The 50,501-nt window shown below is 65.7% G+C and carries 59 protein-coding genes and 2 pseudogenes; 25 read left to right on the forward strand and 36 right to left on the reverse strand.

The genetic code is table 11. The annotated features are described in order from the left end of the window. Positions 1 to 129: 129 nt before the first annotated feature. Positions 130 to 1,005 carry a nucleotidyl transferase AbiEii/AbiGii toxin family protein gene (locus ABLE43_RS18930; RefSeq protein WP_348979782.1) on the forward strand — a complete coding sequence of 292 codons (876 nt, stop codon included), beginning with the start codon at positions 130 to 132 and terminating at the stop codon, positions 1,003 to 1,005. A gap of 13 nt (positions 1,006 to 1,018) precedes the next feature. Here ABLE43_RS18930 and ABLE43_RS18935 read toward each other — a convergent pair whose 3' ends face one another. From ABLE43_RS18935 to ABLE43_RS18945, 3 genes are all read right to left on the reverse strand, one after another. Next, positions 1,019 to 1,693 (reverse strand): Fic family protein, encoded by a 675-nt coding sequence (locus tag ABLE43_RS18935; protein ID WP_348979783.1) that lies wholly within the window; start codon positions 1,691 to 1,693, stop codon positions 1,019 to 1,021. 67 nt (positions 1,694 to 1,760) lie between these two features. After that, positions 1,761 to 2,762, reverse strand: coding sequence for a site-specific integrase (locus ABLE43_RS18940; RefSeq protein WP_348979784.1), 1,002 nt, complete (start codon positions 2,760 to 2,762; stop codon positions 1,761 to 1,763). Positions 2,763 to 2,929: 167 nt separating this feature from the next. After that, complete coding sequence (locus ABLE43_RS18945) at positions 2,930 to 4,021, reverse strand: FAD-dependent oxidoreductase (RefSeq protein WP_348979785.1); 1,092 nt, start codon at positions 4,019 to 4,021, stop codon at positions 2,930 to 2,932. 71 nt (positions 4,022 to 4,092) lie between these two features. On the opposite strand from ABLE43_RS18945, the gene ABLE43_RS18950 reads away from it, so the two are divergent. The 6 genes from ABLE43_RS18950 (at position 4,093) to ABLE43_RS18975 (ending at position 10,411) form a co-directional block, all read left to right on the forward strand. Next, a complete protein-coding gene (locus tag ABLE43_RS18950; protein ID WP_348979786.1) occupies positions 4,093 to 4,539 on the forward strand; it encodes a MarR family winged helix-turn-helix transcriptional regulator in 447 nt (148 codons plus the stop codon). A 117-nt stretch (positions 4,540 to 4,656) separates the two neighbouring features. Continuing rightward, positions 4,657 to 4,785, forward strand: coding sequence for a hypothetical protein (locus tag ABLE43_RS18955; protein WP_348979787.1), 129 nt, complete (start codon positions 4,657 to 4,659; stop codon positions 4,783 to 4,785). A 39-nt stretch (positions 4,786 to 4,824) separates the two neighbouring features. Then, on the forward strand, positions 4,825 to 6,324 hold the full coding sequence (locus ABLE43_RS18960; protein WP_348979788.1) for an ABC1 kinase family protein: 1,500 nt from the start codon (positions 4,825 to 4,827) through the stop codon (positions 6,322 to 6,324). A gap of 329 nt (positions 6,325 to 6,653) precedes the next feature. Then, positions 6,654 to 8,333, forward strand: a complete 1,680-nt coding sequence (locus ABLE43_RS18965; RefSeq protein ID WP_348979789.1) for a Mu transposase C-terminal domain-containing protein — start codon at positions 6,654 to 6,656, stop codon at positions 8,331 to 8,333. Beyond that, positions 8,330 to 9,256 (forward strand): TniB family NTP-binding protein, encoded by a 927-nt coding sequence (locus ABLE43_RS18970; RefSeq protein ID WP_093064538.1) that lies wholly within the window; start codon positions 8,330 to 8,332, stop codon positions 9,254 to 9,256. The genes ABLE43_RS18965 and ABLE43_RS18970 overlap by 4 nt, the downstream gene beginning before the upstream one ends. A gap of 12 nt (positions 9,257 to 9,268) precedes the next feature. Next, positions 9,269 to 10,411 (forward strand): TniQ family protein, encoded by a 1,143-nt coding sequence (locus ABLE43_RS18975; RefSeq protein WP_348979790.1) that lies wholly within the window; start codon positions 9,269 to 9,271, stop codon positions 10,409 to 10,411. Between the two features lie 372 nt (positions 10,412 to 10,783). On the opposite strand, the gene ABLE43_RS18980 is transcribed toward ABLE43_RS18975, so the two are convergent. Next, a complete protein-coding gene (locus tag ABLE43_RS18980) occupies positions 10,784 to 11,188 on the reverse strand; it encodes a MerR family transcriptional regulator (protein ID WP_174195068.1) in 405 nt (134 codons plus the stop codon). Positions 11,189 to 11,251: 63 nt separating this feature from the next. On the opposite strand from ABLE43_RS18980, the gene ABLE43_RS18985 reads away from it, so the two are divergent. The 3 genes from ABLE43_RS18985 to ABLE43_RS18995 are packed head-to-tail and all read left to right on the forward strand — an operon-like array spanning position 11,252 to position 12,640. Beyond that, the gene (locus ABLE43_RS18985) at positions 11,252 to 12,019 is read left to right on the forward strand and encodes a MauE/DoxX family redox-associated membrane protein (RefSeq protein WP_348979791.1); all 768 of its coding nucleotides are present in this window, start codon (positions 11,252 to 11,254) and stop codon (positions 12,017 to 12,019) included. A 31-nt stretch (positions 12,020 to 12,050) separates the two neighbouring features. Then, positions 12,051 to 12,386: a hypothetical protein gene (locus ABLE43_RS18990; protein WP_174195066.1), complete on the forward strand. Its 336-nt coding sequence runs from the start codon at positions 12,051 to 12,053 to the stop codon at positions 12,384 to 12,386. A gap of 38 nt (positions 12,387 to 12,424) precedes the next feature. Further along, positions 12,425 to 12,640 carry a hypothetical protein gene (locus tag ABLE43_RS18995; RefSeq protein ID WP_174195065.1) on the forward strand — a complete coding sequence of 72 codons (216 nt, stop codon included), beginning with the start codon at positions 12,425 to 12,427 and terminating at the stop codon, positions 12,638 to 12,640. Positions 12,641 to 12,680: 40 nt separating this feature from the next. Here the strand turns inward: ABLE43_RS18995 and ABLE43_RS19000 are convergent, their stop codons facing one another. The 9 genes from ABLE43_RS19000 to ABLE43_RS19040 all read right to left on the reverse strand — a co-directional run bounded on the left by ABLE43_RS19000 (position 12,681) and on the right by ABLE43_RS19040 (position 19,583). Continuing rightward, a complete protein-coding gene (locus tag ABLE43_RS19000; RefSeq protein WP_246248777.1) occupies positions 12,681 to 13,127 on the reverse strand; it encodes a DUF411 domain-containing protein in 447 nt (148 codons plus the stop codon). A 57-nt stretch (positions 13,128 to 13,184) separates the two neighbouring features. Next, positions 13,185 to 13,565 (reverse strand): DUF305 domain-containing protein, encoded by a 381-nt coding sequence (locus ABLE43_RS19005; RefSeq protein WP_174195064.1) that lies wholly within the window; start codon positions 13,563 to 13,565, stop codon positions 13,185 to 13,187. Positions 13,566 to 13,639: 74 nt separating this feature from the next. Then, positions 13,640 to 14,242 carry a DUF305 domain-containing protein gene (locus ABLE43_RS19010; RefSeq protein ID WP_219753423.1) on the reverse strand — a complete coding sequence of 201 codons (603 nt, stop codon included), beginning with the start codon at positions 14,240 to 14,242 and terminating at the stop codon, positions 13,640 to 13,642. A gap of 35 nt (positions 14,243 to 14,277) precedes the next feature. Beyond that, positions 14,278 to 15,021, reverse strand: coding sequence for a PepSY domain-containing protein (locus tag ABLE43_RS19015; RefSeq protein ID WP_258046396.1), 744 nt, complete (start codon positions 15,019 to 15,021; stop codon positions 14,278 to 14,280). Continuing rightward, positions 15,012 to 16,283 (reverse strand): copper resistance protein B, encoded by a 1,272-nt coding sequence (locus tag ABLE43_RS19020; RefSeq protein ID WP_348979792.1) that lies wholly within the window; start codon positions 16,281 to 16,283, stop codon positions 15,012 to 15,014. Before ABLE43_RS19020 ends, ABLE43_RS19015 begins: the two co-directional genes overlap by 10 nt. Next, positions 16,280 to 18,235, reverse strand: a complete 1,956-nt coding sequence (locus ABLE43_RS19025) for a copper resistance system multicopper oxidase (protein ID WP_298814264.1) — start codon at positions 18,233 to 18,235, stop codon at positions 16,280 to 16,282. The genes ABLE43_RS19020 and ABLE43_RS19025 overlap by 4 nt, the downstream gene beginning before the upstream one ends. Positions 18,236 to 18,307: 72 nt before the next feature. Continuing rightward, positions 18,308 to 18,877: an RNA polymerase sigma factor gene (locus tag ABLE43_RS19030; RefSeq protein WP_069319184.1), complete on the reverse strand. Its 570-nt coding sequence runs from the start codon at positions 18,875 to 18,877 to the stop codon at positions 18,308 to 18,310. Then, positions 18,874 to 19,314, reverse strand: coding sequence for a periplasmic heavy metal sensor (locus ABLE43_RS19035; RefSeq protein WP_069319183.1), 441 nt, complete (start codon positions 19,312 to 19,314; stop codon positions 18,874 to 18,876). The genes ABLE43_RS19030 and ABLE43_RS19035 overlap by 4 nt, the downstream gene beginning before the upstream one ends. Then, positions 19,311 to 19,583, reverse strand: a complete 273-nt coding sequence (locus tag ABLE43_RS19040) for a hypothetical protein (RefSeq protein ID WP_069319182.1) — start codon at positions 19,581 to 19,583, stop codon at positions 19,311 to 19,313. Before ABLE43_RS19040 ends, ABLE43_RS19035 begins: the two co-directional genes overlap by 4 nt. A 119-nt stretch (positions 19,584 to 19,702) precedes the next feature. Here ABLE43_RS19040 and copC point away from each other — a divergent pair, with 119 nt between their 5' ends. The 7 genes from copC to arsH (ABLE43_RS19075) all read left to right on the forward strand — a co-directional run bounded on the left by copC (position 19,703) and on the right by arsH (ABLE43_RS19075) (position 24,371). Further along, entirely contained in the window at positions 19,703 to 20,074 is a 372-nt protein-coding gene (gene copC / locus ABLE43_RS19045; RefSeq protein ID WP_069319181.1) for a copper homeostasis periplasmic binding protein CopC, read from the forward strand. 1 nt (position 20,075) lies between these two features. Beyond that, entirely contained in the window at positions 20,076 to 21,005 is a 930-nt protein-coding gene (gene copD / locus ABLE43_RS19050) for a copper homeostasis membrane protein CopD (protein ID WP_131818579.1), read from the forward strand. Between the two features lie 130 nt (positions 21,006 to 21,135). Beyond that, on the forward strand, positions 21,136 to 21,468 hold the full coding sequence (locus ABLE43_RS19055; RefSeq protein ID WP_069319180.1) for an ArsR/SmtB family transcription factor: 333 nt from the start codon (positions 21,136 to 21,138) through the stop codon (positions 21,466 to 21,468). Positions 21,469 to 21,479: 11 nt separating this feature from the next. Continuing rightward, positions 21,480 to 21,908: an arsenate reductase (glutaredoxin) gene (gene arsC, locus ABLE43_RS19060; protein WP_069319179.1), complete on the forward strand. Its 429-nt coding sequence runs from the start codon at positions 21,480 to 21,482 to the stop codon at positions 21,906 to 21,908. Then, positions 21,908 to 23,194 carry an arsenic transporter gene (locus ABLE43_RS19065; protein ID WP_348979793.1) on the forward strand — a complete coding sequence of 429 codons (1,287 nt, stop codon included), beginning with the start codon at positions 21,908 to 21,910 and terminating at the stop codon, positions 23,192 to 23,194. The genes arsC (ABLE43_RS19060) and ABLE43_RS19065 overlap by 1 nt, the downstream gene beginning before the upstream one ends. After that, positions 23,191 to 23,625 (forward strand): arsenic resistance N-acetyltransferase ArsN2, encoded by a 435-nt coding sequence (gene arsN2, locus ABLE43_RS19070; protein ID WP_420911749.1) that lies wholly within the window; start codon positions 23,191 to 23,193, stop codon positions 23,623 to 23,625. The genes ABLE43_RS19065 and arsN2 (ABLE43_RS19070) overlap by 4 nt, the downstream gene beginning before the upstream one ends. Continuing rightward, positions 23,625 to 24,371, forward strand: coding sequence for an arsenical resistance protein ArsH (arsH, locus tag ABLE43_RS19075; RefSeq protein ID WP_069319176.1), 747 nt, complete (start codon positions 23,625 to 23,627; stop codon positions 24,369 to 24,371). Before arsN2 (ABLE43_RS19070) ends, arsH (ABLE43_RS19075) begins: the two co-directional genes overlap by 1 nt. A 153-nt stretch (positions 24,372 to 24,524) precedes the next feature. Here arsH (ABLE43_RS19075) and ABLE43_RS19080 read toward each other — a convergent pair whose 3' ends face one another. Next, positions 24,525 to 24,812 carry a MerR family transcriptional regulator gene (locus tag ABLE43_RS19080; protein ID WP_425475290.1) on the reverse strand — a complete coding sequence of 96 codons (288 nt, stop codon included), beginning with the start codon at positions 24,810 to 24,812 and terminating at the stop codon, positions 24,525 to 24,527. 67 nt (positions 24,813 to 24,879) lie between these two features. On the opposite strand from ABLE43_RS19080, the gene ABLE43_RS19085 reads away from it, so the two are divergent. The 5 genes from ABLE43_RS19085 (at position 24,880) to ABLE43_RS19105 (ending at position 31,601) form a co-directional block, all read left to right on the forward strand. Then, a complete protein-coding gene (locus tag ABLE43_RS19085) occupies positions 24,880 to 25,512 on the forward strand; it encodes a cation efflux transmembrane domain-containing protein (protein ID WP_069319174.1) in 633 nt (210 codons plus the stop codon). A gap of 80 nt (positions 25,513 to 25,592) precedes the next feature. After that, on the forward strand, positions 25,593 to 25,925 hold the full coding sequence (locus ABLE43_RS19090; protein ID WP_131818578.1) for a hypothetical protein: 333 nt from the start codon (positions 25,593 to 25,595) through the stop codon (positions 25,923 to 25,925). A 54-nt stretch (positions 25,926 to 25,979) separates the two neighbouring features. Continuing rightward, positions 25,980 to 27,242 (forward strand): TolC family protein, encoded by a 1,263-nt coding sequence (locus ABLE43_RS19095; protein WP_219753436.1) that lies wholly within the window; start codon positions 25,980 to 25,982, stop codon positions 27,240 to 27,242. Next, positions 27,239 to 28,402 carry an efflux RND transporter periplasmic adaptor subunit gene (locus ABLE43_RS19100; RefSeq protein WP_069319171.1) on the forward strand — a complete coding sequence of 388 codons (1,164 nt, stop codon included), beginning with the start codon at positions 27,239 to 27,241 and terminating at the stop codon, positions 28,400 to 28,402. The genes ABLE43_RS19095 and ABLE43_RS19100 overlap by 4 nt, the downstream gene beginning before the upstream one ends. A gap of 4 nt (positions 28,403 to 28,406) precedes the next feature. After that, on the forward strand, positions 28,407 to 31,601 hold the full coding sequence (locus ABLE43_RS19105) for an efflux RND transporter permease subunit (RefSeq protein ID WP_219753437.1): 3,195 nt from the start codon (positions 28,407 to 28,409) through the stop codon (positions 31,599 to 31,601). On the opposite strand, the pseudogene ABLE43_RS19110 reads toward ABLE43_RS19105, so the two are convergent. The 8 genes and pseudogenes from ABLE43_RS19110 to ABLE43_RS19150 form a co-directional block, all read right to left on the reverse strand. Next, positions 31,598 to 33,016, reverse strand: a pseudogene (locus tag ABLE43_RS19110) (ISNCY family transposase). The gene ABLE43_RS19105 and the pseudogene ABLE43_RS19110 overlap by 4 nt on opposite strands. Positions 33,017 to 33,272: 256 nt before the next feature. After that, entirely contained in the window at positions 33,273 to 34,016 is a 744-nt protein-coding gene (arsH, locus tag ABLE43_RS19120) for an arsenical resistance protein ArsH (protein WP_348979795.1), read from the reverse strand. Next, a complete protein-coding gene (gene arsN2 / locus ABLE43_RS19125; RefSeq protein ID WP_052490788.1) occupies positions 34,016 to 34,453 on the reverse strand; it encodes an arsenic resistance N-acetyltransferase ArsN2 in 438 nt (145 codons plus the stop codon). Before arsN2 (ABLE43_RS19125) ends, arsH (ABLE43_RS19120) begins: the two co-directional genes overlap by 1 nt. Next, on the reverse strand, positions 34,450 to 35,529 hold the full coding sequence (gene arsB / locus ABLE43_RS19130) for an ACR3 family arsenite efflux transporter (protein WP_058733679.1): 1,080 nt from the start codon (positions 35,527 to 35,529) through the stop codon (positions 34,450 to 34,452). Before arsB ends, arsN2 (ABLE43_RS19125) begins: the two co-directional genes overlap by 4 nt. A gap of 4 nt (positions 35,530 to 35,533) precedes the next feature. Then, positions 35,534 to 35,977, reverse strand: a complete 444-nt coding sequence (arsC, locus tag ABLE43_RS19135) for an arsenate reductase (glutaredoxin) (RefSeq protein WP_058733678.1) — start codon at positions 35,975 to 35,977, stop codon at positions 35,534 to 35,536. A gap of 11 nt (positions 35,978 to 35,988) precedes the next feature. Then, positions 35,989 to 36,321, reverse strand: coding sequence for an ArsR/SmtB family transcription factor (locus tag ABLE43_RS19140; protein ID WP_041043227.1), 333 nt, complete (start codon positions 36,319 to 36,321; stop codon positions 35,989 to 35,991). 72 nt (positions 36,322 to 36,393) lie between these two features. After that, positions 36,394 to 36,876: a hypothetical protein gene (locus ABLE43_RS19145; protein ID WP_058733677.1), complete on the reverse strand. Its 483-nt coding sequence runs from the start codon at positions 36,874 to 36,876 to the stop codon at positions 36,394 to 36,396. Positions 36,877 to 36,945: 69 nt separating this feature from the next. Further along, positions 36,946 to 37,605: a hypothetical protein gene (locus ABLE43_RS19150; protein ID WP_348979796.1), complete on the reverse strand. Its 660-nt coding sequence runs from the start codon at positions 37,603 to 37,605 to the stop codon at positions 36,946 to 36,948. 291 nt (positions 37,606 to 37,896) lie between these two features. Here ABLE43_RS19150 and ABLE43_RS19155 point away from each other — a divergent pair, with 291 nt between their 5' ends. The 3 genes from ABLE43_RS19155 to ABLE43_RS19165 all read left to right on the forward strand — a co-directional run bounded on the left by ABLE43_RS19155 (position 37,897) and on the right by ABLE43_RS19165 (position 39,963). Further along, the gene (locus ABLE43_RS19155) at positions 37,897 to 38,283 is read left to right on the forward strand and encodes a DUF3768 domain-containing protein (protein ID WP_041043230.1); all 387 of its coding nucleotides are present in this window, start codon (positions 37,897 to 37,899) and stop codon (positions 38,281 to 38,283) included. A 127-nt stretch (positions 38,284 to 38,410) separates the two neighbouring features. Further along, the gene (locus ABLE43_RS19160; RefSeq protein WP_041043231.1) at positions 38,411 to 38,668 is read left to right on the forward strand and encodes a hypothetical protein; all 258 of its coding nucleotides are present in this window, start codon (positions 38,411 to 38,413) and stop codon (positions 38,666 to 38,668) included. A 2-nt stretch (positions 38,669 to 38,670) separates the two neighbouring features. Then, positions 38,671 to 39,963, forward strand: a complete 1,293-nt coding sequence (locus ABLE43_RS19165) for a Fic/DOC family protein (RefSeq protein ID WP_348979797.1) — start codon at positions 38,671 to 38,673, stop codon at positions 39,961 to 39,963. An 8-nt stretch (positions 39,964 to 39,971) separates the two neighbouring features. On the opposite strand, the pseudogene ABLE43_RS19170 reads toward ABLE43_RS19165, so the two are convergent. The 14 genes and pseudogenes from ABLE43_RS19170 to ABLE43_RS19235 form a co-directional block, all read right to left on the reverse strand. Further along, positions 39,972 to 40,229: pseudogene (locus ABLE43_RS19170) on the reverse strand (SOS response-associated peptidase family protein); the annotation flags it as partial. Between the two features lie 450 nt (positions 40,230 to 40,679). Further along, the gene (locus ABLE43_RS19175; protein ID WP_041043233.1) at positions 40,680 to 41,288 is read right to left on the reverse strand and encodes a DedA family protein; all 609 of its coding nucleotides are present in this window, start codon (positions 41,286 to 41,288) and stop codon (positions 40,680 to 40,682) included. A gap of 12 nt (positions 41,289 to 41,300) precedes the next feature. After that, positions 41,301 to 41,678 carry a hypothetical protein gene (locus tag ABLE43_RS19180; RefSeq protein ID WP_348979798.1) on the reverse strand — a complete coding sequence of 126 codons (378 nt, stop codon included), beginning with the start codon at positions 41,676 to 41,678 and terminating at the stop codon, positions 41,301 to 41,303. A 98-nt stretch (positions 41,679 to 41,776) separates the two neighbouring features. Then, on the reverse strand, positions 41,777 to 42,232 hold the full coding sequence (locus ABLE43_RS19185) for an MgtC/SapB family protein (protein ID WP_041043235.1): 456 nt from the start codon (positions 42,230 to 42,232) through the stop codon (positions 41,777 to 41,779). A gap of 114 nt (positions 42,233 to 42,346) precedes the next feature. Beyond that, on the reverse strand, positions 42,347 to 43,096 hold the full coding sequence (locus ABLE43_RS19190; RefSeq protein WP_348979799.1) for an HAD-IIB family hydrolase: 750 nt from the start codon (positions 43,094 to 43,096) through the stop codon (positions 42,347 to 42,349). After that, entirely contained in the window at positions 43,093 to 45,594 is a 2,502-nt protein-coding gene (locus ABLE43_RS19195) for a heavy metal translocating P-type ATPase (protein ID WP_348979800.1), read from the reverse strand. Before ABLE43_RS19195 ends, ABLE43_RS19190 begins: the two co-directional genes overlap by 4 nt. Further along, the gene (locus ABLE43_RS19200) at positions 45,591 to 46,199 is read right to left on the reverse strand and encodes a cation efflux transmembrane domain-containing protein (protein ID WP_019368196.1); all 609 of its coding nucleotides are present in this window, start codon (positions 46,197 to 46,199) and stop codon (positions 45,591 to 45,593) included. The genes ABLE43_RS19195 and ABLE43_RS19200 overlap by 4 nt, the downstream gene beginning before the upstream one ends. Beyond that, entirely contained in the window at positions 46,196 to 46,882 is a 687-nt protein-coding gene (locus tag ABLE43_RS19205; RefSeq protein ID WP_345907590.1) for a ZIP family metal transporter, read from the reverse strand. Before ABLE43_RS19205 ends, ABLE43_RS19200 begins: the two co-directional genes overlap by 4 nt. 3 nt (positions 46,883 to 46,885) lie before the next feature. Beyond that, positions 46,886 to 47,278 carry a hypothetical protein gene (locus ABLE43_RS19210; RefSeq protein WP_425475291.1) on the reverse strand — a complete coding sequence of 131 codons (393 nt, stop codon included), beginning with the start codon at positions 47,276 to 47,278 and terminating at the stop codon, positions 46,886 to 46,888. Beyond that, positions 47,275 to 48,162 carry a bestrophin family protein gene (locus ABLE43_RS19215; protein ID WP_348979801.1) on the reverse strand — a complete coding sequence of 296 codons (888 nt, stop codon included), beginning with the start codon at positions 48,160 to 48,162 and terminating at the stop codon, positions 47,275 to 47,277. The genes ABLE43_RS19210 and ABLE43_RS19215 overlap by 4 nt, the downstream gene beginning before the upstream one ends. Positions 48,163 to 48,193: 31 nt before the next feature. Then, a complete protein-coding gene (gene fliE, locus ABLE43_RS19220; protein WP_058733724.1) occupies positions 48,194 to 48,535 on the reverse strand; it encodes a flagellar hook-basal body complex protein FliE in 342 nt (113 codons plus the stop codon). Between the two features lie 45 nt (positions 48,536 to 48,580). Further along, on the reverse strand, positions 48,581 to 48,955 hold the full coding sequence (locus ABLE43_RS19225) for a hypothetical protein (RefSeq protein WP_348979802.1): 375 nt from the start codon (positions 48,953 to 48,955) through the stop codon (positions 48,581 to 48,583). Continuing rightward, positions 48,952 to 49,440 (reverse strand): SRPBCC family protein, encoded by a 489-nt coding sequence (locus tag ABLE43_RS19230; protein ID WP_041043242.1) that lies wholly within the window; start codon positions 49,438 to 49,440, stop codon positions 48,952 to 48,954. The genes ABLE43_RS19225 and ABLE43_RS19230 overlap by 4 nt, the downstream gene beginning before the upstream one ends. 55 nt (positions 49,441 to 49,495) lie before the next feature. Continuing rightward, a partial coding sequence (locus tag ABLE43_RS19235; protein WP_348979803.1) for an efflux RND transporter permease subunit occupies positions 49,496 to 50,501 on the reverse strand: 1,006 nt, incomplete at its 5' end.

The following is a 50,501-nucleotide window of genomic DNA, read 5'->3' on the forward strand; positions in this document are numbered from 1 at the left end:
CAGGGTCGCCGGCGACTGGCCCGCCACCCGCTGGGACGAGCTGATGCCGTGGAACTGGGTGCCCCAGACAGATCAGCCAACAGCCCAAGCCGCATAAACTGCGGTCCTCACGCCACGCTTACGGACATATTGCCGCTGGTGATGGCCGAGCCGGTGTTCGCCCTGAAAGGTGGCACGGCAATCAACCTCTTTGAGTGGGATCTGCCTCGACTGTCGGTCGACATCGACCTGACCTATCTCCCGGTCGCGGACCGCGGCGAATCCCTCACCGCGATCGGCGAGGCACTCGCTCGCATCAAAGTCGCCATCGAGCGACGTCTGCCTCCCACCCGCGTCGTCCAGACACGCCAGGGCCAAGAGGGCATGGAGGTCAAGCTCAACTGCCAGCGCGGCAAAACCCAGATCAAGGTTGAGGTGAACCCCAGCCTGCGCGGCCACCTCCTTCCCCTTCGCGACCTGCCCTGCTCCGACCGCGTGCAGGAGCAGTTCGAGGCGTTCGTGGAGGCGCGCTGCGTCTCACACGGGGAGCTCTTCGGCGGGAAGATCTGCGCAGCGCTCGACCGGCAGCATCCACGCGACCTTTTCGACGTCAAGTTGCTCTTCGACGCAGAAGGGCTGGTCGACGAAGTCCGTTACGGCCTGATCGCCGCCCTGGTCAGCCACGGTCGTCCCGTGGCTGAGCTCATTCGACCCAGCCGCAAGGATCAGAGCGAGACGTTCGCGGCGCAATTCGAGGGGATGCCGTTCGAGCCCTTCTCCTACGAGGACCACGTTCAAACGCTCGATCGGCTTGTTGCGGCAGTCCATGGAGCTCTAAGCGCCGATGATCGACGATTTCTGGAGAGCTTCGACGCCGGCGACCCCGAGTGGGAGCGCTTTCCCTGGCCGACCCTTGCAGAGTTGCCCGCACCTCAATTCAAGCTGATGAACATCCGTAAGTTCCGCGACGAACAGCCGGACAGGCACGCTGCTGGCCTCGCGGCGCTGAGGGAAGCGCTGGCGTAAAGACCGTTCGGGATCATTCGGGGGCGATGCCGCTCGCCGGCACGTCGAATGGACCGGCCAACCATGAGCTCAGATATTCGGCCACCATCGCTAGGAAGCGTTCGCGCTGGGCAGAGGTTGCGCGTGTAAACATCTCGAGAGGCCAGGCAAGAAGGCTGTCGAAGGGGCGCGGATGGATCGCGAAGCGGGGTGCAAGCGGGATCGAAAGTTCGCATGCCGCGGCCGCGAACAAGGCGCGCTGAACGTGCCCGTTACCGTCAAGAAACGGGTGAATCTTTCCGAACCAGCAGAACAGATGCGTCAAGGTGAGCAGCTTCACGAACGGTGTGGCTGCGCGAGCGGGCACAAGCTCACGCCGTATCTCGGATAAGAGCTGGTCGAGCGCAGGGGCGACGTTTTCGGGTGGCTCAAACGAGAAGCTTTTCTGTGGGCTGAAGAGCTGGGGCGCGCCGGCGCGTCGGTGCTCGAGCGCCGTCCCGGCCGTGCCCCTATAGGTGCCGGCGTATTCGGGATGGCCGGCCGGCGTGAACTGGGCAAACAAGCTGCGGTGAAGGTCGCGGGGATCGGTCAGCACGGACGTCCGGTACGCCGGCTCGGTCAGTATCCGTCGCTGTATTGCGGTGCATCCCTCGGTCATCACCGCATCGTAGTTCGGCATGGCGTAGGCCTGCCATTCCGGCGCGCTCATTGCAGCCAGGCCCGGGCCGGACGGCCCGGACCAGAGATCAGGTCGGCCGGTGTGGAGCTCGTCAGCGTCACAGAAACTTCTCGCCTGCATGGTCGTCGAACATCGCGGCGTCCCGTACATAGTCCGCCACGGTGTCGAGCGATCGGTGCCGCGAATGCCCTTTCATCTTGAACAGGCTAGCTTGCTTGGCGGCAGCCTCCGTGAGGAAACCCGCGCGTAAGGAATGACCGGAGAAGATCGACGCATCTAACCCGGCTGCAGTCACGGTCGATTTCACCAGCCGCGCTACCGTCTTGTCCGTGATCGGCGCGCTGGTCACCAGGTCCGAGCGCGTCAGCCGGCGGAACACCGGCTCGGGGCTGGGCTTCCCAGTAACCGGATCGATCAAGCTAAGCCCAGCTGCTTTGAGCCACTCCCTCAAGAGCGCGACAGGTCGGATGAAGCGGCCTTCTGGAATGGCGACGTCCTGTCCCTTCGCTTCCTGGTCACCCTTCGAACGTGGGATGTCGATCTTCAGCCCAGCCGCCACGAAATGAAGGTCGGCGAGCCGCATGGACGCCAACTCCGACCGCCGAAACGCGCCCGCCATGCCGATGGCTAGGATTGCCCGATCTCGCACTGCCCGCAGTCCATCGCCCTCGATCGTTGCGAGCATGGCCATCAGCTTTTCCGCTTCGGCTGGTGCCTTCTGGTTCTTCTTCCGCGCGTATTTCTTGCGAACGCCGCTCAGCATGTGCGCGATTACGCCAGCGGCATCCCGAGCGCTTGGCGAGGCAAAGCCCTCCTCCTTGTGGTGATGGTTGATCGCCGCGACGCGCCGTCCGATCGTAACCGGTGCGGTTCCCCCCGTTGCTTGGACATGGGCAAATAGCGCGACGATATCGGGATGAGCGGGAAGCGCTTCGACATTGCGCGCATCGCAAAAATCGCAAAAGATAGCCCAGTCGGAGGCATAGGCTTTGCGGGTCGAACTCGCTTTCGACGCGGCGAGCGTATCGCGCGCGCCTTCGATCTCGGCCAAGAGGTCGGACGGAAGATTGGGTGACAGCGGAAGAAGGTCGCGGGTCATGGCACCAGCCTATCCTCAAGCCCACCCGATGCAAATTACAGACTCTGACCTGACCCGATGCACATTCTCGTCACCGTCATGCGCAAACTGCCAGAGCACTTCACAATGGCTGAATGATGGTGCCAACCTAAGGCGCAATTTGCGCCGATTGCATCTCGCGTGGTCGGTTACCCCGCCACCCGCTCTTGGTAGTGTTCGAGGACGCGCGTGACCCCCTTATCGGAGAACGCACCCCCGAGCCCTTGGGCGGCGCCATCTGCGGCCGGCTTCGCGCGGTCGCAGATGGAAGCCTCCGCTCGCGCCACGGCGTCTCGACCAGTGGGAATCGCCTCCGCGAGATCAACCGCGTCCGCGAGGGCCAGATTCACGCCCTCCCCGGAGAATGGCGACATGAGGTGCGCGGCGTCGCCGAGCATGGTCACTCCTGATCGGTGCGACCAGCGATGCCCGATCGGCAGCGCATACATCGGGCGCACGGCGATGAAGTCGCCCTGTTCGATGACAGCGAGCAGCGATGGCGCCCATTCGGAGAAAGCGTCGAGGACCGCGGCTCTGATTTGACCAGACGGCCAGTCCGACCACTCCCGGGCGAGGCTTTCGGGCATGCGCATGCCTGCATAGCCCCGGATGTGGCCCGAGCCGTTCTTCTGCGTAATCAGCGCGCGGTTGCAGCCCACGGCGAACATCTTTCCGTCGCCCGTGAGCGACGCGACTTGCGGATGACGGTGTGCGTCGAAGCCGAGTTCCACCAGGGTCACCCCCTCATAGGCCGGCGTCGCATCGGTCAGCAGCGGTCGGACGCGCGACCAGGCGCCGTCCGCGCCCACGACCAGATCGAAGTCCTCGCGCATGCCATCGCAGATGACCGTCACGCCCGAAGGGGCTGGCACGATTTCATTCACGCGGTGGTCCCAGCGGACGGCGTTCGGCGCGAGCGAGGCGAGCAGGATGTGGCGGAGGTCGGTCCGGTCGATCTCGGGACGATCATCGCCTTCCCCATCGCGGTCGAACAGGAGATTCCCATCCGGATCGTAGAGGCGGTCGCCCTGATCCTCGGGCCGCGCCGCGCTCGCGAACTCCTCCTCTAGGCCGGCGAGTCTCATCGCGCGCTGGCCGGTCTCGCCATGCAGATCTAGCGAGCCGCCCTGCGGGCGTTCCCCCGCGTGCGCGTCGCGTTCGAAGACGACCGGCGACAAGCCCCGCAACTGCAGCAGCCGCGCGAGCATCAGCCCGCCCGGACCGCCTCCAATGATCGCCACTCTTTCCATTGCACCGCTTCCGACATCAGAATACATAGGCGCCTATATACATTAACATAGGAACCTATGCAATGGCAGATGCGGAATGGGATCCGCTGGCACATCCAGGGCACTATTTCAGTCGGATCTCGCGCACTCTGACCCGCATCGGCGACGCGCGCCTGAAGGCGATAGGCTTCGCGACCGCCCAGTTGCCTGTCCTCACCGCGTTGAAGGACGGAGAGGCGATTTCGCAGACCGAACTCGCGCGCTGGGCCAAGGTCGAGCAGCCGACGATGGCGCAGATGCTCGCGCGTATGGAGCGGGACGGCATCGTCAAGCGGGAGACTGACCCCAACGATCGCAGGTCAAGTCTGGTCTCGCTGACGGACGAAGCGAAGGGGCGGCTCGCGGCGGGACGCGACATCCTGCGCCAGGGCAACGCCGACATGACGAAGGGGCTCTCCAAAGCCGAGGTCGACACGCTCATCGACCTGCTGCGTCGCGTTCTCGGCAATCTCGAGGCCCTCGAGGGATGAACCGGCGAACCGAATACGGCGTCGATGCATCGCTCGTGGTGAGCCCGTCCGGCTATACTACGCCATTGAGATTCGTGCGCGATGAGGCATCCTCACCTGATGGGTGACAGGCAAACTGTGGACGCGACACGTGCGCGAGCGATCGGCCGGTGGTCCGCCCTGCTCGCCGGAGGAATTCTCGTCGCCGCCGCCGCGCTGCTCGCCTGGGACCTGCGAAAGCCGCTGCACTGGGACGAGATCTGGTAGCCTGCGGGAAATGGAGCGGCGCTCGCGCGTCTAGTTCGGATGATTGAAGCGCTACGCCTCGCCGGCCGCGACGCCGCCCGGCTCAGGGAGATTGGCAGGGTCGCGTCTAGGTTCGGCGTCGACATGCTGATGACACGGCTTGGGCTCTCGGACGGCGGGACACCGAGGGAGGAAACCTACTCCGACGATCTGCCTCGACGCACCCGGCTGGCGCTGGAGGCGCTCGGGCCGACCTACGTGAAGCTCGGTCAGATCCTTGCCACGAGGACTGACCTCCTGGCCCCGGAATGGATAGCGGAACTCGAGCACCTCCATAGTTCAGCGCCCAAACTGGATTTTGAGGACCTGCGGCCGGCGGTCGAACAGGCGATCGGCCAGCCTGTCGAACAGGCATTCGCTTCGTTCGATCCTGTCCCCCTCGCGGCCGCCTCGATGGCGCAGGTGCATCGTGCGGTGCTGCACGACGGCACGCAGGTCGTGCTCAAGATACGCCGTCCCGGCGTCCGTGCCTTAATGGAGGCCGACCTACGGCTGATCGCCCGGCTCGCGTCGGTCGTTGAGGCCGCCAGTGCGGACGCGCGGCGGTTCGCGCCGCGCGCGATGGTCCGGCAACTGGCCGAGGCGGTGCTGGAGGAGCTCGACTTCACCACCGAAGGCCGCAACGCGGACCGGATGCGTGCGGACTTCTCGGACGATCCGCGCGTCGTCGTCCCGGCCATCCACTGGGAGCTGTCATCGGAAGCGCTGCTTGTGATGGACTATGTGGAAGGCACGCCGCCACGCGATGCTGCGGTCCTTCGTGCCGCCGGCATCGATCCTGCGGCGATCGCCGCGCTCGGTGCCGACATCGTCCTCGACATGGTGCTCGTGAACGGCCGATTCCACGGCGATCCGCATCCCGGCAACCTGCTTTGCCTGACCGGCGACCGCATCGCGCTACTTGATCTCGGCATGATCGGTCATGTCTCGCCACTGCGCCGCGAAGAGTTCGTGTCGTTCGTCCAGGCGCTGAGCACGGGCGACGCCGCATTGCTCGCGGAGGTCCTCAGTCGGTGGAGCCTGCACGGCGACGTCCCGCCCGAGCGCATCGAGGAGGCGGCGGAACAGCTGATCCGCCGACAAGGTGGCGGTCCGCTCGTCCTCGCCGCGATCGTGTCGGACTTCATGGCGCTGATGCGCCGGGAAGGCATGGCGATGCCGCCGGATCTGCTGCTGATATTCAAGGCGCTTGTGACGATCGACGGCGTCCTCACGGCGATCGAACCCGGCTTCGACCTGTCCGCCGCGATGCGGCGGGCCTCGGGCCGGATCGCGCTTGCACGCCTGTCGCCCGAACACTGGATGCCGATCGTCCGGGCGCTGACCTGGGAACTTGCACGCATCGGCGACGACGCCCCGCGCCTGGTGCGCGCCTTGGTTCGCAGGCTCGAAGAACCGAGGCCGACCGAAGCGGTGACCCTGCGGCGCGGGAGCGCCCTTGTAGCCGGGTCCGTGTTCGTCGGGTCACTCCTGGTGGCAACGGCCATCCTGCTGCGCTAGCCGGAGCGGCGTTTCCGCGTCCGATCAGTTGAGTGTCGTGGCCCCTGACGGCTGTCATTTGCGACGAGGCATCAGCGATAGCCGCGCGGCTCCGGTGTCGAGTTCGGTCTCGGGTGCATCTGTTCACAGACCGATGTCGCTGGGCCGAGTGGCGAAGACACGCCAAGCAGCCTGAACGCCGAAATTGGCTGGGGACCTCTTGTCGGTTGTACTGAATCGGTGGACGCACACGGCGAGCGTTGCCTTGCGGCCGTCCGATCCTGAAATAGTGGACATTCTCCCTAAAAGAGCGGACGCTCGCCAAGCTGGATCAGCCGAGGCGTCGTACCATGCGAACCGCGGACCTGAAGACGGCGAGCGACGCTGACTGGGCAGAAGCGCACCGCCGCGAGAAGATCATCCGCCCACTAGCTGCCCTGGCCCGCGTCCCGGGCAACGCAGCCGCCGAAGCGCTGGATCAGCTCGGGCTCGGTCGCGCCCGTTTTCACGAACTTCTCCGGCTTTATCGGGCGTCGCCCGTTGCCGCCTCGCTGTTGCCGCGCCCGCGGGGGCGGGAGAGGGGAGAGCGACGGCTCTCATCTGCGGCCGAGCAGCTGATCGCCCGAGGCATCGCGGAGTGTTACCTCACCCTCGAGAAGCCAAGTGTGCAGGCGCTCCGCCGCTGGCTCCGACATGAGGGGCAGAAGATTGGGCTGAAGGTGCCCAGCACCAAGGCGATCCAAGCGCGATTGGACAGACTGGCTCCCCAGACCGTCATGGCGCGCAGGCAAGGGTCGAAGGCCGCTGCTGACAAATGGGAGCCGACGCGAGGCGTGTTGAACGCCAGCTACGCGCTGGAGCTCGTCCAATCGGACCACACGCTGGTCGACGTGATCGTCGTCGACGATCTGTATCGCAAGCCAATCGGTCGGCCGTGGCTCACGCTGATGGTTGATATCGCGAGCCGCACGGTACCGGGGTTCCACCTCGATATGCTCGCACCCTCGGCCGTGTCGGTCGGCATGTGCATGCGTCAAGCCGTTCTCCCCAAGGCCGATTGGTTGGCCGAGCGCGGCATGAAGGCACCTTGGGACAATCAGGGTCTCATGGATCGGCTGCATCTCGACAATGCACGCGAGCACCGCTCCGATGCTTTGAAACGTGGTTGCCGTGCCCACTCGATATCGATCGAATACCGCCCGGTGCGTCGCCCGCACTTCGGTGGCCACATCGAGCGGCTGATCGGGACGGTGATGGGCGCCGTCCATCTTCTGCCCGGCACGACCTTCTCCAATGTCGCGGAGCGCGGCGATTATGACTCCGAGGGTGAAGCGTGCATGACGCTGGGCGAGTTGGAGGTCTGGCTCGCCGCGCAGATCATCGGTCCATACCACGCCGAACGGCACCGCGGGATCGGCATACCGCCGGCGCTCGCTTGGGCCGAGGCGATGGACCGCCGACCGGAGCTGGCCCGCCTGCCGGTGGATCGCGCCACGTTCCTGTTTGACTTCCTGCCTTGCGAGCTGCGTGCAGTGACCCCGCACGGCATCGAGCTGTTCCACACGCATTATTGGCATGATGCGCTGTCGTGCTGGTACACGCGATCCGGGCAGACGATGCCAGTCCGCTGGGATCCGCGCGACCTTTCCCGCATCTGGCTCGAGCTGCCGCACGGTGAGCACCTCGAGGTGCCCTACCGCGACTTGCGGCGTCCCGCGATCACCCGCTGGGAACAGAGGGAGGCGGTTCGCGCCTTGCGCGAGCGCGGCCAGCAGGCCGTAGACGAGACGCTGATCTTTCAGGCGGTAGAGACGCAGCGGCTGATCGTCGCGGAAGCGGCTCACAAGACCAAGGCAGCGCGGCTCGCACTTCAGAAGACCAAGGCGGCGCTGAATGACGCGCGCCGGGCCAGGAGCAGCGGCAAGCTCCCGCTCGAGCAGGGTAAACCTGCCACTCTGCCAGGGTCGACAGATAATGGGGCGAGTGATCGGCAGGCGCTTCCATATCTGGTGGAGGAGATGCCCCGGTGAGCGATCTGTCCCATCTCGCCGAGGGGTACCGCGAGCGCGCGATGTGGGCCGACAAGGAGCGGATCGCCTGGATCCGAATGGATCGGTGGCTCGGCTTTCCCAAAGCAGAGGTCGTGCGCAAGACCTTGGACGGTATGCTGCGCTACCCGCCGCGCACCCGTATGCCGTGTCTGCTGATCTACGGGCAGACGGGGATGGGCAAATCTCGCATCGTCGAGCGCTTCGAGGCAGAAAACCCGAGGGGCTTCAACGAGGCGACAGGCACGGCGACGATCCCGGTTGTGGCCGTTCAGCTGCCGCCGCAGCCGACCGATGGCGAGTTCTACGGCGAGGTTCTCGAGAAACTCGGCGCCGGCTTTGCGGGTCGCGGCGATGTTCAGCGAGCCCGGCAGCTCACTCGCCGGCTCATGGGGCAGGTGGGGGCCCGGATGCTGATCCTGGACGAGATCAACCACATGCTGGCCTGCACGCCGCGCCAGCAGCGCGTCTTCCTCAACACGCTTCGCTATCTAGCCAACGACCTGCAGATCCCGCTCGTCTGCACCGGCAACCACGAGGCGCGCGCGGCGCTGCTCACGGATGCGGCACTGGCCGAGCGGTTCGACGCGGTCGAGCTTGTCCGGTGGCAGAACGACGAGCCGTTTCGGCTGCTGATGGTCACGCTCGCTGCGATCCTCCCTTTACGCAAGCCATCTCAGCTGGAGGAGGAGCGATGCCGCACCGCCATCCTCGACCTCAGCGATGGGAACACCGGCCGCATCTTCCGGCTCGCCGAAACGCTGGCCGTACGAGCGATCGAGAACGGCACCGAGCGGATCGAGGTAGGAGACCTCGACGCCGACGATCTCGTGCTCCCCTCCGTCAGCATGAAGGCGTTGGCTCAGCGCCGCGGCCGCGGGCGAGCGAAGGCGGCGGTCGCTTGAGCCGTGGCTGGGTTGGCGCTGCCGATCGCGCCCCGTCCTCGTCCCGACGAGTTGCCGTCGTCCTGGCTCGGGCGGACCGCTGCCTGCTACGATGTATCGGTCGCCGAGTTCCGGCAGGTGCTATGGACGGCCGGTCCGAGCATGAAAGCGCGGCCGGATGTCGAGTGGGATCCGCACGAGGCGGAAAGCGTCGCAGCCGGTCTGCGGGTCGCGTTGGAGGTCGTGCTCAGCCTCGGGCTCAAGCGCCGCTGGCCGGGGCTCGCGGTGGACTGGTTGCCAAGCACCGATGGCTTCGGCCGAGCGCGAGGTGAGCTCGATCTGGCCTGGTGCCGCCATTGCCTTGCCGAAGCGCACGAGGCTGGTGGAGCTTATCTCGAAGCAGAGGCGGCGCTGCCGCTCGTCTTCTGTCATCGTCATGGCGCTTGGCGTCAGGATTATTGTCGGCGCTGTCGGCCAAAGCACGCGCCGCGGTTCACCTGGCCGAGCAGCATCGAGTTCGTGTGCGGAGACTGCGGCACGCCGCTCAGGGCGAGCCGCTGGGAGCAGCCGACGCCAGCGGCTTATTTCGAGCCGGAGGAGACGGCCGCGGCGCTTCCAGCCCTACTTGCGTTCGACGGGGAGGTTCGTAACGCGCTGCTCGGCCATCCCGCATGCTTGCCAGGGGTGGAGCCTGTGCCCGCCCGCCAGTTCCTCACCGTGCTGCGCGATCTTACCCGAGCGCTGCTGGCGCCAAGCCCCCTCAGGACCAGTTACATCAACCTGTTCGACTGCCCCTTGCTTCCGATCATGCCGGAGCACAAACCGCACACATGGGACGAACAGCCTTATTATGAGCTTTCGCCATCCGGTCGAGCTCACGTTCTGAGCGCGGTGGCAGCGCTCCTCGCCGACGAGCCCGTCAGCCGCCTGATGTCGGGCGCACATCTGCCTTTCCGCGAGCGCCACACGCTGGAAAAGCTGCTCAACTATGTGCCTCGCTGGGTACAGGCATTGCTGATCCGAAGCAGTGCGGGCTGGCCTGCGCGCCTGCGCGTCCGCGTCGATGCCCATCAGCGACAAACGGGTATGGACGCGAACGACGTTCTGGCGCAGTTTGATGCGTGGCGGGCCGAGCGCGAGCAACGGCAACGCGAACGCACGTCGCTGATCGGGTAATTTCGGCGGCGAGAGGGCAGTAAGTCCCTCCAGCAACACGCTAATCAGTGTTGCCGCCAGTTAGAAAAGACACATTCTGCGCTAGATAGAAATGACACTCGTGGTGGCAGCGGGAGCAGCGTGGAGCCCCCCAAGCAGCGCAGCGCTGCTCCCGCTGAAGCGGCGTCGTCACGGCTCCTGCGCCCTTGGCGCGAGCTGGTCGAGGCGCCCGACGACGTGCGCATCACCGCACCGATCTTTATGTCTGGCGCGTCGATTCAAAGCCCCTCCCGCGATCGTCAGGGTCGTTGGCGAGCGGGGCGTGACCGGCGACAATGTCCGCGCCCGCCTCCCACCGGTTCATGAAATCGCGCAACTGACCGTCGAGTGCCGCTAGCCCTCGAAGGCCGTGAGGATCGGACATGGTCCCTCCGCACCTGACCCGCACTCATGCGCGAGCCGGCGAAGCGAGGCGCGCACCCGCTCGAGCTCCTCAATCTTCGCGTCCAGTTCGGCGATGCGCTCGCCGGCAAGCTGACGGGCGCGGGCGCGATCGTCGGTCGCGTCCAACGCCAGAAGCTCACCGATCTGCTCGAGCGTGAAACCGGCCGCCTGGGCCGAGCGGATGAAACGAAGGCGGCGGGCGTCATCGCTGCCGTAGCGCCGGATGCCGCCTCCGGTGCCAGCCCCGGTCGGGCGGTCGGGCTCGTCCAGCAAACCGCGACGCTGATAGTAGCGCACCGTTTCGACGCCGACGCCGCCTTCGCGCGCGAGCCCTGCGATCGTCATGCCGGTCATGCCTTGACTCCGTACTATGGTACGGATCCTATATAGGCGGGGCGAGAATATTGGAGAAGCGGCATGGCGAGCGCCCCCGCCAAACAGGCGACGATCTACCGGATGGTGATGCCGGAACATACCTGCCCTTACGGGCTGAAGGCGAAGGATCTGCTGCGTCGGGAAGGCTATGCGGTCGATGACCATTGGCTGATGACGCGGGAAGAAACCGACGCTTTCAAGGCAAAGCACGGAGTAAAGACGACCCCGCAGACGTTCATCGCGGGGGAGCGGGTCGGCGGCTATGACGATCTACGCCGCTTTTTCGGCAAGACGGTCCGCGACCCCAAGGCCGTCACATATCGCCCGGTGATCGCCGTGTTCGCGATGACGGCGCTGATGGCGCTCGCCGTCAGCTATGCGGTATTCGGCACGCCCTTCACGGTGCGCGCGGGTGAATGGTTCATCGCGTTCTCGATGTGCGTTCTGGCGATGCTCAAGCTCCAGAACGTCGAGAGCTTCTCGAGCATGTTCCTCAACTACGATCTGCTCGCGAAGCGCTGGGTGCCCTATTCCTATGTCTATCCCTACGCGGAGGGAGCGGCGGGCGTCCTGATGGCAGCGGGTGCGCTGACCTGGCTGTCGGTGCCGGTCGCCCTCGTCATCGGGACGATCGGCGCGGTGTCGGTCATCAAGGCGGTTTATATCGACAAGCGCGAATTAAAATGCGCGTGCGTCGGCGGGGACAGCAACGTGCCGCTCGGCTTCCTTTCGCTTACCGAGAACGTGATGATGGTCGCGATGGCGCTTTGGATGGTCGCGGCGCCGGCAGTCCTCTCGATCACGCATTGACATCGATCTTCGGTCGGGGCGGATAGCGACCATGGAACGCCGACTGCCCCGTCTTGCCGGCACGCTCCGCCTCGTGGCTCTGGCCATGCTGGCGATGATGCTGGTCATGCGCCTGGGGCCGATCTGCGAGGCGATCGCGAACGCCGCGCCGGTCGCGTCCGAGATGGCCGGCTGTGAGGGCACGCAGAAGCCTGCGAAGGCGCCGCAGCAAGCAGCCTGCTCGACCCCGTGCACGGCAGTTCAGCCCACTGTGTTGGCGCCGGTCGACGCTGCTCCTTCCGTTCGCATGGCTCTCCGCCCTCGGCATGTTGAAGGACTCATCGGCATGCCCGTTCCTCCAGCCACGCCGCCTCCGCGAACCGTGTGATCTTCCCGACCACACACATTCAATCGACGGAGTTACCGATGACCAAGATCAAGCTGATCGGCGCCGCTCTGGCGCTGGCGATCCCCGGTGTCGCATTCGCGGCCGGCTCTTGCTGCGCCGACATGGCGTGCTGCAAGGACGGCGCAGATTGCTGCAAGGAAAAGGACGGCAAGAAGGCCGACTGCTGCGCCGGCATGAAGGACAGCAAGCAAGGCGATCATCCCGGCCACGACATGTCGGGCATGAAGCACTGATCCAGAGGCGGCGGGGGCGGCTATCCGCCCCCGCCGCTACCTAGCCATGATGGGCGTAGACGCGACGTCCACCCGGTCCGAACGCAATCACGTCGTAGGCCTGAGCCTTCATGCCGGGCATCTCCATACCCAGCGATCCCATCGGCATGCCCGCTACCGCGAGCCCGGTCACACCCTTTGGCTTGGTCGCCAACGCGCGCTTCATGTCGGCGATCGGTACATGGCCCTCGAAGGTCATGCCGTCGATGATCGCAGTGTGACATGATGCAAGGTCACCGGGCACGCCGCGAGCCTTCATTAGCGCCGGGCGGTTCGCGTCGTCGACGACGCGCACGGCGCGGCCGAACTGAGCCTTCACCTGCTTCGCCCATTTTTCACAGCACGGGCATCCCGGATCGCGGTGCATGGTGATGTCGGCCGCAGCCATCGCAGTCGCCGGGACACCGAGCAACAGAGCGGCCATCGCTGTGCGGAAAGATCGGCTCATCCCCAACTCCTCGAAAGCCTGCCCCCCTCACGGAGAGAGGGGCTAGGCTTGCATCCGTTACTGGGCGCGCTTGCCCATTTTGCGAAGCATCGCATTCAGCGTCGCGATCTCGCGGTTCTGGCTGTCGATGGTCTTCTGCGCCTCACGTCGGATTTCAGCGTTCTGGGTGCTCCGGAGTGCCGTCTGCGACATCGCGATCGCGCCGCGGTGGTGCTCGATCATCTGACGAATCCACGTCTCGCCGGCATCGGCGCCCTTCGCCGCCATCATGCGCTCGTGCATCTTCATCATGTCCGGGCCATAGGGATCAGCCGCCGTCGGCGGCATCATGCCGGAATGATTCATGCCCTGATGGTTCATACCCTGGTGCCCGGCTTGCTGGGCGAGCGCCGGTGAGGCGGCAAGCAGGGCGGCGGTCATGGTCGCGATCATCTTCATCTGGTTTCTCCACGTGGCCCCCGCCCGTGAAGATGATACGCGTCCCGACGCGCCATCCCTCAAGGCGGCGGGAATTACCGGATCGGCTGGAGCGTATTCACGCCAACGCTTTCATCCGTCTCCGGCGGGGGAGGAGCGACCTGCTTGTCCCGATAGGAAGGAAGGTCGGGCGCATCGTCGGCGGTTGGGTGAGCCTCGAGCCGAGCGATAGCCCGCTTCATTTGCGCGATCTCACGCACCTGGGCGTCGATGATCCCATCCGCCAGCTTCCGTACCTCAGGGTCTTTGATATGCGCGCGCTCGCTCGTCATGATCGCTATCGAGTGGTGCGGGATCATCGCTTTCATATAGGCGACGTCGCCCACGGTTTCCTGACTGCGAACAAGCCATAGAGCGCCCGCAAAGACGACGATCGCACCGGCGACGATGCCGAGGTTGGCGCGCCGGTCGGGGTACATACCCCACATGAAGCCGATCATGATGAGCGCCATCACCGCTCCCATGACGATCGCCATCCATGTCCTGGTCTGGCTGTATTCGACATGGCTCAACGCATAGGTGTTGAGGTACATGAGCCCGAACATGACGATCGTGGAGGTCGCGATCATCGCCGCGAACCGTCCATAGCTCATTCCCATCCCGCCACTCTGGCCAGACTGATGATCCTGGGGGTCCATCGCACATTCTCCTCTGGCACGCCGCCTGAAGAGTATTACGCGGCGCCCTGACGCATCCCTCGGGATTTACGCCGTCGACGCGGCCAGCGCATGAACAGAAGGATCGCGCCCGCCACGCCGAAGACGAGACCGCCGGCAGCGAACGCCTTCAGCCAAGGCGTGTTGAAACGCTCGTGCTGGGTCCAGTCCATGATGTGGAGCCCCCAGAAGAAATCGTAGAGCCGCCACGTGCCGGTGCGCACCGACGTCAGCCGTCCTGTCTCGGCCGACACGTAGATGCGGGTGGCATCGTCATCGGCGAACGAGGTGCGCCATGCTGGCAGTGCGCCACGATATTCGGGGCTCGCCCGCTCGACACGCTCCACGGTCGAGGTGGCGGACTTACCGCGATATGCCTTCCTGGCGATGGCGCCAGCGGTCGATGCATCAATCGGCGGGAGCACGGTCGCGGTGCGGGCGTCCAGCAACCGGACACCGCCCGACGCAAGTTGCGCTTCGACCACAGGCCGACCGAGCAGCACGCGATGCTGAAGCTGACGGACGGGCGAGCCAGCAGCCGTTAACAGCGTCGGAACGGGTGCGAATGCCTGGGCGCTCGAAAGCGCCGGCTCGGCATCACGATCTATCCGGTGATCTCCGTGCACCGTATCGATCGGCAGCAGGGCCATGACGAGCCCGCTGGTGAACCACACGATCACCTGCGCCCCGATCAGGAGGGCGAGCCAGCGGTGGACCTTGCTCGCCCCGATGTGGAGGCGCAGCCGCGGGCTCAGAACCAGGTCCTCACACCCGCCACGAAACTGAAGCCGCCGGTGTTGTCACCGCGTGCGCGGGTAAAGCGCGCCGTGTCGCCGAACTGCCGTTCCCAGGACACGCCGATGTAAGGGGCGAACTCGCGACGCCCCTCGTAGCGAAGACGAAACCCCGCCTCGAGGTCGGTGAGCCCCGAGCCGGTGCCGGTTTCGGGCACATCCTGGGCCGAGAAGTTGGCCTCTACCCGGGGCTGGAGCACGAACCAGTTGGTGATGCGCTGATCGTAATAGCCTTCGGCACGGCCAAGCACGTCGCCCTTGTCGGAGAGGAACAGCGCGCCCTCCACTTCGAACCAACCGGGGGCCAATCCCTCGATCCCTACCGTCGCATAGGTGCGCGAAGGGTTGGGCTTGAAGTCGTAGCGAACGCCTGCCTGGAGGTTCCAGTAAGGATCGAGCGCCCGACTGTAGAGCGCTTGCACCTCGGCCTGTTCGAGCGGCTTGCCGAACGTACCTTCTCCCTCGGTCTTGAGCGTGAAGCGATTGATGTCGCCTCCGATCCAAGCCTCGCCATCCCAGCGATAGCCGTCACCGCCCTTGCCCGCCTGATATTCGGCGAGGTTGAAGAGGATTTGATAGACGGTCATCCCGCCGTGCTCGCGGCGCAGATCGTTTTCGCGCGAGCTGGCCATGACGTCCGCTCCCCAGAAACGGTCCGCGAGGTGGTCGCCGGCAGGGGCGGGAGCGGGCTTGTTGCCGGGGGAAAGGTCGGTTCCGACCTTCGCGGCCGACTGATTACCGGACATCGCCATGCCCGGCATCGCGCTCATGTCATGGCCCGCATGTGGGTCCTGATGAGCGCCGGTCGATGCTCCCATGCCGGGCATGGCCGACATATCGTGCCCGGCGTGCGGGTCCTTGGCGGGCGCGGCCTGCTGACCGCCCATATCCATCCCCTGCATCCCGCTCATGTCGTGGCCGACGTGGGGATCGGGAGCCGGGGTCCGGCCCATGCTCATCCCGGGCATCTTCATGCCTGTCATGTCGTGCCCGGCGTGAGCGTCGGCCGCGGGCCGAGCGGCGCGCCTGACCGGTGCCTTCCGAGCCGGTGCCTTCCTGACCGCCGGCTTCTTCGTGGCCGGCTTCGCGCGCGCGGCCGGTTTTTTGGCGGGCATCTTCATCCCGGGCATGGACATGCCCGGCATCATGGAGTGGTCCATGCTTTGCCCGATCGCGGGGGCGGCGAGGCCGAACGACGCCAGGCCGGCAAGAAGAAGCGCGCGCGTCATGCTGCCGCTCCTGCCTTGCGGACCTGGACGACCCGCATCATGCCGGCATGCATGTGGTAGAGCATATGGCAGTGGAAGGCCCAGTCGCCTTCCTCCCCGGTCACGTCCCAGCTCACAGTGCCGCCCGGTTGGACCAGCACGGTATGCTTCCGAGGCGCATAAGCGCCCTTACCCGTCACCAAGTCGAAAAAGTGGCCGTGAATGTGGATGGGATGACCCATCATCGTGTCGTTGATGAGCGTCACCCGCACTCGCTCGCCATGGAGGATGGTAATCGGATCGGGGTTCTCCGACAGCTTTTCGCCGTCGAAGCCCCACATGTAGCGCTCCATGTTACCGGTCAGATGCAGTTTGATCTCGCGTTCCGGCGCACGCGTGTCCGGATTGCGATCGAGCGCCATCAGATCTCGATACGTCAGCACACGGTGCCCGACGTTCTCGAGCCCCTGTCCGGGATCGCCGGTGCGATCGACCGGCATCGGCGAGATGGTCTGCACGCCCGGTCCCTTCGTCACCTCTGGCGCTTTGGAGAAGTCGCGCATGTTCATCGCGCCCATGTCCATGCCCGACATGTCCATGCCGCCCATCTGATCGCCGCTCATGCCGGGCATTGCCCCGCCTGCCTGGCCCATCCCGGGCATGGCGGAGCCTTGGGCCTGCCCGTGGTCCATGCCCGCCATGCTGCCCGCTGCGGCGCCGGCCGCCCCATGGTTCATTTGCGAATGATCCATGCCCGGCATCGTGCCGGTGCCGTGACCCATCGCGGCATGGTCCATGCCCGACATCGATCCCGCCGCGGCGCCCTTAGCACCATGGTCCATCGTGCCATGATCCATGCCGCCCATGCCCATGTCCTTCATGGTCGCGAGAGGGCGCTTGCGGAGCGGAGGCACCTCGGCAGCCATGCCTTCGCGCGGCGCGAGCGTCGCGCGCGCCATGCCGGAGCGGTCGATGCTCTCGCCGACCAGCGTATAGGCGCGCAGGTCGGGCGGCGTGACGATCGCGTCATAGGTTTCCGCCGGGCCGAACTGGAACTCGTCGATCTCGATCGGACGGACGTTCAAGCCATCGGCCGCGACGATCGTCATCGGCAGGCCCGGGATGCGGACGTTAAAGGTGGTCATCGACGATGCGTTGATGAAGCGCAGCCGCACTCGCTCGCTGGGTCGGAACAGCGCCGTCCAGTTGTCCTTGGGTCCGTAACCGTTGACCAGGTAGGTGTAGACCGAACCCGTGACGTCGGCGACGTCGGCGGGGTCCATCCGCATCTTGCCCCACTCGAGCCGCTCTTTCAGCGACTGATCCTTGCCGGCGAGGAGCCCGGATAGGGTTTGGCGCTGGCGGTTGAAGTAGCCCGATTCCTTCTTCAGCCGGTCGAACAGGTAATGCGGGTGACGGAAGCTGTGATCGGACAGCACGATGACGTGCTCCCGATCGAACTGCACCGGGTCGGGGTTCTTGGGATCGATCAGGATTGGACCATAATGCCCTTCCTGCTCCTGCAGCCCGGAATGGCTATGATACCAGTACGTCCCGCTCTGGATGATCGGGAACTCATAGGTGAAGGTCGAGCGGGCCGGGATGCCCGGGAACGCGATGCCGGGCACGCCGTCCATCTGGAAGGGCAGCAACAGCCCATGCCAATGGATCGAGGTTTCCTCGTCCAGCTCGTTGACGACGTGGAGGCGGACGTTCTGGCCTTCACGCAGGCGGATGAGCGGGGCCGGCACGGTGCCGTTGATGCCGATCGCGTGGCTCTGCCGCCCGTCGATCATCATCATCTGGTGGGCGACCTTCAGCGTGATGTCTTCGCCCGAAACGGTCGGCAACGGCTTGGCGATGCCCGCGGACACCGGCTGCGCCCACGCCGGCATATAGGCCGACAGCGCAAGGCCGCCTCCGGCTAGGCTGGCACCGCGCAGCACCTGGCGGCGGTCGAGAACGCGGGACATGAAAGCTCCTCGAAGGGTGGGGCCGCTACCGGCCCCGTTTCACCCCTTCTACGCGTCCCGGTCGCGTATCCCTTAGCTCGCGTTCAACTTTTCCATGAGGCGCGCCCGCGCCCGATAGAGGCGGGTTTCGACGGCCTTTTGGCTGATACCCAGCACCTCGGCCGTCTCGGCCTGGCTCAGGCCCTCGATCGTCCGGAGCACCAGCGGCTCCTTCAGGTTCGCCGGCAAGGTCGAGATGGCGCGTGTCACGCGGTCCAACTCCTGTCGGTCGGCCGCGCTGTCATCGATCGGCACCTGATCGTCCACGATCGTCTCGGCCTGCCCGTCGATCGGAAGGGCGAAGGAGACGAAGCGGCGCACAGTGCGCTTCCTCGCCCAATCACGACATTTGTTGATCGCGATCGTCGACAGCCACGCCTTCATGGCGCGCTGGGCGTCGTAACGGGAAAGGGCTTGGTGCGCAGCGACGAAGGTCTCTTGAACGAGGTCGAGCGCTTCGTCGGGCTCCCCGACGCACGCCCGGACAAGCCGGAACACCGGCTGACGATAGCGGCGCACGATTTCGGCAAAGGCGGCCTGTCGACCGGCGATGCTGAGCGCCGCCAGCTCGCCGTCGGACAGCGCGGTCCAGTCGAGGCTCACCCCTGGCCGTCGGTGAGCGCCTTCACCACCGCGTCGTCGAATTGGGATGTCTGATTGGGCCGCAGGAGCTGCCGCATGGCGAAGATGTGCGCGAGCGTCGCCTTCTGCAGCTCGCCCATTGCGGCATGGCTCTGATCGACCGCAGCCGTGACCCGCGGGCCATTGCCGTGTTCGGCTTCGATCGCCTCGGCGAGGTGGGCATTGGCGGCGCGCAGCTCGAGTTCGAGCGCACGCCGCTGCACCGCGAAACGGTCTTCCAGAATTTTCAACCGGGCCTGCTGGTCGGCATCGAGCGCGAGCTTGTGGTGCAGCACCTCGTGGAGCGCCGCGCCGGGCTGCTTGGGCTGGGGCAACAGCGCTCGTCCGACGAACACGCCTCCGATCGCCGCCAGGAAGGCTAAGAGGACGCAGAAAAGGAGGCGCCTGGTCGAGGTCATGGTTCGCCGATCAGCAAGCTCGACGGCGCGAGAGGCGATGCGCCCCCTAACGGAGCGAGCGATACCGCCGGGCTGGCGGTCGCCGGCAGCTCCGCGCCGATCACGCCCATCGCGAGCGCCGCGATCGTCACCGCGCCGAGGCCGAGCCCGGCTTGGCGCACGACAGGGCGCGTGCCGATGCGGGCGAGGACCTGATCCTCGATCCCCTCCAGCGCGGCAGGGACAGGTGCGCCTGCCAGCCTCGCCAATGCTCTGTCCAGATCTTCCATGCTTTCCACTCCACCCCTCTAGCATTCGATACGCGAGGCTGCCCATCATCCCTCATGCGGCGGTGAGGGGTGGGCGATCGGGCCGCGTAAATAGAGCACGAACCTCACGGAGTAGCCCCATGCGTCGCATCTTCCTGCCTGCCACCTTGGCCCTTCTCGGCATCGCCGGCGCCGCCCAGGCTCATCCCAAGCTCCTGTCGGCCTCGCCGGCAGCGAACGCGACCGTCGCCAAGCCTGCGCGCATCACGCTTCGTTTCAGCGAGAAGCTGATGCCGAAGTTTTCGGGCGCGGACCTCGTGATGACCGGTCATGGCGGCACCGAGCATGCACCGATGAAGGTCACCGCCGCGGCCGCGGTCGGCGGAGATGGCCGCACCCTCGTCGTCACGCCGAAGGCGCCGCTCGCCGCAGGACGCTATAGCGTCGCATGGCATGTCGTCTCGGCCGACACGCACCGCGTCACCGGCAATATCGCCTTCGCAGTGAAGTAAGGTGGACGCCGACTGGCCGCTGATCGCGGTTCGCTTTGCGCTCTACATGACGCTGAGTGGCCTGTTCGGCTTATCGACCTTCGGCCTCTACGGCCTCAAGGGCGGCGAACGCGCGGACGCCATCGCCTTACGCCCGTGGCTCGTCGGATGCGGCCTGCTGGGGCTCCTGTTCTCCTGCATCGCTCTCGCGCTCCTCGCTGCGGCGATGGCAGGGGCGCCGCCCTGGCCGGTCGACCGCGAGGCGATCGGAATGCTGCTTACCAGATCTGCGACGGGCACGGCGTGGGAAACTCGCATGATCGCGCTGGTGGTCGGGACCATTTTCGCGCTGATCGCGCGAGGACGGACCGCTCCGCTCGGCCTGGTTGCGGTCGCGGCGGGGATCGCGCTCGCAACGCTCGCCTGGACGGGTCACGGCGCAATGGACGAGGGTGCGACCGGCTGGGTTCATCTACTGGCGGATATTCTGCACCTATGGGCAGCCGGCGCCTGGGTCGGCGCCCTGCTCGGTCTGACGCTGCTCGTCACGCGTGCGCCTAGTCGCGTCGACGTCGCCCATCTCCGACTGAGCCATCGCGCACTGCACGGCTTCGGTCTCGCGGGTACGATTCTGGTCGGCACGATCGTGGTAACGGGTCTGGTGAATGGCTGGCTGCTGGTTGGCGTCGGCAATCTGCAGCGCCTTCCCGACACCCTCTACGGCCAGCTTCTTCTCGCCAAACTCGCGCTGTTGGGCGCGATGCTGGGGCTCGCGTCGCTTAATCGCTTCCGGCTGACACCGGCTCTCGAGCGCTCGATCGCCGCGGCCGATCTTCGCGGCGCACTCGGCACTCTGCTGCGCAGTCTCGCGATCGAGGGTGGCTGCGCCATCACGATCCTGGCGCTCGTTGCCTGGCTGGGCACGTTGGAACCACCCGTATCGGCGATGTGAGAGGCCGGCGCCGGATCGACGACTGGCGCGATCAATCCCGCATGGCCGTTATTGCCATTCCGGCAAGTGCTGACGGCGAGACAGCGTGCGCAAAACTGGACAAGCCCAATATATCGTCTATTCTGGATATATGGAAAACGATTCGGCTATCGCTGCGCTAGGCGCGCTTGCGCAAGGGACACGGCTCGACGTGTTCCGCCTGTTGGTGCGGCACGAGCCGGACGGCATGGCTGCGGGTGATATCGCCCGCCAGCTCGACGTGCCGCAAAATACCATGTCGGCGCACCTCGGCATTCTTGCTCGCGCGGGACTGGTCCAATCGGAACGCCATAGCCGATCGATCATCTATCGCGCCGATCTGGACGGCCTGCGCGCGCTGACGCTGTTCCTCGTCAAGGACTGCTGCGCCGGCAATGCGGAGCTGTGCGCGCCGCTCGTCGCCGAACTCACCCCCTGCTGCTGAAAGGACGTCCCATGTCCGTCGATATCGTCATCTATCACAACCCCGAGTGCGGCACGTCGCGCAACACGCTCGGTCTTATTCGCAACGCCGGCATCGAGCCGCACGTGGTCGAGTATCTGAAGACCCCACCCGCGCGTGCGCTGCTGGTCGAGCTGATCGACCGCGCCGGCATGACGCCCCGCGCGCTGCTGCGCGAGAAGGGGACGCCCTATGCCGAGCTGGGCCTGGGCGACACGTCGCTATCCGACGATGCGCTGGTCGATGCGATGATGGCACACCCGATCCTCATCAACCGGCCGCTGGTCGTCTCGCCGCTCGGCGTGGAGTTGTGCCGCCCTTCTGAAGCCGTCCTTGATCTGCTGCCGAGCGGCCAGCTCGGCGCGTTCGCCAAGGAAGACGGCGAACAGGTGGTGGACGCGTCGGGCCAGCGCGTCGCCTGATGCTCCTTGCCGTCCTGATCTTCGTCGCGACGATCACGCTCGTCATCTGGCAACCCAAGGGCCTCGGGATCGGGTGGAGCGCGATGGGCGGGGCGATGGTGGCGCTGCTCGCGGGTGTCGTCACCCTGTCCGACGTGCCGGTGGTATGGGTCCTCGTCTGGAACGCGACGGCCGCGTTCGTCGCGATCATCGTCATCAGCCTGTTGCTCGACGAAGCCGGATTTTTCGAGTGGGCGGCGCTGCACGTCGCCCGCTGGGGCGGCGGGCATGGTCGCCGGCTGTTCGTCCTGATCGTGCTGCTCGGCGCAGGCGTGTCCGCGCTGTTTGCCAACGACGGGGCGGCGCTGATCCTGACGCCGATCGTCATCGCCATGCTGCGGGCGCTGGGCTTCAACGACAAGGCGACGCTGGCGTTCGTCATGGCGGCGGGGTTCATCGCCGACACCGCCAGCCTACCGCTGGTCGTGTCGAACCTCGTCAACCTCGTGTCGGCCGACTTCTTCCGGATCGGGTTCGGCGACTATGCGTCCGTGATGGTGCCGGTCGACCTGGTGTCGATCGCAGCGACGCTTGGCGCGCTGCTGCTGTTCTTCCGGCGCGACATACCGGCGGATTATGACGTAGGCGCGCTACGTACGCCGCGTGACGCGATCCGCGACGCCGCGACCTTCCGCGCCGGATGGATCGTGCTTGGGCTGCTGCTCGCCGGGTTCTTCCTGCTCGAACCGCTCGGCGTGCCGGTCAGCGCCGTCGCCGCTGCCGGCGCGATCCTGTTGCTGGTGATCGCGGGGCGCGGCCATGTGATCTCAGCGGCCAAGGTGCTGCGCGGCGCACCCTGGCAGGTCGTGATCTTCTCTCTCGGCATGTACCTGGTCGTCTATGGCCTGCGGAACGCCGGCCTGACCGACCATCTGGCGGCGCTGCTCGATCGCACGGCGCAAGGCGGCGTGTGGGGCGCCGCGCTGGGTACGGGTGTGATCGCGGCGATTATGTCGTCGGTGATGAACAACATGCCGACTGTGTTGGTGGGCGCGCTGTCGATCGACGCCACCCACGCCACGGGCGCGATCAAGGAAGCGATGATCTATGCCAACGTGATCGGCTGCGATCTCGGCCCCAAGCTGACGCCGATCGGCTCACTCGCGACGCTGCTCTGGCTCCACGTCCTCGGGCAAAAGGGCGTGCGGATCGGATGGGGCTATTACTTCCGTGTCGGCGTGACACTCACCTTGCCGGTGCTGCTCATCACGCTCGCGGGGCTTGCGATCAGGATCAGCATCGCATGACCAGAATGGTCGCCACGGTGCTCGAACCTGCCGGTCTGGCTGGCTTGGCACAATTGCTCGATGCCGCGAACCTGCCGAGTGCCGATCTCGCCGATCCCGGCCGCCTGTTCTTCCGGATCGAGGCCGGTAGCCTCGTCGGTTTCGGTGGGCTCGAGGGAGCAGGGGCCGACCGCTTGCTCCGCTCGATCGTCGTCGTCCCCGATCGCCGTCGACTTGGCCTCGGGCGGGTGTTGGTCGCCGACCTCGAACGACAGGCACACGACCTCGGGGTGGAGCGCCTGCACCTCCTGACGACCACGGCCGCACCATTCTTCCGGGCGCTCGGCTATGCCGATGCCGATCGCGGCGCTGCTCCCCCGGCCATCGCCGCATCGCGCGAATTCACCGCACTGTGCCCCGCGTCGGCCGCCTATCTCGTGAAAGCTCTCTGATGCCGCTCCGCACGCTCGCCGATCCCGATACCCTACCGGCGCTCGATCCCGCCTATGCCATCCAGCGACCCGCTGTCGGGCTCGGCCCGTGCAATCCCGCGCCACGTATCCTTCTGCTCTATGGTTCGCTGCGCGAACGGTCCTTCTCCCGGCTGTGCGTCGAGGAAGCGGCGCGCCTGCTCCGGTTCTTCGGGTGCGAGACACGCATCTTCGATCCATCGACGCTGCCGCTGCCCGACCAACATGCCCGCGACGACCATCCGGCCGTCCACGAGCTGCGCGAGCTGTCTCTATGGTCGGAAGGACAGGTGTGGTGCAGCCCGGAACGTCACGGCCAGATCACCGGCATCATGAAGCTGCAGATCGACCATCTGCCGCTGTCGATGGGCGGGATGCGTCCGACGCAGGGACGCACGCTCGCGGTCATGCAGGTGTCGGCCGGATCACAGTCTTTCAACAGCGTCAACACGCTGCGCGTGCTGGGTCGCTGGATGCGGATGGTGACGATCCCGAACCAGTCGAGCGTCGCCAAGGCGTTCAACGAGTTCGATGACACCGGGCGCATGAAGGCGTCGAGCTATTACGACCGGATTGTGGATGTGATGGAGGAGCTGGTGCGGTTCACGATACTGCTGCGCCCACACACTGCCCAACTCGTAGATCGCTATTCGGAGCGCAAGGAAGCCGGGATGCCGATCGACACCACCACGGACCCCTCCAGCATCGCGACAGCGCCGCAATCCTGACGGGCTTCGTCAGGAGTTGCGTATGTGCAGCTTAGACCCGCGTTCCGCTGTCCAAATCAGCCGGCATCGTGATCGCTTCCATAACCCGGCAATCGGCGATCCTGCCGCCCTCGCAATCCCGTGTCGCATCAGCCAATGCGTTTCGGAGCGCCGTCAGGCGGGCAATGCGGTCTTCCACGCTCGCAAGGTGCCGGCGAGCGAGCCTGCTTCCTTACAATCCTGATCGGGGTTGGCCGACAAAGCGATCAGGGATCGGATTTCGTCAGTCGAGAACCCCAGATCACGGGCGTGACGGATAAAAGCGAGCTGGCGAACCTCCGCATCACCATAGGTGCGGCGCCCGCCTGCCGTGCGCGCAGCCTCCGGCATCAAGCCTATATCTTCGTAGAAACGGATCGTGTTGACCTTGGTCCCGGTCCGTTTCGCTATGTCGCCGATCATCAACACCCTGCGGTCCTCGCAATTTTACGCTTGCTCCTACAGTGACTGTAGATCGTAACGGAGCGGGATGAGCGCAAGCGAATCCTCTACGTGCGGCTGCACGGGCGACACGAAACGTGCGGAGCGCGACGCTGCCTATCGGCGTGCCCTATGGATCGTGGTCCTCCTGAACCTGGGCTTCGGGCTGATCGAAATCGTCGGTGGGTTCGTCGCCGACAGTCAGGCGCTCAAAGCCGATGCGCTCGACTTCATTGGCGACGGCACGATCTCATTGCTCGGCCTCATCGCGTTGGGCTGGACGGCGCCAGCCCGTTCAAGGGTCGCTCTCGCCCAAGGCTTGTTCCTCGGAACACTGGGTCTGGGTGTCATCGGCTTTGCCATCTGGCGCGCGATGAACGCCGTGGCACCCGACGCCGATCTGATGGGCGGCATCGGGATCGTCGCCCTTATCGTCAACGTCAGCGCGGCGCTCGTCCTGTCACGGTTTCGCGAGGGCGATGCCAATGTACGGGCTATCTGGCTGTTTAGCCGGAACGATGCGCTCGCCAACATCGCCGTCGTCATTGCCGCCGGCCTGGTGGCATGGACCGGGAAGGCATGGCCCGACCTCGCGGTCGCCGGCATCATTGCGGTCCTGTTCCTGCACTCCGCTTGGGAGATTACCCGAGGTGCATTGGCAGAAATGGGTGGCAGCTCATGAAAGTCGAACGCAACGCTGGCCGGGTAGCGTCCGATGATCGCGGGTCACGCCATTCTCGCGGAATGATAAGGAGCAAGCTCATGCGCAAGCTGCTGCCCTTTCTCGCCTGTCTGATGCTGGTCCTGACCGGCTGGGCGGGCATGGCGGAGGCTACGGAAGGCGTCGGGTGCATCGAGACCTCTCAGGTCAACACAATCATGCACATGGCTGGCGACTGCGACGAGGTGCCGGCGGATGCGGATAAGGGCTATCCTCATCATCACACCGTCTGTCACGGCCACCATGTCGCCGCACCCGCTGAGCATAGTGTCGACGTCGCCGTGATCGACAGTTGGGCCGAATTTGCGAGCCACAAGGCTCCGGTCTGGCTTGCGCATCAGAGCGACCCGGCGCTTCGACCACCACAGGCCTGACGACGCACCGGGCGCCTTCCGGCGCCTGAGACTGGTTCGTCAGGAGCATCTACAATGAAGCGCATGATAGCGGCCGTGCTGGTCGCGACAGCCTGTGCGTCGAGCAACTCGGCACAGGCACAGGACACGGAGGCGTCGGCACCGCCGCTGACCCTTGATGAAGCTCTTACCGCGGCCGGTGCAGTATCGCCGGCGGTCGAGGTCTCCCGATCGGGCATTCAGGCGGCGCAAGCGCAACGCTCGATCGCCGGCTTGCGGCCTAATCCGTCGCTCGACGCGATGAGCGAGAACGTCGCCGGCACCGGTATCTATAAGGGACTGCGCTCGGCCGAAACGACGGTCGGCGTATCTTTGCCGCTTGAACTCGGCGGCAAGCGGTCCGCGCGCGTCGCGGTCGCCAATGCGCAACTCGACCGCGCGTCGCTCGAAGCGGCAATCATACAGGCCGATCTCCGGTTGCGGGTCACGCAGGCCTATAACGATGCCGCGGCGTCGCAACGCAGGGTAGTCACCGCCCGCGAACAGGTCGGGATCGCAAACGAGGTACTGCGTGCAGCGCGGGTTCGCGTTGCGGCCGGTCGCGCCTCACCGCTCGAAGAGCAGCGCGCCGACGTAGCTCGGCTGAATGCGGAAGGAGCGGCCGAGCGCGCGGAGCGATCCGCCCAAGTGGCGCTCGGCAATCTTGCCCGGCTGATCGGGCGCGGCCCCAGCTCGCTGGATACAGCCTGGTTCGCCCGGATCGAAGGCGCAGGACCACGGTTGCCGGTGCGCAGTGAAGGCACGCTGACGGCCGCGGCGGTGCAGGCCGATCTCACCACGGCGACGGCGCAGGTCCGCCTTGCCAGAAGCCAGAGGGTTCCCGACGTAACGATCAGCGCGTCCGCACGCAGGCTGGAGATGACCAACGATACGGCCGCGGTATTCGGCGTGTCGGTGCCCTTGCCACTGTTCAACAATGGCCGAGCGGCCGTTGATCTGGCCTCTGCTCAACGCACCCAGGCGGACGCGCAGCGCCGCCTCGCGCTGCTCGATGCGGAACAGGCCATCGCCACGGCACAGGGCGACGTTGCGAATGCGGCGACGACAGCCCGCAACGCGACCGGACCGACGCTTGCCGCGGCGCAGGAAGCCGCGCGGATCGCGCGGATCGGCTACCGCGAAGGCAAGTTCGGTCAGTTGGATCTCCTCGAGGCCGAACGCACGCTTGCCGACACCCGTGCGGCCGCGGTCGACGCGCTGGCCGCCTATCATGACGCACAGGCCCGGCTGGAACGGCTCGCCGCCCCGGCGCCTAACGATGCGAAGGACGCACGATGAAAACCAATCATGCGCGGACCCTACTGTCCGCCTTGCTTCCGCTGGCGCTCGCTGCGTGCGGCGGGGCCGAGAAGAAGACCGACGACATGGCCGGTATGGAGGGCATGGAGAAGGGCGAGGGGGCCGAGAAGAAGACGGATAAGGATGCGGTGACGCTCACGGCGCGGCAGATCGCCGACGCCGGCATTGAGGTCGCCCGCCCGACCGTGGGCGGGGTCGCCGGCGCGATCGAGTTGCCCGCGCTCATCCAGGGCGATCCCCAAGGCGTCCAGGTTGTCTCCGCAACCATCGGCGGTCGCTTGGTCGCGCTCACACGCAACCTCGGCCAGCCCGTCCGGCAGGGTGACCCGCTGGCGGTGATCGAGAGCCGCGAGGCCGCTTCTCTGAAGGCGGAAGTCGAGGCCGCTCGCGCCCGCGCCGCACTGGCACAGTCGAACCTTCGGCGCGAACAGCGGCTTTTTGCCGAGCGCGTTTCGCCCGAACAAGACCTGGTGGCGGCGCGGACCGCAGCGACGGAGGCGGCAATCGCGCTGCGCCTCGCGCAGCAACAGCTCGGTACCACGGGGGGCGGTGGTGGTGCCCTCAACCGCATCGCCATGCGCTCGCCGATCTCAGGTCAGGTAATCGCCCGTCCGGCGGTTCTCGGCCAGACTGTCGATGCGAACGCCGAACTCTACCGGGTTGCGAACCTCTCGCGGGTGACGATCACCGCCTCGGTCTCGCCCGCGGATGCAAGCCGTATCCGGCCGGGTACGCGGGTTGAGGTAACCGCAGCCGGTCGTAGACAGGAAGGACGGGTGTCGTTCGTGTCCCCAGCGCTCGATGACAGCACGCGCCTCGTGCCTGTCATCGCCACGCTCGACAATGCGGGGAATACCTGGCGGGTGGGCGAGCCGGTGACGGCGAGCTTCATGCTGCCCGCCAACGGCGATCGTAGCGTCTCGGTCCCCTCCACCGCGGTGCAAAGCATCGAGAACCGCACAGTCGTCTTCGTCCGCACCCCGACCGGCTTTCACGCCACCCCGGTCACGGCCGGTCGCCGCAATGGCGATCAGGTCATCATCAGTTCCGGCCTCAATGGCCAGGAGCGGATCGCCACCACTAACTCGTTCACCCTGAAAGCCGAACTCGGCAAGGGTGGCGGGATGGACATGGACTGAGCCCATGATCTCCCGCCTCGTCACCTTCTCGGTCGAGCGGCGCTGGCTAGTCCTGCTGCTGACTCTTGTCGCCGCGCTCGCGGGCATCTTCGCCCTCCAGCGCCTCCCCATCGATGCCGTCCCGGACATCACGAACAACCAGGTGCAGGTAAACGTCCTCGCACCATCGCTGTCGCCCGATCAGATCGAGCGGCAGGTCTCTTTCACGATCGAAACCTCGCTCAAGGGTATTCCGGGTCTTGCCTATACCCGGTCGCTCAACCGCAACGGCTTTGCCCAGATCACGGCCGTCTTCACCGACGCGACCGACATCTACTTCGCTCGCCAACAGGTCGCCGAGCGGATGCGGATGGCCGAGGAACGGCTGCCGCAGGGCGTCATGCCCGAGATGGGGCCGATCGCGACCGGTCTCGGCGACATCTTCATGTGGACCGTCGAGTTTCAAGAACTCAACCGCGTGAAGCATCGGGATGGCGAACCCGGGCTCCAGCGCGACGGCAGCTACATCACCCCCGAAGGCGAACACCTCGTCAACGAACGCGACAAGGCGACCTATCTTCACACCGTTCAGGAGTGGATCGTGTCGCCGCAGCTCCGCGGGACCGAAGGGGTCGCTGGCGTAGACTCGCTGGGTGGGTTCGACCGTGAATATCTGGTCATTCCGGACCTCCAGCGCTTGGCATCGATGCGACTGACGGTCCAGGACCTCGCTACCGCGCTCGAGCGCAGCAACACCAGCATCGGCGCAGGCACGGTCGATCGGAACGGCGAAGGGTTGTTCGTCCGCTCGGACGCGCGGGTTCGTACCGCTGATGAGCTGTCACGCACCGTGGTCGCAAGCCGCGACGGTGTGCCGATCGTGCTCAATCAGGTGGCAACCGTTAAGGCCGGGCAGGGCATCCGCACCGGCTCGGCGTCCGAGAACGGTCACGAGGTCGTCGTCGGCACAGCCGTGATGCGCATCGGCGAGAACAGCCGCACCGTCGCGACCGACGTCGGTGAACGGCTTCAGGCCATCGGCCGATCGCTGCCGACCGATGTCGTGGTCAAACCGGTGCTCGATCGTACCAAGCTCGTGAACTCCACGATCGCGACGGTTGCCCGCAACCTCGCGGAAGGCGCGGTGCTGGTCATCGTGGTGCTGTTCGTGCTGCTCGGCAACTTCCGCGCGGCGCTGATCGCCGCGATGGTGATTCCGATCACCATGCTGCTCACCGCCACGGGGATGCTGCGTGCCGGCGTCTCGGCCAATCTGATGAGCCTCGGCGCGCTCGACTTCGGCCTCATCGTCGATGGCGCGGTCATCATCGTCGAGAACGCACTGCGCCACCTCGGCACGCGCCAGCACGAAACCGGAGGTGTCCTCCCGCTCAAGGAACGCCTCGCGATCGTGGCGGCGTCGGCCCGCGAGATGATACGGCCCTCAGTCTATGGGCAGGCGATCATCATCCTCGTCTATGCGCCGCTGCTCACCTTCAGCGGCGTGGAGGGCAAGATGTTCGAACCGATGGCGCTGACCGTCATCATCGCGCTCGTCTTCGCTTTCGTGCTGTCCCTGACCTTCGTACCGGCGGCTATTGCCGCCTTCCTCGCGGGCAAGGTCGAGGAGAAGGAAAGCCGGATCGTGGTCTGGCTCAAGCGCCGCTACGAGCCTGGGCTCGATGCTGCCATGCGGCGTCCCAGTCTCACGATAGGGGGCGCGCTTGCCGGCGTCGTGCTGGCGGCGCTTGCCTTCACAACGCTGGGTCAGGAGTTCCTGCCGCAGCTCGACGAGGGCGACATCCTCGTCCAGGCCTGGCGCCCGCCCGGCACGTCGGTCGAACAGAGCCAGCGGATGCAGTTCGCGGTTGAGAAGACGATCAGCCGCGAACCGGAGGTGCAATACGCTTTCTCGCGGACGGGCACGTCGGAGATCGCCAGCGATCCGATGCCGCCCAACGCGACCGACACGTTTGTTATGCTGAAACCACGTAAGGAATGGCCGGACCCGAACCTGCCCAAGGAGGAACTGGTCGAGCGCATCGAGAAGAAGGTCTCGACCATCCCGGGGAACGGCTACGAGATTACGCAGCCGATCCAGATGCGCTTCAATGAGCTCGTCGCCGGCGTGCGCGGCGATATCGCGGTAAAGGTGTTTGGCGACGACTTTGCCAGCATGAATGCGACCGCGGTCCAGATCGCGGACGTGATGCGCAAGGTGCCTGGTGCAGCGGATGTCCGGGTGGAGCAGACCGAAGGACTGCCGCTTCTCGACATTCGTCCCAACCGGGACGCGATGGCGCGCGTCGGTGTTTCTGCCGGCGATGTCCAGGACGTCGTTGCGGCAACCGTAGGCGGCAAGCAGGCTGGCGTGATCTTCGAAGGCGACGCCCGCTTCCCGGTCGTGATCCGTCTCGGCGAAACGGCACGCGCCGATTTGCAGACCCTCGGGCAGATTCCGGTGCCCACCGCGAGCGGATCGTTCTTGCCGCTCGCCAGCGTTGCCGACATCGGTCTCGGCGACGGGCCGAACCAGATCAGCCGTGAGAACGGCAAACGGCGTGTCGTCGTCCAAGCCAATGTGCGCGGGCGAGACGTAGCCGGCGTCGTCGAGGAAGCGCAGGCCAAGATAGCGCAGCAGGTTGCCTTACCGGCCGGCACCTATCTCACCTGGGGTGGGCAGTTCGAGAACCTGGCCAGCGCCCGGGCACGCCTGACGATCGTGGTGCCAATATGCTTCGCCGTCATCATGCTGCTGCTCTACGGTGCGCTCGGATCGCTGCGCGACGCGGCCCTGGTCTTCACTGGCGTGCCGCTGGCGTTGGTTGGCGGTATTCTCGCGCTCCTGCTCCGCGGTCTGCCTTTCTCCATCTCGGCCGCGGTCGGGTTCATCGCACTGTCTGGCGTAGCGGTGCTCAACGGGCTGGTGATGGTGTCTTCCATCCACGATCTGATGCGGGAAGGGATGGACCGGGCGCGTGCCGCACGTGAGGGAGCACTGCTCCGATTGCGGCCCGTCGCGATGACTGCGCTCGTCGCCAGTCTTGGCTTCGTGCCGATGGCGCTGGGGCATGGGGCGGGCGCCGAGGTCCAGAGGCCGCTCGCCACGGTGGTAATCGGCGGGCTGATCTCGGCGACGCTGCTGACCTTGTTCGTCCTGCCGACGCTCTACGCCCGTTTCGGTGGGTGGAGGCCAACCGATGTCGGCTCTGGCCGTTAGCGGGCGTACTCGCCGAGGCCGCGCGCAACCAGCTCTTCGTTGGAGAGGCGGGGACCACGCTTGAGCCTGCTGTTGCCGAGCGTACGACGGTCCAGCTTCTGACCGGATGAAGCCGGGGAGGATGCCTTGAACACGCCGGCCGACTGAGCTGTGCGAGCCGGCTCGTTGTTGTTGCGCTTGGTATGGTGCGGCTGAACCTGCTGGATGGTGCGCGCTAGTGCCAGCGCTGCGTCGAGATGCTTGTTGTCGACCACAGCAGCCTGGTTCACGCGGCGCATCTTGTCGAACATGCGATAGGGTAGGGCCGTGCCCTCATGCTGGATCTCAAGCCGGCCATCCGGGTACTCGCACACGTCCACCTTCTTGCGCGCGAGCGCCTGCGAGGCAGGGGAGGGCTCCAGGATGAACATGGCCTTGTTGTAGTGCAGGGTGAGGGCGCCGGTGACGGTGCGCTGCTCCCGCCACACCAGCTCCGCCTCCAGGTCTTCGTGGATGGCCAGCGGCCGGTGCAGGTCGCGCGGGTCGAACGGCGCCTTGGCGAACCTACGATTGTGCTGCGCCATGTAGGAGGGGAGGAAGGCGTTGGCTTGGTCGATGGTGGAGATGCGCTGTAGCCGCATCGCCTTGACCAGACGGTCCTGCAGCGTCGCGTTGACGCGCTCGACGCGCCCCTTCGCCTGCGGCGAGTTCGCGCAGATCAGCTCGATGTTGAGCCGGTCCAACGCACGGCCGAGGTGGGTCATGCCGTCGCCCTTCGCCGAGGCCGTGTTGTTGCGGAAGGCGCTGTGCTTGTCGGTGTAGAAGGCCACCGGCTTGCCGTGCCGCTCGAGGTAGGTCCTCGTCGCGCGCATGTAGGAAAAGGTGCTCTCGCTCTCGACCATCTCGACGTGCATAAGCTCGCTGGTGGCATCGTCGATGAAGACCAGGAGCGTGCATTGCGGACCGCGGCCCTCGAACCACCAGTGCTTGGAGCCGTCGACCTGGACGAGCTCGCCGCGGCAGTCACGCCGGTAGCGCGGCTGATACGGGCGAGGGCGCTTGGCCGCACGGTCCTGCTACAACCCGGCCTCCATCATGATGCGCCGCAGGGTCTCGCACGACAGGCCGATGCCATGGCGCTCGGCGAGGTACTCGCGCGCCAGCGTCGGTCCGAAGTCGGCGTAGTGCTCGCGCACCAGCGTGGCCACCTCGGCGCGGAAAGCGTCGCTGTAGCGTCGATTGCTCGGTCGTCCTCGCTTGCGCGACACCAGGCCGCTGGCGCCGTCCTGTCGCAGGCGGCCCAGCAGCCGGTACACCTGCCGCCTCGCAAGGCCGAGCAGCTCCATCGCGTCCGCAACCCGGATCTCGCCGCGGTCGAGCCGCATCAGCGTGTCGAACCGGGTGATCTCAGCAGCACTCATCGCCAGCACCGTCATACAATGCGCGTCCTCGTTGCCGAGAACGGCTATGACACCGGCGACCCGCCGATAGCACCGCAGAGTGCCATTTCTATCTAGCGGGCTGGTGCCATTTGTACTTAGCGCTTACAATCAGCCAGTTCGATAAGATAGATTATGTTAAATCGTAGCTGCTGGTGGTGGTCACAAACCTCTCGTCAAACTACGGTGAGCGCCGGCCTGCGGCTCAAGTGAGTCGGCCTCGTCCCAATACCAATTCCTTGGGTATTGCCGATTATATGTGTCCGGTAGCGATGGACGACAGATCGTCAGTTGAAGTCACAGGAACCGCTGCGTGTTTGCGCTCCGAGTAGCGTTCTACGAGCTGCGTCGCGTGTGGCCGTAGCAGGACCGTGAAGCGGACCAGCTCCTCCATCACGTCGACGATGCGGTCATAATAGCTCGACGGCTTCATGCGTCCGGCCTCGTCGAACTCCTTGTAGGCCATCGCGACCGACGACTGGTTCGGGATCGTGAGCATCCGCATCCAGCGGCCGAGCAGCCGCAGCGTGTTGACGGCGTTGAACGACTGCGATCCGCCAGACACCTGCATCACCGCGAGCGTACGGCCCTGGGTCGGGCGCATGCCCTTCATCTCGAGCGGCAGGTGATCGATCTGCGCTTTCATGATGCCGGTGATCTGGCCGTGACGTTCCGGGCTGCACCAGACTTGGCCCTCGGACCACAGCGCCAGTTCGCGCAGCTCATGGACGGCCGGGTGATCGTCTCCGGCCACTTGGTCGGGGAGCGGCAGTGTCGAGGGATCGAAGATCCGCGTTTCCGCGCCGAATAACTGCAGCAGGCGTGCCGCTTCCTCCGTGGCGAGCCGCGAGAAGGAGCGCTCACGCAAGCTGCCGTAGAGCAGGAGTATCCGAGGTGCCGGATCAAGCGGCCCGAGCCCTGTGGCGGGCCGCGCGCGGATATAGGCTGGATCGAGTGCCGGCAGGAGGTCGGGATCGGTGAGCGTACGAAGCGGCATCAAAGAGCTTTCACGAGAAAGGTGGCCGACGCCGGGCAGAGCGCGGTGAACTCGCGCGAGGCGGCAACCGCAGGCGGCGCCGCAGCGCGATCGGCCTCTGCATAGCCGTTCACCCGGAAAAATGGCGCCGCGGTGTCGGTCAGAAGGTGGAGCCGCTCGGCGCCGAGCCGGCGCGCCTCGCCCTCGAGCAGCGCCAGCATCGCACCGCCGATGCCGGCGCCCCGGCGATCGGCCAAGACCACCAGCGAGCGGAGCAGGCGGTCCGACCCTTCGCCCTCGATCCCGCCGAACCCGACCAACCCAGCGTCGTCGTCGAAGCGGACGAAGGCGCGGCCGGGTTCGGCGAGATCGGCGGTCGGCAGCTTGGCGGCTGCCAGCGCGCCGGCCAGATCATCCAGCTCGCCCGGCGCGAGACACGTGACGCGGAGGCCGGTCATGCGTGCGCCCCGCGCTCGTACCAGCCCCGGGATGCTTTCACGATCGAGACGACCGACAGCATCACGGGCACCTCGACCAGCACGCCGACGACCGTGGCCAGCGCCGCGCCCGACTTGAGCCCGAACAGCGAGATCGCGGCCGCCACGGCCAATTCGAAGAAGTTGGATGCGCCGATCAGCGCCGCAGGCGCCGCCACGCACCAGGCAACGCCGAAGCGGCGCGAGAGCCAGTAGGCTAGACCTGCATTGAAATAGACTTGGATGAGGATCGGCACCGCAAGCAGTGCGATCACCAACGGCTGCGCCACGATCGCCTCACCCTGGAAGCCGAACAGCAGGACGAGCGTCGCCAGCAGCGAGACGAGCGACACCGGCCCCAAGCGACCGAGCAGCCGGTCGAGCGCGGCTTGTCCGCCGTTCGTCAGCACGACACGGCGCACGAGCTGGGCGGCGATGACCGGCACGACGATGTAGAGCATCACCGAGATCAGCAGCGTGTCCCACGGCACCGTCACCGAAGCGACGCCGAGCAGCAGCCCGACGAGCGGCGCGAACAGGAACACCATGATGACGTCGTTCAGCGCGACCTGGGACAGCGTGTAGGTCGGCTCGCCCTCGCACAGGTTCGACCACACGAACACCATGGCCGTGCACGGTGCCGCAGCGAGCAGGATCAGGCCAGCGATGTAGGACGGCCCCTCCCCTGCGGGCAGAAGCGGCGCGAACAGCCAACCGATGAACAATGTGCCAAGCGCTGCCATCGAGAAGGGCTTCACCGCCCAGTTGATGAACAGTGTGACGCCCACCCCCTTCCAATGCTGGCGGACCGACCCGAGCGCGCCGAAGTCGATCTTGAGCAGCATCGGTACGATCATCAGCCAGATCAGCACCGCGACGATGAGGTTGACGCGCGCTACCTCGGCCGAGGCAACGCGCGCGAACAGGCCGGGCAAAAGGTGCCCCAAGCCGATGCCGGCAACGATGCAGAGCGCCACCCAGAGCGTCAGGTAGCGCTCGAAGGTGCCGATGCCGGCGCGCGCCGGCGCAGGTCCGGCGACAGGGGCGATCGTCGACATGGGCTCAGCCGACCCGCTCGCCGGACGCGTCCACCACCTGTTCGCCGTCCTCCTTGGCGAACGCGCCGAGCTGCCCGCTCGGCAACAGATCGAGGACGGCTTCGGACGGGCGGCAGAGCTTCACGCCCAAGGGTGAGACGACCAGCGGGCGGTTGATGAGGATCGGGTGCGCCATCATCGCGTCCACCAGCGCCTCGTCGGACAGTGTGGTGTCGCCGAGCCCCAGCTCCGCATAGGGCGTGCCTTTCTCGCGCAGCAGCTCGCGCGGCGAGATGCCCGCCCGCTCAATCAGCTCGACCAGCAGCGCGCGCGACGGCGGGGTCTTCAGATATTCGACCACGTGCGGCTCGATGCCGGCATTGCGGATCATGGCGAGCGCGTTGCGCGACGTGCCGCACTCGGGATTGTGGTAGATGACGATGTCGACGACCGAGTCAGTCCGGCTCATGGGGCGTCCTTTCAGCAGCAGGGAGCGAGTTCGGCGATGAGCGGCCCGCACAATTCGGCGTTGCCGGCACAGCAATCCTTGACGAGGAACAGCGTTAGCGCGCGCAGCCCGTCGAGGTCGGCGCGGTAGATGATCGACCGGCTGTGCCGTTCGGAGCGAACGAGGCCGGCACGGGCCAGAATACCAAGGTGCGCCGACATCGTGTTCTGCGGCACATCCAGCCGGCGGGCGATCTCGCCTGCAGCCAACCCGTCAGGCTCGTGCCGCACCAGCAGACGAAACACGTCGAGGCGCGTGCCCTGCGCCAACGCCCCCAGTGCCGCGATCGCTAACTCGTTTTCCATATATCCAGCATAGCAGATATATCATAGAGCGATAGGCCTTCTCCCTTACCGCGGTTCGAGTGAATGGGGGGCTTAGGCGGTGTGACGCGCAGGTGTGCCACGTGGCACACCCTGCCCCGCCCCGATCGTCGGCAGCCCATCGAGCAGAGCCAAAAGATCGCCCAGCGCACGCCTGCGATAGGCGTTGTACCACCGGCGCCGGCGATGCTCGGCCGCGTCGTGGATCATGTGGCAGCGCTGGCAGAGCGCGGCGAGATTGCGCGGCGCATTGTCGGTCGGGTCGTGATTGAGGTGCGCGCAGGCGATATACACCCGCGTGAGCCGGACGATCGCGGCGACGTCTGCCCCGACGACACGGATGCGCCGTCCCCGCCCGTCGCGCCACTGTCGGCGATCGGCATCCCACCAGCGACCATCGCCAAGATGGAAGACGCGCGCACCGTGCGGCCGTCGGCAATGCTCGCAGCGGCCTTTAGCGCGGCCGAACCGGATCAGCCTGGACAGCTCGGGCCAGTCGATCGGGTACAGCCAGCGATGTTCCGGCATGATCGGCATGACGATTCTATGAGTCAGGGCCGAGCGGAACGAAAGCAGAAAATCACGGTCCGCACCGCGGGCGGCACATCACTCGCGCCAGCGCTGCCCATACTGAGCTAAGCGAGCCTCGATTTCGTCGATCCGGCGCCGCTGCGCCGCGGTGAGCGCCGCCATGACTCGCTTGAAAGCGGCCGGCTTCATCGTTCGGAGCTGGCCGATATCGCTGTCGCGGCGCAGCCGCACCTTCCAGTCGGCCGGGCGATACTCCACCCCGGCCGAGCCGAGCCGCCAGAAGATCATCGCCACCTGGTTGGGGGTGAACGCACCTTTGTCGTCGACGAAGGCGATGAAGTTCTGCGCGTCGAAGTCGGGTGCCTTGCGACCGAGCTTGAGCAGCGCGGTCATGACGCGTTGCTTGCGCGCGTCCTCCACCAGGCCGCGGCGGTGACGGTCCACCAGCTTTCCCGTATCGCGTGCATCGAGCTGTCGCCCTTGCTCGTCAATGCCGGCGATCTCGAAGCGCTTGATGCACTCGGAGCCGACCAGCAACGACGCGGACGTGCCGTCGTTCTCGATCTCGAAATGGTAGCGAAGCTCCTGCTGCCCGCACAGCTCGCAGGTGCCGTCCGCCGCTTCGAGGTCGAAGAAGCGCCCCGTATAGGTCCACTCCTTGAGCGCGGCGCCAAGGGTGCTCGCGCGGCTGAGCGGTAGCAACGACGCCGACGCCCGCTCCGCCCAGTTCGACATTCGCGCTTCCCCCCGAAGTCCCCTCCCGAACCTTATCCGTTTGTCTGGCGCGGGGCGACCCGCGCCGGGGAACGCCAAGGGCGCCGCCCTTTCGTTCCCGAACGACAATCTTGCCGCCCGTGTAAGCCGCCAAGCGCGGCGCCCGGCCCCGTCGGTGCCGGCCGCGCTAGGGCGGCTCGCCCGCGCCAGCTTACCAAGATTCTCGTTCCCCTCCCCATCCCGTCCTCGCCGGACAGGCAGGGCCGTGAGGCCGAACGGCCTTGCGGCCCATGCCAACAAGGAGGATCACCCATGCCGACCCCCGAGCAGATCGACACCATCCGGCGTCTCAACGATGCGGCGCGTACCCACCCTGGCCTCGCGAGCCTCGCCAACGTTACGATGGGATTCCAGGCCCTCCCCGAGCTGGACCGTTTCGCCGCGTTGGTCGCGATCACCCGGTTCACGAAGTTCGATGGCAACAACGACCCTCATGGCGAGCACGATTTCGGCGCGATCTATAAGCTCGCAACCGGCGCGTGGACGCAGGACCGTCCGGACGATGCAAAGGCGGTTGTGCAGACGGTGTTCTGGAAGATCGACTGCTACGACACGAGCCTCACCTACGGCAGTGACGCTCCGTGGAATCCCGAGCAGACTAAACGGGTGCTGACGATCATGCTGGCCAGCGAATACTAACGCCTGTGGCGTAGCGATCCGCGCTCGATTGAGCGCGGATCAACCGTGCCGAAACGGACCTGCGCCAACGTGATTTGTTGAGAAATCGCGGGGGAGCGCGTAGGGTTAACGGCGAAAGGATGACGCGATGGCCCAGATCAATCTCGACACGCTGCGCGAGCGCATCCGCTCCATGGACTTTGAGCGTGGCACCCCCGAGCAGATCGCGCTCTGGCGCGAGGACGTAGCAGAGGCGCGCGCCAACCTCGTCATCGAGGACATGACGCCGACCGGCGACGAGGATGCCATGTTCGCCATGATGCTCGATGAGGGTGTTCCCCCTTCGCTCATGCCGTCCATCATCCTCGGCCTCTACAAGCCAGGAACCCACCAGATCGCGGCCTGACCTTGGCAGACGATCCCTACACCTACCCCGGTACGGACACGCTCCGGAACCGGCTTGGGATCACGGACGACAAGACCCTCATGGAGGCCGAGCGGAGATTGACCTTGGCGCGCGGCGCAGAAGCCGCGCGCCTGACCTTTCCAGCGACGGCCGACGGCTATCGCGCCCTGCATCGGCACCTCTTCCAGGACCTCTACGACTGGGCGGGTCAGGACCGCACCGTCAACATCGCCAAGGGCGGCTCCAGTTTCGCGCACGTGCCTTACATCGCGCGCGAGCTCGACAAGCGGTTTGCCGACGCGCGCGCGGGCGACGCCCTGAAGGGCCTCGCCCGCGATGAGTTTTTCGACCGGCTCGGCAACCACATCAACGAGATCAATGCAATTCACCCTTTCCGCGAGGGGAACGGGCGGACGATGCGCCACCATGCGGCGCAGCTCGCCCGCGATGCCGGCCCTCCCATACGGATCGCGTCGATCGATAAGACCGCGTGGATGGACGCGTCCCGGCATGGCTTCCTCACCGGCGATCATCGGCCTATGGCCGCCGTGCTCGCCGAGGCGGCGATCCGTCGTGACCTCGCGCCCGAGGCGCGGATCGGCCCTGCCGGGATCGCCTTGCTGCCTCAACGCGCGCCGCCCGAAGGGCAGCGCTACCGGGTGACGCTGACTAAGGCACGCGAGGAACTGGACCGCTACCTTCCCGCCGCCCGCCAGCAGGCGGCCGACCGGCTGCGCAGCCTCGTTAGGGATGGCGCCCCATCCCCTGTCATCGCCAACGCACGCACCGAACTGGCCTATGTTCGCCACGCCAAAGGTCCGATCTACCAATCGCACCTTCTCACCTATCTGGGCGTGCGTCAGGTCGATGCCGTCATCACGCCCCAGCAGACCCCGCTTGAGCGCGTGCGCGAGATCGGCGCGGCTCTCGGCGTCCAGATCAATTCGCAGCAGCCAGCGCAGCTCCAGCGCGCCGTCCGCTCGCTGGAGCGACCGATCCTGCCGCCTGGGGCTTCGCCAGGCCAGGAGCGGCTCGCCGAGCTGTTCCTGAAGAACACGGCCGAGAAGAACCACGCCGACCCACGTCTCGCGCCCGCCCAGACGATCGTCGACGACGCCATGCAGAAGGCGCGCGAGCGCGGCGAAAGCGCGCGCATGGTCAACACGGTCGGGGAATCCACTCGCCAGCTTGTCGCCGACCGGATCAAGATCGGGGCCGCGCTCGAAGGGGCGTCCGCCCCGCCGCCCGACCGGAGCACGCCGCCCCCGGATCGTGGCAAGGATCGGAGCCGCTAGGCTTCGCCTTAGCGTTCGGGGCGTCGGGTCGGAAAGACCGGCCCGCGTACCGTCATCCTGGCGGGGTCATAGGGCTTCTGCAGGGCGACGATCTCGTCATAGAAGCCGCGCAGCCAAGTATCGACATCCTCAGGCTCCAGGATCGTAATCATCGCCTTGGGATGGATCGGCGCAACGAGCGTGTTGGGGGCACACGTCACCATCGTGAAGCCGTTGCCGTCCTCTGTGCGCTGCTAGAACCCGGCAACTGCGAACACCCGCTGATCCCCACAGGGTTTCGGGCTCGTTCGACATATGGGCGCGGTTTCACCTTGCGTCAGGTATCCCCATCCAAACGACGTCGCGTAGCGAGCCACCGGATCTCCTGGAGCCGGTGATTAGGCCGGGCTCTTCTGCGACGCTTCGTGTCGAGACAGGCGCTCGCGATGGGCGGTTGCGTCCGCAAAGGCGAGAAGGGTCCAGCGGCGATGAGCACCCGCTATTTACTGTTTCTCATTATGTTGATCCTCTCCATGTTACGGCCCAACGCCACTTCCCTCCGTTGCGACGCCATGCGTGAAATCCGTTGCGGTGAAGCCGTGCAACCCACTTGATGAGAACGATCGCGCTAGCTGGCGAGATCAGGCTAAAGGCACGTGCGAAGCGTGTGATGCGGACAAGCATCGAAGCCGCTATGAGCCAAAGGCCGGCAGGAGGCACGGGCAGCAGGCCAGCCATCAGTGGCCACCCCTTGATCGCCCGAAAGTCGCGACCCGCCAAAGATACCAGATGACGGCCAGCGCGAGCACGGCGTTGCTGACCGGCTCGATGACGCTCGCCACCTGGCTATAGCGCTCGCCCAGCTCATAGCCCGCCAGCACGAGGATCACGGTCCATATGGCCGAGCCGGCGAGCGTCGAGACCAAGAATGGACCAAGGGGCATCCCGCTGACCCCAGCGGGCACCGAAATCAGGGTCCGGACTCCCGGGACCATGCGCCCGAACAGAACCGCCCAACGACCGTAGCGGTCGAACCAGCGGTCGACATGATCGACCTCACCGGGCGTCAACGTCAGCCATCGGCCGTGGCGGGAAGCAAAGCGCTTCAATCGATCGATGCCGATCCAGCGGCCGACATAGTACCACAGCACTGCCCCTGCAGCCGATCCAAGGGTGCCGGCGATTGCCACTACCCACAGCGAGCCGCGCCCCTGCGCAGCGGTGTAGCCGGCAAGTGGCAGGATCACTTCCGACGGGATCGGCGGAAAGACGTTCTCCGCCAGCATCAACAGGAAGACGCCAAGGCCGCCTAGTGACGCGAGGATCGATGTTATAATGTCGAACACAAACCAGCCTCGTCAGAAGATCCAATAGGAGATCGCGCAAATCACGAGCAGGAGGGCGACGACGGACCCAACGATCCGATTTTCCAGGCGCGGACATTCGACGTTCCTGATCCGCACGGCGAGCTGCCAAGCGGGTCGAACCGGACACCGCCACGAACCTGCGGCAATCCGATCCAGTTCGGCATCCGACAACCCGAAGAACGATTTTGCTTCACCGCGCGATCGTCCCGCCAACCCCATCACCCGCAGCACCACGTCGCTCCATGCGACATCGATCGCGCTCGGCCGATCGACCATCGTGCTGCGCGCGTCACCGCCCGCCCACGAGGGGGACAGCAGGCCGATGATCTGGTGGGGATTGCGCTCCAGCAGTGTCGCCCAGCGCAGCAAGCGATGTTGGCGGTCCCGCGCCGCGATGGTCCTCGCCGGTGCCCAGCGCCGGGTAAGGCATCGCACAGGCCGCGTCCATCGGCTCGCCCAAGGGCTCGTCATGGGCTCGCCGAGGTGCCGACGTCGCCATTGGTGGCGCGCTTGAGCGGACGAGAACAGCGCAGGGTGAGGAAGGTGGTGGCGCTCAGGATGAAGGCGATGTCGTATAGGCCGTAGCCCACGGCCGCGCCGAGTGCCCCAGTCGCCCACAGACTGGCCGCCGTCGCCGTACCTGACGCCTTGTCGCCCTTCTTCAGAATCGCGCCGCCCCCGATGAAGCCGACGCCCGTAATCAGACCTTCGAGCAACCTGGCTTGCGCTGGAGACGTGCGGCCGAGGATCGCGATGCCCACCAGCACGAAGCCGCAACTGGCGATGGCCACCAACGGGAATGTGCGGATGCCTGCGCTGCGGGCGTCCTTCTCGCGATCCCAGCCAACAGGAAGGGCGAGCGCATAGGCGACGGCGAGACTGATGATATGGGTGGTTATCTCCCACCACGAGCTTTGAAACATGTCGGCCTGCCTGTTCTACGCGATTGCTCCAGACCGGAGGTAAAGGGGTAAGGTCGGGACGAGAGTCCCACAGACGTTCAGGCCCAAGGCGGAGATCGCGAACATCGGCGATCCCTACCGGTGCAGACATGCGATGATGGCGGTCACGACGGCGGTGGTTTCCGCAACGTCGCGCACTCTCACCGTATCGAGGCCAATTTCAGCGGCGGGATAGTCATTCCCACCGGGGAAGATCGCATCGCCGATGAACAGCATCCCGTCGAGCGGGACGCCGCTTTCAGCACTCAGGCGCTTCAGGCCATAGCCCTTGTCCACCCCTGCCCTGGTCACGTCGATCGATGTCGTGCCACCTAGATTGATCGAGAGGTCCGGCAGCGTCGCGCGCAACGTGGCCTGCAACGCGGTCCTCTTCTTTCGGTCGGGATCCCACGCTTCCTTTTCCTTCAGCGGCGCTGCCTGCCCCAGGCCCGAAAAGGTGATCTGGCTGCCCCGGTCCTCGATCCGTTCGCCCCAGATACGTTCGTCGGCGAGACCGGCATCGGTCAGCGCCTGATCGAAGGCCGTGCGGATCTTCGCCTTCTCCGCGTCGTCGAACAGTTCGGCATAGACCGCGCGCCAAGCGCCATTGATGAACCGATAGAGTTTCGTGCCTGTGGTCGGCATCAACCAGAGACGGTCGAGCGCGACGCCGGCCGGAAGGCGCGAGGCGATCTGCTTTTCGAACTGCGGCCAGTCCCCGCCCGAGATCACTGCCACATCGGTGACGGCAAGCAATCGAGCGAGGGTCGCCGCCATGTCCTCCGATAACGGCCGCTTGCTCTCGGCAAGCGTGCCGTCGAGGTCGAAGGCGATCAGCCACTTCATGCCGCCTTCCCTGCCGGATCGCGGTAGGCGAGCAGCCTGAGCGCATTGATGACGACGAGCAGCGTCGATCCCTCATGAACCGCCACCGCTGGCCCAATGCCGAGGCCGAGGATGGTAGCAGGCACCAGGAAGGCGACGACACCCAGGCTGACGAAGACGTTCTGCCGGATGATTCCACGGGTATGGCGGCTAAGACCGACTGCGAATGGCAGGTGCGCCAGATCGTCGGCCATCAGCGCCACGTCGGCTGTCTCCAGCGCAACGTCCGACCCCGCCGCGCCCATCGCGATGCCGACCGTGGCGCTTGCCATCGCCGGCGCATCGTTCACGCCGTCGCCCACCATCGCGACCTTGTCTTCGCCGGCGAGCTTCTTGATCGCGGCAACCTTGTCTTCGGGCATGAGGTCGCCCCACGCTTCGTCGATCCCGACTTCGTCGGCGATCGCTTCGGCGACTTTCTGGTGATCGCCGGAGATCATTATCATCCGCGACACGCCCATCTCGTGCAGCCGACGCAACGCGGTCTTGGCAGCTTCGCGAGGCGTGTCCATCAGGCCGATCGCGCCCAGGTCGCGGTCCCCCTTGCGGACCACCATTGTCGTGCGGCCGTTCTCGCGCAGCTTCGCGATTGCGTCCTGCGCGCCCTGCCCCAGCGCCGGAATGCCCTCACTTCCGAACATCTCGGCCTTGCCGATCCACACCGTCTCGCCATCCACGCTCGCGGTGACGCCCCGACCGGTCAGGCTCTTGAGGTCGCCGGCAGTCGGCACGGCACGATCGTTCAGACGTTCGCGGCCGTCCTTGACGATCGCTTGGGCCAGGGGATGGTCGCTCAACGCTTCGACGGCGACAGCCAGCGCCAGCAACTCGCCTTCATCGGCGCCATCGACGGGCACGACATCAGTGATGCGCGGACGACCTTCGGTCAGCGTGCCCGTCTTGTCGAAAGCGATCGCTTTGAGCGACCCGAGGTTTTCGAGCGGTGCACCGCCCTTCACGAGCACGCCGCCCCGCGCTGCACGGGCAACGCCCGACAGGACCGCGCTCGGCGTTGCGATCGCGAGCGCGCACGGGCTTGCCGCCACCAGCACCGCCATCGCGCGATAGAAGCTGTCGCGGAACGGCTCGTCGACGACCACCCATGCGAACAGCAGGAGCACTGACAGGACCAGGACGGCGGGCACGAAGATCCGTTCGAACCGGTCGGTGAAGCGCTGCGTCGGCGACTTCTGCGTCTCCGCTTCGCTCACCATCTTCACGACCTTGGCAAGCGCGCTTTCATTGGAACGGCGTGTCACCTCGATCTCGATCGCGCCGCCGCCGTTGATCGTACCAGCAAAAACCCGGCTTTCCGCGTCGACTGCATCGGGCTTGGCGCGTGCCGCTGCGGCATCTGCGACCGGCACCTTGTCGACCGGGATGCTTTCACCCGTGACCGGGGCCTGGTTGATCGCGCTGGTGCCCTTGATGACGAAGCCGTCGGCAGGCAGGCGCTCGTTCGGGCGGACGATGGCAATGTCCCCGACGACCATCTGCTCGACCGGGATTTCGCTGGTCTGCCCGCCGCGTCGCACGGTCGCGGTTTCGGGCGCGAGCTTCGCCAGCGCCTCGATCGCCTTCTTGGCGCGGCCCATTGCATAATGCTCAAGCGCATGGCCGAGGCTGAACAGGAACAGCAGCAGCGCACCTTCGGCCCATGCGCCCAGCGCAGCGGCGCCGGCCGCAGCGACCAACATCAGCGTGTCGATCTCGAACTTCTTCATCCGGAGGTTGTCGATCGCCTCGCGCAGCGTGAAGAATCCGCCGAAGAAATAGGCTGCGACATAGCAGGCCGTGGGCAGCCACTCCGGTGCGCCGGCAACCAGCCTCTCGATCGCATAGCCGATCCCCAGCAGCGCGCCGCAGGCAAGCGCGAAGATCAGCTCGGTATTGGGGCCGAGAAATTCGGCGTGGCTGTGGTCGTGGCCATCGCCGGGGCCGTGCTTCTCTTCGCCCGCGTCGTGGCCCCCGGGGCCGTGGTCGTGGCCGGCATGGTCATCGGCCGCGACCCGCTTGCCCACACCGACCTTCAGCTTGCGAAGTGCGGCGCGGACCTCCTCTTCGGTGGTTTCCCGGCGATCATACTCGACCCGAACCGAGCCGCTGGTGCTGGCGCTTGCCTGGACGACGCCGGGCAAGGCGCACAGCGCATCGCTGACGGTGCGCGCCCGGCGCTCGTGATTGATACCCGTCACCTGCCAGATCGCATGGCCGTAGCGCTCGGTGATCTCGGCGCCTGCGGCGCGCACCATTTCGCGCAAGCGCGGCAGCGGCAGCTTGGCAGCGTCGAAATGGATGCACAGCGCCGCCGGCGTGTCGCCGTCGAGGCAGATCACATGCGCCCGCTCCACGCCTTCGCGCTTCGACAGGGTCGATACGAGACGGTCCAGGCAGGCATCGGCCGCATCAGGCAGACCCGGCAACAGCACTGGAATATCGAGTTCGAGCTTGTCGTTCATGACGACCTCCTTTCGCTTTTCTTGGTTTCGGCGCGCGCGTCGCGCAGGATTTCGACACCGCCCTTGATGGCGATGATGGCGGTCGCGAAGCCGACCAGCAGGTCCGGCCAGTTGGTGCCCAGCCACAGCACCAGCACGCCCGCGATCAGGATGCCGCCATTGGAAATGAAGTCATTGAAGCTGAAGGTGGTGGCGGCCCGTAGGTTGACGTCCGGATCCTTGAGCCGCTGGAGCAGCCGCAGGCAGAGGTAGTTTACGACGCCGGCGATCGCCGACATGACCATCATGGTCGGTCCGATCGGCTCGCTGCCCTGAAGGTAGCGCCGGCCAACGTCGATCAGAATACCGCCCGCGAAAATCAGCAACATGACGCCCGAAGCGACCGCGGCGCGTGTCTTCCACGTCTGGCCCCGGGTGAGCGCCACAAGGCTCAGCGCATACACGGCCGTATCGGACAGGTTGTCGACACCGTTGGCGATCAGGGCGCTCGAATCCGCGAAAAATCCTGAGACGAAGAAGCCCGCCGCGATTGCCGCGTTCAGCAGCAGGACGATCCAGAGGGTGCGACGCTCTTCGCCGCCATTGTTGTCGTTGCTCGGGATCATCCGATGATCTCCTCGAGCGTTAGCAGGGCAAGGAACCCTACGAAGAACATCGAGCTGATGAGCGGGGTGTCAGGCTTCTCGTGCGCCTCAACCAGCAGCTCTTCCGTGACGAGGTAGAGCAGCGCCATCAGCCCAAAGCTCAGGAAGCCAGCGACCATTACCGGCGAGAGCGTGGCGACAGGAACGGCAGCGAGCGCGCCGATCGGCAGCAGCAGCGCCAAGGCCGAGACGATCACTATGATGCGCGGGCGCGAGCGATAGGTTTCCGCCAGCTCGTTGGTCAGTGTCAGACCCAGGAAGAGCACTTCGAGCGTCAGCGCGATCGTCAGCAGGAATCCCGCCTTCTCGCCCGCGACGAACGCAAGGCCGAGCACCAGACCATCGACCAGAATGTCGATGCCGATCGCGGCCAGCAACGCCATCGGTCCCTTGAAACGAGCCTCAAAAGCCTTGAGCCCCAACATCGTCGCGACACCCGCCGCCCCACCGATCAGTGTCGCGCTGGGCGAAGCCTCATGCTTGACCTGCGGCAGGATTTCGGTCGCTGCCGCCGCAAACACGACGCCGGCAGCGAGATGCTGTAGGCCCGCCACGAGGCCAGGGTTCAACTTGGTGCGGCTCGCGATGATCGCGCCGAGCACGACCGCCAGCACAGGCGCAAGCGTGTAGAGCAATGCTTGCATATGCTATGATCCCTCCGGGGTTCGGTGACAGACGCGGATCTTCCCGCGCTGCGTGAAGGCGATCGACCCACCCGCCACGACTGCCCGCGACTGGTCGCCGCGAAACTCATCGCCGGTCCGTTGCGCGTGCAGGATCTCGGTTCTGCCCTTGGGCAGCCAGGTGACAGCCATCTTCAGGCCGTCATCGATGAAGTCGACATCGGCGCGCGATCCGTCGTCGCAATACATGATGCGCTGCGCGATCAATCGGGGCGTCAGATGCGTTTCATGCGCCGGCTCGACAGGTTCGCTCGGCGCGGGATTGCACGCTCCGACGACCATACCCGCGAACAGAACGGCGCCGATGCGCGCGGCTGTAGGGCCAGGCAGGTGCCGCAAGGCATGCACCGCCCTCACCACAGCACGCCGTGATCGGGCGTCAGCGGCTGAGGGGCTGGCAGTCCCGCCGTCTGAAGAAGGTCGATCTCGATCGTGCGGCACATGGCCGTGAGCGGGACATCGTGAACGCTATTGGCGAACGGATCGGTCAGATCCTCGCCGATGCTCAGCACCGCGAGGAAGACGAGTCCGATCAGCGTCGATCCGATCGGCGTGGCAAGGCCAAGGGATTCGACCAGCGCGATCGGGAGCAGCACGCAGAACACGCGCGTGAAGAGGTTCGGGAAGAACCGAAAGCCATTGGGCAGCGGCGTGTTCTTGATCCGCTCCATGCCACCCTGCGCATTGGCGATGTCGATCAGGACGCGCTCCACAGTTGCCTGCTGGATCTCGGTGATCCGACCTTCCGCGAGCGCGTCGGCGTAAATGCCCGATATGTCCTCCAAGAGCGCGTTGGCAGGGTTCAGGCGAGCGACCGCCATATCGGCGACGTCCGTTCCAGCGATCCGGCCAATCTCTTCATAGGGCGACTGTCGGCGAAGCTGGCAGCGCATCGAGTGCGCGAAGGCGATCTGCCGCAGGATGATGTTGTGCCGCATCTCGCTGCCCTCGGGTTCTCCCTTGGTCAGGCTGCGTGTGATCCTAGCCAGGCTGCGCGACGCATTGATGAGCGCGCCCCAAAGGGTTCGCGCTTCCCACCAGCGAGCATAAGCAGCGTTGGTCCGAAACCCCATGAAGAGCGCGATGGCAGTGCCAAACAGCGCCGTCGGCAAAGGCGGTTCCTTGATCGGGGTCATCATGTGGAATGCCGTCACCGCCACGTCCCACACGAACAGGATCGTGAGAGGCTTCCAAACCTCGATAATGATCTGCTTAAAACGAGGCCTCGCGCCGACTATCATATCAATTACGCCCTAAATCTCGTAGCGATCGTCATCCGATCGGCATGTTCATGATGTCCCGATAAGCGGACAGCAGCTTGTTCCGGACTTGCAGGGTCGCCTCGAAAGTAATGGATGCGCGGCTCTGGATGAGCGCGACGGTTGCGATGTCGGTGGTTTCGCCACGCTCATATGCTTCGGTGACGACATCCTCTTGCTCCTGGGTCTCGTTGACCTTCGCGACCACGGCATTGAGGGTGTCGGCGAAGTTCGACACCGGAGCGGTCGGCGTCACGCCGGGTGGTGCCGTCGGCTGCGCCTCACGCAAAGCGCGGCTTCGCGCGATCACTTCGGCGCGAATGGCCATCACATTCGAGATCGACGTGTCAGACATCGTTTCTCTCCCGTTGCAGTGCGACATGTCGGAAGACAGGACGGTTCATCGGGTGCCCTCCCGTTCGCAGATTCGGGTGCGGCCCTCGCCTTCCACGACGGTGAGCTGCGACCCCTTGAAGGTCGCGGTGGCTGTCTCGCCGACATATTGGAGGCCCTGCGCTGGCGCGGTCAGCGTTATGGGCACGGCGCTGCTGGAGCGCCGCAAATCGATCTGCAGGCCGTTGTCCTTGTAGTCGACGAACAGCGGTTCCCCGTCGGAACAGCGATAGGGATGGCACCCCATTTCCCCGGTCGCCACGGCGCTGTCGGACGAATGGATTTGCTGCTCCGTTGGCGGGGCTGGCGGCTTGCCTTCCGTGCAAGCCGCCAGCCCGACAACGAGGATGAGGGCGGGCAGTACCCGCTTCGACGGCATCATCGCGCCTTCCTCCTGTAGCGGGAGGGGACGCGCTGACGATTGATCCCAAGGGCAGGCTGACCCACCCGCCAGCGCAGATAGGTTGCGAGGCGATCGTCAGCCTCGATCATCAGGGACCGCAGGCGACGCAACATCATCGCCGCGAACGGCAGAGACAGCGCCCCGCGCAGCGTGCAGCTATGTGTTAGCCTGGTGCCACCATCGTCCCCTGCCAGCTCGTACCGCTCTTCGAGCGTGAACAGATAAGGGATGCCGCAGGACCAAGCGAAGGCTCGCGGCTTATCGAATTGATCGATCCGTGCCGGCGTCCGAATCGGCCGGTTGATGCCCTGGATCGCAAAGGTTCCTCTCGTGTCGCCGAGCTGACCCGGGTTATCGAGGAGTACCAGCGGGCTCCAAGCTCGGCGATGATCCGGGTCGGTGAGTGCCGACCAGATCCGCAGTGGCCCGCCGTGAAGCATTGAGCTGGTTATGGTGCGAGGCATATCCTCATCTCCCAGAGATGAGCGGGGGCGATCGCGGATCGCCCCCGCTCACCCATCAGGCCAAGTTGTTCACGAAGGTCTGACCGTGGTCGTCCCCTTCATGCTCCCCATTGTAGTGCTCGGATTTCTCGATCACCTTCTGACCGAAGCGGGCATAGAGGGTCGGCAGCACGAACAGCGTCAGCAGCGTCGCCGAGATCAAGCCGCCGATGACAACTGTCGCCAAGGGCTTCTGCACCTCCGCACCCGCGCCCTCGCCAAGCGCCATCGGCACGAAGCCGAGGCTGGCGACGAGCGCGGTCATGACCACGGGCCGCAGTCGCTGCATTGCGCCGACATGGGCCGCCTCTTCGCGCGATAGCCCCGACCGGATCAGATCCTGGATCGAGCTGACCATCACGAGGCCGTTGAGGACCGCGATGCCCGACAGGGCGATGAAGCCCACCGCCGCCGAAATCGAAAAGTCCATGCCTCGCAAGAAGAGCAGCAGGACACCGCCCACCAGCGCGAAGGGCACGCCGGTGAAGACGATCGCGGCATCGCGGACCGATCCCAATGCGCCATAGAGCAGCAACAGGATCAGGATGAAGCAGGCCGGAATAACCAGCTTCAGCCGCTCGCTTGCCGATTGCAGGTTTTCGAATTGGCCGCCCCATTCGAGATAGGTACCGGCAGGCAGCCGAACCTGGCTGGCGATCGCTGCCTGCGCATCCGCAACCACCGATCCGACGTCGCGGCCACGCACGTTGGCTTGCACCACCACGCGCCGTTTGCCATTCTCGCGGCTGATCTGGTTGGGACCGTCGACCACCTTGATCTCGGCGACGCTGGACAGCGGCACATAGCCGCCGCCTGCGACCGGCACCTGCACCTGCTGGAGCAGGCCGATGTCGGCGCGCTGCGCCTCAGACAGGCGGATCACCACCGGGAAGCGACGATCGCCCTCGAAGATCTGGCCCGATGTTCGCCCGCCGATCGTCGCAGTCACGGTGTCCTGCACATCCTGAGCCGTAACGCCCAACCGCGCCATCGCGTCGCGGTTGACGCGAATGTCGAGCATG

The organism is Sphingomonas silueang (assembly GCF_040049155.1).
In the GTDB taxonomy this organism is placed as follows: Bacteria; Pseudomonadota; Alphaproteobacteria; order Sphingomonadales; family Sphingomonadaceae; genus Sphingomonas; species Sphingomonas silueang.

Bases quoted from the DNA above. Each gene is read 5' to 3' on its own strand.
- ABLE43_RS18935 (WP_348979783.1), bottom strand. From the start codon at position 1,693: ATGAGCGCGCCGGAATGGCAGGCCTACGCCATGCCGAACTACGATGCG.
- ABLE43_RS18940 (WP_348979784.1), bottom strand. From the start codon at position 2,762: ATGACCCGCGACCTTCTTCCGCTGTCACCCAATCTTCCGTCCGACCTC.
- ABLE43_RS18950 (WP_348979786.1), top strand. From the start codon at position 4,093: ATGGCAGATGCGGAATGGGATCCGCTGGCACATCCAGGGCACTATTTC.
- ABLE43_RS18960 (WP_348979788.1), top strand. From the start codon at position 4,825: ATGATTGAAGCGCTACGCCTCGCCGGCCGCGACGCCGCCCGGCTCAGG.
- ABLE43_RS18965 (WP_348979789.1), top strand. From the start codon at position 6,654: ATGCGAACCGCGGACCTGAAGACGGCGAGCGACGCTGACTGGGCAGAA.
- ABLE43_RS18980 (WP_174195068.1), bottom strand. From the start codon at position 11,188: ATGACCGGCATGACGATCGCAGGGCTCGCGCGCGAAGGCGGCGTCGGC.
- ABLE43_RS18985 (WP_348979791.1), top strand. From the start codon at position 11,252: ATGGCGAGCGCCCCCGCCAAACAGGCGACGATCTACCGGATGGTGATG.
- ABLE43_RS18990 (WP_174195066.1), top strand. From the start codon at position 12,051: ATGGAACGCCGACTGCCCCGTCTTGCCGGCACGCTCCGCCTCGTGGCT.
- ABLE43_RS18995 (WP_174195065.1), top strand. From the start codon at position 12,425: ATGACCAAGATCAAGCTGATCGGCGCCGCTCTGGCGCTGGCGATCCCC.
- ABLE43_RS19000 (WP_246248777.1), bottom strand. From the start codon at position 13,127: ATGAGCCGATCTTTCCGCACAGCGATGGCCGCTCTGTTGCTCGGTGTC.
- ABLE43_RS19005 (WP_174195064.1), bottom strand. From the start codon at position 13,565: ATGAAGATGATCGCGACCATGACCGCCGCCCTGCTTGCCGCCTCACCG.
- ABLE43_RS19010 (WP_219753423.1), bottom strand. From the start codon at position 14,242: ATGGACCCCCAGGATCATCAGTCTGGCCAGAGTGGCGGGATGGGAATG.
- ABLE43_RS19020 (WP_348979792.1), bottom strand. From the start codon at position 16,283: ATGACGCGCGCGCTTCTTCTTGCCGGCCTGGCGTCGTTCGGCCTCGCC.
- ABLE43_RS19025 (WP_298814264.1), bottom strand. From the start codon at position 18,235: ATGTCCCGCGTTCTCGACCGCCGCCAGGTGCTGCGCGGTGCCAGCCTA.
- ABLE43_RS19035 (WP_069319183.1), bottom strand. From the start codon at position 19,314: ATGACCTCGACCAGGCGCCTCCTTTTCTGCGTCCTCTTAGCCTTCCTG.
- ABLE43_RS19040 (WP_069319182.1), bottom strand. From the start codon at position 19,583: ATGGAAGATCTGGACAGAGCATTGGCGAGGCTGGCAGGCGCACCTGTC.
- copC (WP_069319181.1), top strand. From the start codon at position 19,703: ATGCGTCGCATCTTCCTGCCTGCCACCTTGGCCCTTCTCGGCATCGCC.
- ABLE43_RS19055 (WP_069319180.1), top strand. From the start codon at position 21,136: ATGGAAAACGATTCGGCTATCGCTGCGCTAGGCGCGCTTGCGCAAGGG.
- arsC (WP_069319179.1), top strand. From the start codon at position 21,480: ATGTCCGTCGATATCGTCATCTATCACAACCCCGAGTGCGGCACGTCG.
- ABLE43_RS19065 (WP_348979793.1), top strand. From the start codon at position 21,908: ATGCTCCTTGCCGTCCTGATCTTCGTCGCGACGATCACGCTCGTCATC.
- arsN2 (WP_420911749.1), top strand. From the start codon at position 23,191: ATGACCAGAATGGTCGCCACGGTGCTCGAACCTGCCGGTCTGGCTGGC.
- arsH (WP_069319176.1), top strand. From the start codon at position 23,625: ATGCCGCTCCGCACGCTCGCCGATCCCGATACCCTACCGGCGCTCGAT.
- ABLE43_RS19080 (WP_425475290.1), bottom strand. From the start codon at position 24,812: ATGATCGGCGACATAGCGAAACGGACCGGGACCAAGGTCAACACGATC.
- ABLE43_RS19085 (WP_069319174.1), top strand. From the start codon at position 24,880: ATGAGCGCAAGCGAATCCTCTACGTGCGGCTGCACGGGCGACACGAAA.
- ABLE43_RS19090 (WP_131818578.1), top strand. From the start codon at position 25,593: ATGCGCAAGCTGCTGCCCTTTCTCGCCTGTCTGATGCTGGTCCTGACC.
- ABLE43_RS19095 (WP_219753436.1), top strand. From the start codon at position 25,980: ATGAAGCGCATGATAGCGGCCGTGCTGGTCGCGACAGCCTGTGCGTCG.
- ABLE43_RS19100 (WP_069319171.1), top strand. From the start codon at position 27,239: ATGAAAACCAATCATGCGCGGACCCTACTGTCCGCCTTGCTTCCGCTG.
- ABLE43_RS19105 (WP_219753437.1), top strand. From the start codon at position 28,407: ATGATCTCCCGCCTCGTCACCTTCTCGGTCGAGCGGCGCTGGCTAGTC.
- arsH (WP_348979795.1), bottom strand. From the start codon at position 34,016: ATGCCGCTTCGTACGCTCACCGATCCCGACCTCCTGCCGGCACTCGAT.
- arsN2 (WP_052490788.1), bottom strand. From the start codon at position 34,453: ATGACCGGCCTCCGCGTCACGTGTCTCGCGCCGGGCGAGCTGGATGAT.
- arsB (WP_058733679.1), bottom strand. From the start codon at position 35,529: ATGTCGACGATCGCCCCTGTCGCCGGACCTGCGCCGGCGCGCGCCGGC.
- arsC (WP_058733678.1), bottom strand. From the start codon at position 35,977: ATGAGCCGGACTGACTCGGTCGTCGACATCGTCATCTACCACAATCCC.
- ABLE43_RS19140 (WP_041043227.1), bottom strand. From the start codon at position 36,321: ATGGAAAACGAGTTAGCGATCGCGGCACTGGGGGCGTTGGCGCAGGGC.
- ABLE43_RS19145 (WP_058733677.1), bottom strand. From the start codon at position 36,876: ATGCCGATCATGCCGGAACATCGCTGGCTGTACCCGATCGACTGGCCC.
- ABLE43_RS19150 (WP_348979796.1), bottom strand. From the start codon at position 37,605: ATGTCGAACTGGGCGGAGCGGGCGTCGGCGTCGTTGCTACCGCTCAGC.
- ABLE43_RS19155 (WP_041043230.1), top strand. From the start codon at position 37,897: ATGCCGACCCCCGAGCAGATCGACACCATCCGGCGTCTCAACGATGCG.
- ABLE43_RS19160 (WP_041043231.1), top strand. From the start codon at position 38,411: ATGGCCCAGATCAATCTCGACACGCTGCGCGAGCGCATCCGCTCCATG.
- ABLE43_RS19185 (WP_041043235.1), bottom strand. From the start codon at position 42,232: ATGTTTCAAAGCTCGTGGTGGGAGATAACCACCCATATCATCAGTCTC.
- ABLE43_RS19190 (WP_348979799.1), bottom strand. From the start codon at position 43,096: ATGAAGTGGCTGATCGCCTTCGACCTCGACGGCACGCTTGCCGAGAGC.
- ABLE43_RS19195 (WP_348979800.1), bottom strand. From the start codon at position 45,594: ATGAACGACAAGCTCGAACTCGATATTCCAGTGCTGTTGCCGGGTCTG.
- ABLE43_RS19200 (WP_019368196.1), bottom strand. From the start codon at position 46,199: ATGATCCCGAGCAACGACAACAATGGCGGCGAAGAGCGTCGCACCCTC.
- ABLE43_RS19205 (WP_345907590.1), bottom strand. From the start codon at position 46,882: ATGCAAGCATTGCTCTACACGCTTGCGCCTGTGCTGGCGGTCGTGCTC.
- ABLE43_RS19215 (WP_348979801.1), bottom strand. From the start codon at position 48,162: ATGATAGTCGGCGCGAGGCCTCGTTTTAAGCAGATCATTATCGAGGTT.
- fliE (WP_058733724.1), bottom strand. From the start codon at position 48,535: ATGTCTGACACGTCGATCTCGAATGTGATGGCCATTCGCGCCGAAGTG.
- ABLE43_RS19225 (WP_348979802.1), bottom strand. From the start codon at position 48,955: ATGATGCCGTCGAAGCGGGTACTGCCCGCCCTCATCCTCGTTGTCGGG.
- ABLE43_RS19230 (WP_041043242.1), bottom strand. From the start codon at position 49,440: ATGCCTCGCACCATAACCAGCTCAATGCTTCACGGCGGGCCACTGCGG.